At 62.0% G+C, this 44,155-nt stretch carries 39 protein-coding genes; 25 read left to right on the top strand and 14 right to left on the bottom strand.

Features of this window, described 5'->3' with window-relative positions; genetic code table 11:
- From BT179_RS25770 to BT179_RS25740, 7 genes are all read left to right on the top strand, one after another.
- The coding region (locus tag BT179_RS25770; RefSeq protein ID WP_143147083.1) for an OprD family outer membrane porin at positions 1–654 on the top strand (654 nt) is incomplete at its 5' end.
- 190 nt (positions 655–844) lie between these two features.
- Positions 845–1,666: an NAD-dependent epimerase/dehydratase family protein gene (locus BT179_RS25765; protein ID WP_072398995.1), complete on the top strand. Its 822-nt coding sequence runs from the start codon at positions 845–847 to the stop codon at positions 1,664–1,666.
- A gap of 45 nt (positions 1,667–1,711) precedes the next feature.
- Positions 1,712–2,617 carry an SMP-30/gluconolactonase/LRE family protein gene (locus tag BT179_RS25760; protein WP_072398996.1) on the top strand — a complete coding sequence of 302 codons (906 nt, stop codon included), beginning with the start codon at positions 1,712–1,714 and terminating at the stop codon, positions 2,615–2,617.
- 56 nt (positions 2,618–2,673) lie between these two features.
- The gene (locus BT179_RS25755; protein WP_072398997.1) at positions 2,674–3,642 is read left to right on the top strand and encodes a TRAP transporter substrate-binding protein; all 969 of its coding nucleotides are present in this window, start codon (positions 2,674–2,676) and stop codon (positions 3,640–3,642) included.
- 75 nt (positions 3,643–3,717) lie between these two features.
- Positions 3,718–4,245 (top strand): TRAP transporter small permease, encoded by a 528-nt coding sequence (locus BT179_RS25750; RefSeq protein WP_072398998.1) that lies wholly within the window; start codon positions 3,718–3,720, stop codon positions 4,243–4,245.
- Complete coding sequence (locus BT179_RS25745) at positions 4,245–5,525, top strand: TRAP transporter large permease (protein WP_072398999.1); 1,281 nt, start codon at positions 4,245–4,247, stop codon at positions 5,523–5,525. The genes BT179_RS25750 and BT179_RS25745 overlap by 1 nt, the downstream gene beginning before the upstream one ends.
- A 212-nt stretch (positions 5,526–5,737) precedes the next feature.
- On the top strand, positions 5,738–6,607 hold the full coding sequence (locus BT179_RS25740; protein WP_072432307.1) for an aldose 1-epimerase: 870 nt from the start codon (positions 5,738–5,740) through the stop codon (positions 6,605–6,607).
- 42 nt (positions 6,608–6,649) lie between these two features.
- On the opposite strand, the gene BT179_RS25735 is transcribed toward BT179_RS25740, so the two are convergent.
- A complete protein-coding gene (locus BT179_RS25735; protein ID WP_072399001.1) occupies positions 6,650–7,450 on the bottom strand; it encodes a sulfite exporter TauE/SafE family protein in 801 nt (266 codons plus the stop codon).
- A 137-nt stretch (positions 7,451–7,587) separates the two neighbouring features.
- On the opposite strand from BT179_RS25735, the gene BT179_RS25730 reads away from it, so the two are divergent.
- A complete protein-coding gene (locus BT179_RS25730) occupies positions 7,588–8,451 on the top strand; it encodes an MBL fold metallo-hydrolase (protein WP_072399002.1) in 864 nt (287 codons plus the stop codon).
- 102 nt (positions 8,452–8,553) lie between these two features.
- Here the strand turns inward: BT179_RS25730 and bkdR are convergent, their stop codons facing one another.
- Entirely contained in the window at positions 8,554–9,042 is a 489-nt protein-coding gene (gene bkdR / locus BT179_RS25725; protein ID WP_053157366.1) for a Bkd operon transcriptional regulator BkdR, read from the bottom strand.
- Between the two features lie 191 nt (positions 9,043–9,233).
- Here bkdR and BT179_RS25720 point away from each other — a divergent pair, with 191 nt between their 5' ends.
- The 5 genes from BT179_RS25720 (at position 9,234) to BT179_RS25700 (ending at position 15,527) form a co-directional block, all read left to right on the top strand.
- Complete coding sequence (locus BT179_RS25720; protein WP_072399003.1) at positions 9,234–10,469, top strand: 3-methyl-2-oxobutanoate dehydrogenase (2-methylpropanoyl-transferring) subunit alpha; 1,236 nt, start codon at positions 9,234–9,236, stop codon at positions 10,467–10,469.
- Between the two features lies 1 nt (position 10,470).
- Positions 10,471–11,529: an alpha-ketoacid dehydrogenase subunit beta gene (locus BT179_RS25715; protein WP_072399004.1), complete on the top strand. Its 1,059-nt coding sequence runs from the start codon at positions 10,471–10,473 to the stop codon at positions 11,527–11,529.
- Complete coding sequence (locus BT179_RS25710; RefSeq protein ID WP_072399005.1) at positions 11,530–12,804, top strand: dihydrolipoamide acetyltransferase family protein; 1,275 nt, start codon at positions 11,530–11,532, stop codon at positions 12,802–12,804.
- 11 nt (positions 12,805–12,815) lie between these two features.
- Entirely contained in the window at positions 12,816–14,201 is a 1,386-nt protein-coding gene (gene lpdA, locus BT179_RS25705) for a dihydrolipoyl dehydrogenase (RefSeq protein ID WP_072432309.1), read from the top strand.
- Between the two features lie 306 nt (positions 14,202–14,507).
- Entirely contained in the window at positions 14,508–15,527 is a 1,020-nt protein-coding gene (locus tag BT179_RS25700; RefSeq protein ID WP_072432306.1) for a branched-chain amino acid aminotransferase, read from the top strand.
- Positions 15,528–15,619: 92 nt separating this feature from the next.
- Here BT179_RS25700 and BT179_RS25695 read toward each other — a convergent pair whose 3' ends face one another.
- Positions 15,620–16,369, bottom strand: a complete 750-nt coding sequence (locus BT179_RS25695; protein ID WP_072432305.1) for an ArsR/SmtB family transcription factor — start codon at positions 16,367–16,369, stop codon at positions 15,620–15,622.
- 82 nt (positions 16,370–16,451) lie between these two features.
- Between BT179_RS25695 and BT179_RS25690 the strand changes: the two genes are divergently transcribed.
- Complete coding sequence (locus tag BT179_RS25690) at positions 16,452–17,579, top strand: cytochrome P450 (protein WP_072432304.1); 1,128 nt, start codon at positions 16,452–16,454, stop codon at positions 17,577–17,579.
- Between the two features lie 20 nt (positions 17,580–17,599).
- Here BT179_RS25690 and BT179_RS25685 read toward each other — a convergent pair whose 3' ends face one another.
- On the bottom strand, positions 17,600–17,941 hold the full coding sequence (locus BT179_RS25685; protein ID WP_072399009.1) for an FKBP-type peptidyl-prolyl cis-trans isomerase: 342 nt from the start codon (positions 17,939–17,941) through the stop codon (positions 17,600–17,602).
- Between the two features lie 154 nt (positions 17,942–18,095).
- Between BT179_RS25685 and BT179_RS25680 the strand changes: the two genes are divergently transcribed.
- Positions 18,096–19,157: a M4 family metallopeptidase gene (locus tag BT179_RS25680; RefSeq protein WP_072432303.1), complete on the top strand. Its 1,062-nt coding sequence runs from the start codon at positions 18,096–18,098 to the stop codon at positions 19,155–19,157.
- On the top strand, positions 19,157–19,480 hold the full coding sequence (locus BT179_RS25675) for a protealysin inhibitor emfourin (protein ID WP_072432302.1): 324 nt from the start codon (positions 19,157–19,159) through the stop codon (positions 19,478–19,480). The genes BT179_RS25680 and BT179_RS25675 overlap by 1 nt, the downstream gene beginning before the upstream one ends.
- Before the next feature lie 49 nt (positions 19,481–19,529).
- Here the strand turns inward: BT179_RS25675 and BT179_RS25670 are convergent, their stop codons facing one another.
- On the bottom strand, positions 19,530–19,838 hold the full coding sequence (locus BT179_RS25670; RefSeq protein ID WP_072432301.1) for an RcnB family protein: 309 nt from the start codon (positions 19,836–19,838) through the stop codon (positions 19,530–19,532).
- Positions 19,839–19,979: 141 nt separating this feature from the next.
- Between BT179_RS25670 and BT179_RS25665 the strand changes: the two genes are divergently transcribed.
- A complete protein-coding gene (locus BT179_RS25665; RefSeq protein WP_072432308.1) occupies positions 19,980–21,083 on the top strand; it encodes a DNA alkylation repair protein in 1,104 nt (367 codons plus the stop codon).
- A 7-nt stretch (positions 21,084–21,090) separates the two neighbouring features.
- Here the strand turns inward: BT179_RS25665 and BT179_RS25660 are convergent, their stop codons facing one another.
- Entirely contained in the window at positions 21,091–23,205 is a 2,115-nt protein-coding gene (locus BT179_RS25660) for a putative bifunctional diguanylate cyclase/phosphodiesterase (protein ID WP_072399013.1), read from the bottom strand.
- A gap of 259 nt (positions 23,206–23,464) precedes the next feature.
- Here BT179_RS25660 and pncA point away from each other — a divergent pair, with 259 nt between their 5' ends.
- Together pncA and BT179_RS25650 are read left to right on the top strand one after the other, a co-directional pair.
- Positions 23,465–24,106 carry a bifunctional nicotinamidase/pyrazinamidase gene (gene pncA, locus BT179_RS25655; RefSeq protein ID WP_072399014.1) on the top strand — a complete coding sequence of 214 codons (642 nt, stop codon included), beginning with the start codon at positions 23,465–23,467 and terminating at the stop codon, positions 24,104–24,106.
- A 12-nt stretch (positions 24,107–24,118) separates the two neighbouring features.
- Positions 24,119–24,760 carry a DUF1345 domain-containing protein gene (locus BT179_RS25650; protein ID WP_072399015.1) on the top strand — a complete coding sequence of 214 codons (642 nt, stop codon included), beginning with the start codon at positions 24,119–24,121 and terminating at the stop codon, positions 24,758–24,760.
- 57 nt (positions 24,761–24,817) lie between these two features.
- On the opposite strand, the gene BT179_RS25645 is transcribed toward BT179_RS25650, so the two are convergent.
- Both BT179_RS25645 and BT179_RS25640 read right to left on the bottom strand, forming a co-directional pair.
- Complete coding sequence (locus BT179_RS25645; RefSeq protein ID WP_072399016.1) at positions 24,818–26,122, bottom strand: ATP-binding protein; 1,305 nt, start codon at positions 26,120–26,122, stop codon at positions 24,818–24,820.
- Between the two features lie 4 nt (positions 26,123–26,126).
- Positions 26,127–26,828, bottom strand: coding sequence for a response regulator transcription factor (locus BT179_RS25640; RefSeq protein WP_072399017.1), 702 nt, complete (start codon positions 26,826–26,828; stop codon positions 26,127–26,129).
- Between the two features lie 265 nt (positions 26,829–27,093).
- On the opposite strand from BT179_RS25640, the gene BT179_RS25635 reads away from it, so the two are divergent.
- The 3 genes from BT179_RS25635 to BT179_RS25625 all read left to right on the top strand — a co-directional run bounded on the left by BT179_RS25635 (position 27,094) and on the right by BT179_RS25625 (position 31,978).
- Entirely contained in the window at positions 27,094–28,251 is a 1,158-nt protein-coding gene (locus BT179_RS25635) for an efflux RND transporter periplasmic adaptor subunit (RefSeq protein WP_072399018.1), read from the top strand.
- Between the two features lie 14 nt (positions 28,252–28,265).
- Positions 28,266–31,397 carry an efflux RND transporter permease subunit gene (locus BT179_RS25630; protein ID WP_072432300.1) on the top strand — a complete coding sequence of 1,044 codons (3,132 nt, stop codon included), beginning with the start codon at positions 28,266–28,268 and terminating at the stop codon, positions 31,395–31,397.
- Between the two features lie 134 nt (positions 31,398–31,531).
- Positions 31,532–31,978 carry a hypothetical protein gene (locus BT179_RS25625; RefSeq protein WP_072399020.1) on the top strand — a complete coding sequence of 149 codons (447 nt, stop codon included), beginning with the start codon at positions 31,532–31,534 and terminating at the stop codon, positions 31,976–31,978.
- A 101-nt stretch (positions 31,979–32,079) separates the two neighbouring features.
- On the opposite strand, the gene BT179_RS25620 is transcribed toward BT179_RS25625, so the two are convergent.
- The 6 genes from BT179_RS25620 to BT179_RS25595 form a co-directional block, all read right to left on the bottom strand.
- A complete protein-coding gene (locus BT179_RS25620) occupies positions 32,080–34,338 on the bottom strand; it encodes an autotransporter outer membrane beta-barrel domain-containing protein (protein ID WP_256343866.1) in 2,259 nt (752 codons plus the stop codon).
- 277 nt (positions 34,339–34,615) lie between these two features.
- A complete protein-coding gene (locus tag BT179_RS25615; RefSeq protein WP_072432298.1) occupies positions 34,616–36,622 on the bottom strand; it encodes a hypothetical protein in 2,007 nt (668 codons plus the stop codon).
- A 117-nt stretch (positions 36,623–36,739) separates the two neighbouring features.
- A complete protein-coding gene (locus tag BT179_RS25610) occupies positions 36,740–37,534 on the bottom strand; it encodes a hypothetical protein (RefSeq protein WP_143148730.1) in 795 nt (264 codons plus the stop codon).
- Positions 37,535–37,752: 218 nt separating this feature from the next.
- A complete protein-coding gene (locus tag BT179_RS25605; protein ID WP_072432296.1) occupies positions 37,753–38,922 on the bottom strand; it encodes a pyridoxal phosphate-dependent aminotransferase in 1,170 nt (389 codons plus the stop codon).
- A gap of 62 nt (positions 38,923–38,984) precedes the next feature.
- A complete protein-coding gene (locus BT179_RS25600) occupies positions 38,985–40,121 on the bottom strand; it encodes a glycerate kinase (protein WP_072432295.1) in 1,137 nt (378 codons plus the stop codon).
- A 170-nt stretch (positions 40,122–40,291) separates the two neighbouring features.
- Positions 40,292–41,416: a sugar diacid recognition domain-containing protein gene (locus BT179_RS25595; protein WP_072432294.1), complete on the bottom strand. Its 1,125-nt coding sequence runs from the start codon at positions 41,414–41,416 to the stop codon at positions 40,292–40,294.
- Between the two features lie 160 nt (positions 41,417–41,576).
- Between BT179_RS25595 and BT179_RS25590 the strand changes: the two genes are divergently transcribed.
- The 3 genes from BT179_RS25590 to BT179_RS25580 all read left to right on the top strand — a co-directional run bounded on the left by BT179_RS25590 (position 41,577) and on the right by BT179_RS25580 (position 44,119).
- Positions 41,577–42,887: an MFS transporter gene (locus BT179_RS25590; protein WP_072432293.1), complete on the top strand. Its 1,311-nt coding sequence runs from the start codon at positions 41,577–41,579 to the stop codon at positions 42,885–42,887.
- A gap of 96 nt (positions 42,888–42,983) precedes the next feature.
- Positions 42,984–43,286 carry an IS3 family transposase gene (locus tag BT179_RS27070; RefSeq protein ID WP_072430580.1) on the top strand — a complete coding sequence of 101 codons (303 nt, stop codon included), beginning with the start codon at positions 42,984–42,986 and terminating at the stop codon, positions 43,284–43,286.
- A complete protein-coding gene (locus BT179_RS25580) occupies positions 43,283–44,119 on the top strand; it encodes an IS3 family transposase (protein ID WP_072430581.1) in 837 nt (278 codons plus the stop codon). Before BT179_RS27070 ends, BT179_RS25580 begins: the two co-directional genes overlap by 4 nt.
- Positions 44,120–44,155: the final 36 nt, after the last annotated feature.

The raw sequence follows: 44,155 nt of genomic DNA, 5'->3' as shown, positions 1-44,155 counted from the left end.
TCCGACCGCTTCAACTTCGGCGGCGGCGAATACGCCTTCAACGAAAAACGCACCCAGGTGGGCGTGTGGTACGCGGAACTGTCCGACATCTACCAGCAGCAATATTTCAACCTGACCCACAGCCAGCCCATGGGCGACTGGACCCTGGGCGCCAATCTCGGCTATTTCATCGGCAAGGAAAACGGCAGCGCCCTGGCCGGTGACCTGGACAACAAGACCGCCTTCGCCATGCTCTCGGCCAAATATGGCGGCAACACCTTCTATGTCGGCCTGCAGAAAGTCGGCGGCGACGATGCCTGGATGCGGGTCAACGGCACCAGCGGCGGTACCCTGGCCAACGACAGCTACAACTCCAGCTACGACAACGCCAAGGAAAAGTCCTGGCAAGTGCGCCACGACTTCAACTTCGCCGCCGTCGGCGTGCCGGGCCTGACCCTGATGAACCGCTACATCAGCGGCGACAACGTGCACACCGCCACGGTGGACGATGGCAAGGAATGGGGTCGCGAAAGCGAGCTGGCCTATACCGTACAGAGCGGCGCGCTGAAGAACCTCAACGTGAAATGGCGCAACTCGTCGCTGCGTCGGGACTTCAGCACCAACGAGTTCGATGAGAACCGCATTTTCATCAGCTACCCGATTTCGCTTCTCTGAGCAAAGGAGCTGGCGTCATGACCTGTCACATAGCGGTCATGACGCTGGCGTAACGCGTGGCAAGGAGGCCGGTTTAGAGCGATTCGTCGATCAGACGTTGACAAGGTAGCGCAAGGATAAGGATATTCGCCCTCGGTCGTACGACAACTTATAACAACTGATACCTCTCACTGTTTGCTCAGGTAACTTCATGACTACGACAACCATTCGCCATCCCTTCAATCGCCTGTTGCTCACCGGTGCCGCCGGCGGCCTGGGCAAAGTGCTGCGCGAGCGCCTCAAGCCTTTCGCGCGGCATATTCGCCTGTCGGATATCGCCAACATGGCGCCGGCCATCGACGAAAGCGAAGAAGTGGTGCTCTGCGACCTGTCCGATAAGCAGGCAGTGCACCGACTGGTGGAAGGCGTCGACGCCATCCTGCATTTCGGCGGCGTATCGGTCGAGCGCCCCTTTGAAGAAATCCTCGGCGCCAACATCAGCGGCGTGTTCCATATCTACGAAGCGGCCCGCAAGCACGGCGTCAAGCGAGTCATCTTCGCCAGCTCCAACCATGTCATCGGTTTCTACAAGCAGGACGAGCCCCTCGACGCCCTCTCCCCTCGCCGCCCGGATGGCTACTACGGCCTGTCCAAGTCCTACGGCGAAGACATGGCCAGTTTCTACTTCGATCGCTACGGCATCGAGACCGTGAGCATCCGCATCGGCTCGTCGTTCCCGGAGCCGCAGAATCGCCGGATGCTGAGCACCTGGCTGAGCTACGACGACCTGACCCAACTGATCGAATGCTCGCTCTACACCCCGAGCGTACGCCATACCGTGGTGTATGGCATGTCCGCCAACCGTGATGTCTGGTGGGACAACAGCCACGCCGCACACCTGGGTTATCAACCCAAGGACAGCTCTGAAATCTTCCGGGCCAAGGTCGAGGCGCAACCCATGCCGGCCGCCGACGATCCGGCCAGGATCTATCAGGGCGGCGCCTTCGTGGCGGCCGGCCCGTTCGATGACTGATTCGTCTGTTTTTCCATGGGATACGAACGCCACAAGGGAATCACCATGCAAGCCGAATTGATTGTCGATGCACGCAACGCCGTCGGGGAAAGCCCGGTCTGGGTCCCCGAGGAAAACGCCCTGTACTGGGTGGACATCCCCAGCGGCGGCCTGCAGTGCTGGAACGCCGGGACTGGCCAGCTCAAGGGCTGGAACACTCCGGAAATGCTTGCCTGTATCGCCCGCCACCAGGACGGCGGCTGGGTGGCCGGCATGGAAAGCGGCTTCTTTCGCCTGCACCCCAATGACGACGACACGCTGGACAGCGAGTTGTGCGCCAACGTCGAACACAGCCGCCCCGACATGCGCCTCAACGATGGCCGCTGCGACCGCCAGGGTCGCTTCTGGGCCGGCAGCATGGTGCTGAACATGGGCGCCAACGTCGCCGAAGGCAGGATGTACCGCTTTGAAGCCGGGCAACGCAGCCCGGTCGAGGCGCAACTGAGCGGTTTCATCGTACCCAACGGCCTGGGCTTCAGCCCGGACGGGCGCACGATGTATCTCTCAGACTCGCATCCGCTGATCCAGCAGATCTGGGCCTTCGACTACGACATCGACAGCGGCACGCCTACCAACCGGCGCCTGTTCGTCGACATGATGCCCTTGGCCGGTCGCCCGGACGGCGCGGCAGTGGACGCCGAGGGTTGCTATTGGATCTGCGCCAACGATGCCGGCCTGATCCATCGTTTCACCCCGGATGGGCGCCTCGACCGCTCGCTGGAAGTGCCGGTCAAGAAACCGACCATGTGCGCCTTCGGCGGCAGCCGCCTCGACACCCTCTTCGTCACCTCGATCCGCCCTGGCGACGACAGCGATCCCCAATCCCTCGCCGGGGGTGTGTTCGCGTTGAACCCTGGCGTCAAGGGCCTGGCCGAACCCGCATTCGGAGGGTTGAAACACGCCGCGAACTGACTTGCTGCACCGCTTTACTGGATGAGCCATAAAAACAACAACACTGGAGACTGACCATGAATTTCAAACGCACGCTTCTGATCGCGGCCCTGCCCCTGGCCTTCCTGGCCCAGGCGGCGCATGCCCTTGAACTCAAGATCGCCGACATCCATCCCAAGGGTTACCCGACCGTGGTGGCCGAGGAATCCATGGGTAAAACCCTGGAAAAGGAAAGTAATGGCGAACTGAAGTTCAAGTACTTCCCGGGCGGCGTGCTGGGTTCGGAGAAAGAAGTCATCGAACAGATGCAGGCCGGCGCGATCCAGATGTCCCGAGTCAGCCTCGGCATCGTCGGTCCCGTGGTGCCGGATGTGAACGTCTTCAACATGCCGTTCATTTTCCGCGACCAGGCCCACATGCGCGCCGTCATCGACGGCGATGTCGGCGATGCGATCCTCGACCGGATCACCAACTCCGAGTTCGGTCTGGTGGCCCTGGCCTGGATGGACGGCGGCACGCGCAACCTCTACACCAAGAAGCCGGTGCGCAAGCTCGAAGACCTCAAGGGCATGAAGATCCGCGTCCAGGGCAATCCGATGTTCATCGAGACGTTCAATGCCATGGGCGCCAACGGCATCGCCATGGACACCGGTGAGATCTTCAGCGCCTTGCAGACCGGCGTGATCGACGGGGCGGAAAACAACCCGCCGACCATGCTCGAGCACAACCACTACCAGAACGCCAAGTACTACAGCCTGACCGGCCACCTGATCCTGCCCGAGCCTATCGTGATGTCGAAGATCACTTGGAACAAGCTCACGCCGGAACAGCAAGACATGGTGAAAAAAGCCGCCAAGGCTGCTCAGGCCGAGGAGCGCAAGCTGTGGGACCAGAAGTCCGCCGCCAGTGAAGAAAAACTCAAGGCCGCCGGCGTCGAATTCATCACCGTGGACAAAAAGCCCTTCTATGACGCCACCGCGCCGATCCGCGCCAAATACGGCGCGCCGTATGCCGACCTGATCAAGCGTATCGAAGCTGTCCAGTAAGACCTTTCGATCTGTACTCCTGAAAAGGCCGCGCGCGCCTGCGGTTGACGGCGCGCCCGGTTACGGTGGAACCCGATGAAGAATTTGCTGCTGCGTATCAACGACACGATTTACATGACTTGCATCTGGGTGGCCGGCCTGTCTGTGCTGGCCGTTGCACTGATGATTCCCTGGGGTGTGTTTGCCCGTTATGTGTTGGGCTCAGGTTCCAGCTGGCCGGAGCCCACCGCGATCTTGCTGATGATCGTGTTCACCTTCATCGGTGCGGCCGCCAGCTACCGCTCTGGCTCGCACATGGCCGTGGACATGGTCACCAGCCGCTTGCCATCGCACTGGCGCACGGTGGCGTCGGTCTTCACCCAATTATTGATGGCCGCAGTCTGCATTTTCATGACCATCTGGGGCACCAAGCTGTGCATGACCACCTGGAATCAGTTCATGAGTGCCATACCCACCCTGCGCGTCGGCATTACCTACATGCCGATTCCGATTGGAGGTTTCCTGACCCTGATTTTTGTCCTGGAAAAACTCTTGCTGGGTGATCAAAGCCAGCGTCGGGTCGTGCAGTTCGACCTGGTTGAAGAAAGCGAAGGTGCCGTTTAATGGACGCTCTGATCCTGCTGGGCAGTTTTTTGTTGTTGATCCTGATCGGCATGCCGGTCGCCTACGCATTGGGCGCTGCCGCTCTGATCGGGGCGTGGTGGATCGATATTCCGTTCCAGGCCATGATGATCCAGGTCGCGGGCGGGGTGAACAAGTTCTCGTTGCTGGCCATTCCGTTTTTCGTGCTGGCCGGCGCCATCATGGCCGAGGGCGGCATGTCCCGCCGGTTGGTGGCGTTCGCCAGTGTGCTGGTGGGGTTCGTACGCGGAGGCCTGTCCCTGGTCAACCTCGTCGCTTCGAGCTTCTTCGGTGCAATCTCCGGATCCTCGGTGGCCGACACCGCCTCCGTCGGCTCCGTGCTGATACCGGAAATGACACGCCGGGGCTATCCGCGTGATTACGCCACCGCCGTCACCGTCAGTGGTTCGGTACAAGCGCTGCTGACACCGCCCAGCCACAACGCGGTGCTGTATTCCCTCGCCGCTGGCGGCACCGTCTCCATCGGTTCGCTGTTCATGGCCGGCATCGTCCCCGGCATCCTGATGAACCTTTGCCTGATGGCTCTGTGCCTGGTTTTTGCGAAAAAGCGCAATTACCCCAAGGGCGAAGTGATTCCGCTCAAGCAAGCACTGAAGATCTGCAAGGAAGCCATGTGGGGCATGATGACCCTGTTCATCATCCTTGGCGGCATCCTCTCGGGCGTCTTCACCGCCACAGAATCGGCCGCCATTGCCGTGGTGTGGGCGTTCTTCGTGACCATGTGCATCTATCGCGACTACAAATGGAGCGAGCTGCCGAAACTGATGCACCGCACGGTACGCACCATCTCCATCGTGATGATCCTGATCGGCTTCGCCGCCAGCTTCGGCTACATCATGACCCTGATGGAAATCCCGGCGAAGATCACCACCGCGTTCCTGACCCTGTCGGACAACCGCTACGTGATCCTGATGTGCATCAACGTGATGTTGCTGCTGCTAGGCACCGTGATGGACATGGCGCCGCTGATCCTGATCCTGACACCCATCCTGATGCCGGTGATCGTGGGCATCGGCGTGGACCCTGTCCAGTTCGGTATGATCATGCTGGTGAACCTGGGGATCGGCCTGATCACGCCACCTGTGGGCGCGGTGCTGTTCGTCGGATCCGCCATCGGCAAGGTCAGCATCGAAAGCACCGTCAAGGCCCTGCTGCCGTTCTACGGCATGCTGTTCCTGGTCCTGCTGGCCGTGACCTACATCCCTGCCATTTCCCTGTGGCTGCCGAAACTGGTGTTGTAACAAACGACAAATCCCTCTCGTGGCAAGGAGGGTTCCCCGTTGGGCTGCAACGCAGCACTGAAGCTCAGATCCCGGTGCCAGACAGATCGGGGCTGCTGGTTCCGGGGCTGCTTTGCAGCCCAGCGGGGATAAATCCTTCGCCAAAATCGGGGTTCACATACAGACATCCAATTCTCTGCATAACAGCCTTTCCTCTTTGGCAGACAACCACCATGACGTCCCCCCTTCTCCATCTCGAAGACGAACTGACCCGCCTCATCCTGGCCCCACATCTGGGTGCCAGTCTCGTTGAGTGGACCGTGCGTGGCACCGGTGCGCCCCTGCTGCGCCCTCCCGCGCCCCAGGCGCTGGAAAATGGCCTGCCAGGCAAACTGGGGGGCTTCCCACTGATCCCCTGGTCGAACCGGATCGCCAAGGGCGGCTTCGATTGCCCCGGCGGCTGGCTCGCCCTGGATGCCAACAGCCCCAACGACCCGTTTCCGATCCATGGCAGTGCTTGGCAGCAACCGTGGCAGGTGATCGAACACAGCGCCCACGAAGCCCTGCTGCAACTCGACTCCCGACATCCGTTCGGTTACCGGGCCAGTCTGCGCATCGGCCTGAACGGCGGCCAGTTGCAGATCGCGATGCTGGTCACCCACACAGCGAAACAGCCGGCGTGGCATGGACTGGGCCTGCACCCGTACTTCCCGCGCACCGCCGCCACCCGCCTGAAAACCCGCGCAACCCAAGCCTGGCTGTGCGACGCCACGAAACTGCCGACGGAACTGATCGACCTCCCCGCACACTGGGATTTTGGCGAGGCCCGCTTGCTGCCGGACACCCTGGTGGACAATGGCTTCGGTGGCTGGGACGGGCATTGCCTGATCCAGCAGCCAGACCTGGGCTACACGCTGGAGTGCCGGGCCAGCGGCAGCGATTACTTCCTGCTCTACTGCCCGGTGGGCCTGGACTTCTTTTGCTTCGAACCGGTCAGCCATCCGGTCAACGCCCATCACCTGCCCGGACGTCCCGGGTTGCGCCTGCTGGAGCAGGGGCAATCGATGGCGATGCAGTTCTCGATGCAGTGCAGGTTGCTATGAACCCCATTCCCCGATTGGGGCCGAGGATCTGGTGCGTGACCGCTACGCCCGTACCCACATGAACACCGCCACCCCCAGGCAAACCCCGGCGAACCCCACCTGCAGCACCCGGGCCGGGACCCTCGCCGCCAGGCGCCGCCCCAGCATCATCCCGACGATGCTTGCCGCGATGAACACCGCGCCGACCCGGTCGATGCTCACCCCGGCATGAAACGCCCCCACCACGCCAATCAGTGAAATCAGGCTGATGACCATCAAGGACGTCGCGACGATGCCGCGCATCTGCACGTCGGTCAGTTGCTTGAACGCCGGTACGATCAGGAAACCACCGCCCACGCCCAGCAACCCCGATACCAGGCCCGTCACCGCCCCCAAAGCCGACAGCGTAACGGTGCAGCGAGGCGTCCAGGCCAGGCGCCCGGTCTGGCGATCGAGCATGCAGTTCTTCTGGCCCCAACTGGCCGCGCCGTGATCGCTGGGCCCCGGTTGCGCGGTTTCTCCACGCAACATGCGCGCAGCCACCAGCACCATCAGCAGGCCGAACAGGATCATCAGGACTTTTTCCGGCAGCCGGTGGGCCATATGGATCCCTAGCGGCGAAAACACCGCGCCGAGCAAGGCGATCAGCATCGCCGCCCGGTAACGCACCAGGCCATGGCGCAGCCCGTCGATGGCCCCCACCGCCGCCGCGCTGCCCACCGCCAGCAACGCCACCGGCGCGGCCTGGGTCATGCTCCAGCCCAACCCGAGCACCAGTGCCGGCACCGCCAGGATGCCACCACCGGCCCCCGTCAGTCCGAGGATCACCCCCATGATCACGCCAGAAAAACCTGCCAGAACCATAAAACTCTCTCAAGCCACGCACACCTGTTGTCAGGTGCGATCGCATTTGCAGGACGCCTCGGCCCTCACTAAGCTGCGGACCATATGTTGTAAACCTCAAGCGTTGCAACCGCTTCTTCCCGTACAGGTTCGCTGTCATGCCCGCGCAGATCCAGAGCTTTCTCGACCCCGCCTCGAAGACCTATACCTACGTCGTCTATGAACACGAGGGAGGGCAATGCGCGGTGGTGGACCCGGTGCTGGACTATGACCCGGCCTCGGGCCGCAGCGGCACCGTTCAGGCCGAGCGGGTGATCGCTTTCGTGCGCGAACACCGGTTGACGGTGCAATGGCTGCTGGAGACCCACGCCCACGCCGATCACTTGTCCGCCGCGCCTTACCTGCGCAAGGTGCTGGGAGGGAAGATCGCCATCGGCCAGGCCATCGGCGAGGTCCAGCAGGTCTTCAAGAAGCTGTTCAACCTTGAACCGCAGTTTGCCGTCGACGGCTCCCAGTTCGATCACCTGTTCGCCGCCGACGAAGGGTTTTTCATTGGCAATCTCAAGGCCACGGCCCTGCACGTGCCCGGCCATACGCCGGCGGACATGGCCTACCTGATCGACGGCGATGCGATCCTGGTGGGCGACACGCTGTTCATGCCGGACGTGGGCACCGCCCGTTGCGACTTTCCCGGAGGCAACGCCCACCACCTCTATGCCTCGATTCGCAAACTGCTGGCCTTCCCCGCCAGCGTGCGGCTGTACGTATGCCACGACTACCCTCCGGACACCCGCGAACCGCACTGCATGAGCACCGTGGGTGAGCAGCGCCAGCACAATATTCACGTCCACGACGGCATCGACGAGGCCACGTTCGTCGCCATGCGTACCCAGCGGGATGCAACGCTGGGCATGCCGACGCTGCTATTGCCGGCGATCCAGGTGAACGTGCGGGCCGGCAACCTGCCGCCGGCCGAGGACAATGGCGTGACGTACCTGAAGATTCCGCTCAATCAGCTTTAGAAGCTTGTACTGAACGCGATGGCAGTGGGTCAGCAACAATGATCCATCAGACAAGCAAAACCTCCCCAGCAGGAACTGCCGAAGGCAGCGATCCTTCGACTTTCAGGTTCCCAAGGTCAAGCCATTGGCCGGCAACGGCAGCGCCGTCTTGTAGCGCACCTGCTTGAGGGCAAAACTGGAGCGGATATTCGCCACCCCCGGGACCTTCGTCAGGAAGTCCATCATGAACCGCTCCAGGGCCTGGATCGTCGGCACCAGTACGCGGATGAGGTAATCCGGGTCGCCCGCCATCAGGTAGCATTCCATCACCTCGGGCCGGTCGGAAATGGCCTCCTCGAAATGCTGCAACGCCTCCTCCACCTGCTTCTCCAGACTGACATGGATGAACACGTTGACATGCAGGCCCAGCAGGTCGGCATCCAGCAGCGTGACCTGCTCGCGGATGACCCCCAGCTCCTCCATGGCCCGGACCCGATTGAAGCACGGCGTCGGTGAAAGGTTGACCGAACGGGCCAGGTCGGCGTTGGTGATACGGGCGTTTTCCTGAAGGCTGTTCAGGATGCCGATGTCGGTGCGATCCAGTTTACGCATGAGACAGATATTCCTGATTTTTATCGTTGTGCAGATTTTTTATCTGCAAATAACCTGAACAGCAAGCCAACAGAGAAAAATATTCTTCTGCGTCGAGCCTATGATTGTTGTAGGACAATTTTCCTTATCCAGGAGAGCTGTCAGCTAGCGCGCCCACTACAAGAAATTCACAAGATCGAGCGTAGAAAGCCATGAACCCAGCGTATGAACCGCTACGCCTGCACGTCCCCGAACCCACGGGCCGTCCCGGCTGCAAGACCGACTTCTCCTACCTGCACCTGAGCGATGCCGGCACGGTGCGCAAACCGTCCATCGACGTTGAGCCCTCCGATACCGCCGACCTGGCCCGCAGCCTGATCCGCGTACTCGACGACCAGGGCAATGCCCACGGTCCATGGGCCGAAGACATCCCCCTCGAGATCCTGCGCAAGGGCATGCGTGCCATGCTCAAGACGCGGATCTACGACAACCGCATGGTGGTCGCCCAGCGCCAGAAAAAAATGTCGTTCTACATGCAGAGCCTCGGCGAGGAAGCCATCGGCAGTGCCCAGGCCCTGGCGCTGAACATCGACGACATGTGCTTCCCCACCTACCGCCAGCAAAGCATCCTGATGGCCCGGGAGGTCCCTCTGGTGGACCTGATCTGCCAGTTGCTGTCCAACGAGCGCGATCCGCTCAAGGGCCGGCAGCTGCCGATCATGTACTCGGTCAAGGACGCCGGTTTCTTCACCATTTCCGGTAACCTCGCCACCCAGTTCATCCAGGGCGTGGGCTGGGGCATGGCCTCGGCGATCAAGGGCGATACCAAGATCGCATCGGCCTGGATCGGCGACGGCGCCACCGCCGAGTCGGACTTTCATACCGCCCTCACCTTCGCCCATGTCTATCGGGCCCCGGTGATCCTCAACGTGGTGAACAACCAGTGGGCGATTTCCACTTTCCAGGCCATCGCCGGGGGTGAAGCCACCACATTCGCCGGACGCGGCGTCGGTTGCGGCATCGCCTCGCTGCGGGTCGATGGCAACGATTTCATGGCTGTCTATGCCGCCTCCCGCTGGGCCGCCGAACGCGCCCGGCGCAACCTCGGCCCGGCGCTGATCGAATGGGTCACCTACCGCGCCGGCCCGCACTCCACTTCCGACGATCCCTCCAAGTACCGCCCCGCCGACGACTGGAGCCACTTCCCGCTGGGCGATCCGATTGCCCGCCTCAAGCAGCACATGGTGAAGATCGGCCAGTGGTCCGAAGAGGAACATGCGGCGGTTACCGCCGAACTGGAAGCCGAAGTGATCGCCGCGCAGAAGGAAGCCGAGCAGTACGGCACCCTTGCCGGCGGGCAGATTCCAAGCGCTGCCACCATGTTCGAGGACGTCTACAAAGAGATGCCGGAGCACTTGAAGCGCCAGCGTCAGCAGTTGGGGATCTGACATGAACGATCACAACAACAATATTGCGTTGGACACCGCCATGACCACTACCACCATGACCATGATCCAGGCCCTGCGCTCGGCCATGGACGTGATGCTCGAACGCGACGACAACGTCGTGGTGTTCGGCCAGGACGTGGGTTACTTCGGCGGCGTGTTCCGCTGCACCGAAGGCCTGCAGAGCAAGTACGGCACCTCCCGGGTGTTCGATGCGCCGATTTCCGAAAGCGGTATCGTCGGCGTGGCGGTGGGCATGGGCGCCTACGGGCTGCGGCCGGTGGCCGAGATCCAGTTCGCCGACTACGTCTACCCGGCCTCGGACCAGATCATTTCCGAGGCGGCGCGCCTGCGCTATCGCTCGGCGGGTGAGTTCACTGCGCCCATGACCCTGCGCATGCCCTGCGGCGGCGGCATCTACGGCGGCCAGACCCACAGCCAGAGCATCGAGGCGATGTTCACCCAGGTCTGCGGCCTGCGCACCGTGATGCCGTCCAACCCCTACGACGCCAAGGGCCTGCTGATCGCCTCCATCGAAAACGATGACCCGGTGATCTTCCTCGAACCCAAGCGCCTGTATAACGGTCCGTTCGACGGCCACCACGACCGCCCGGTAACCCCGTGGTCGAAACACCCCTCGGCCCAGGTTCCGGACGGTTACTACACCGTGCCGCTGGACGTGGCCGCCATCACCCGTCCGGGCAAGGACGTGACTGTGCTCACCTACGGCACCACGGTCTACGTTTCCCAAGTGGCGGCCGAAGAGACCGGCATCGATGCCGAAGTCATCGACCTGCGCAGCCTCTGGCCGCTGGATCTGGAGACCATCGTCAAGTCCGTAAAAAAGACCGGACGCTGCGTAATCGTCCATGAAGCCACCCGCACCTGCGGCTTCGGCGCCGAGTTGGTGTCGTTGGTCCAGGAACACTGCTTCCACTCCCTGGAAGCGCCCATCGAGCGCGTCACCGGCTGGGACACCCCCTATCCCCATGCGCAGGAGTGGGCGTATTTCCCAGGGCCGTCCCGAGTGGGCGCGGCATTGAAACGGGTCATGGAGGTCTGAATGGGCACGCACGTTATCAAGATGCCGGACATCGGCGAAGGCATCGCGGAAGTGGAATTGTCGGTGTGGCACGTCAAGGTCGGCGACATGGTGGTCGAAGACCAGGTGCTGGCCGATGTCATGACGGACAAGGCCATGGTGGACATCCCCTCGCCCGTCCATGGCCGGGTCATCGCCCTGGGCGGTGAACCGGGTGAAGTGATGGCGGTGGGCAGCGAGCTGATCCGCATCGAAGTGGAAGGCGCTGGCAACCTCAAGGAGTCGGCAGCGCCATTCGCTGCGCCGGCACAGCCCCAGGCGGCGAAACCTGCCCCGGTGGCGGCACCTGAACCGTCGCTGGAAAAACTTGCCGCAGCACCGCGCCCGGCGCCCCAGGCCCCTGTGGCCCGTGAGCCCGCCGAACGGCCGCTGGCGTCTCCGGCCGTGCGCAAACATGCCCTGGACCTGGGTATCCAGTTGCGCCTGGTGCAGGGCAGCGGCCCCGCCGGGCGTATCCTGCACGAAGACCTGGAAGCCTACCTGGCCCAGGGCTCGACACCCCCGGCCAAGGGCGGTTCGAGCTACGCCGAACGCCACGACGAACAGCAGATCCCGGTGATCGGCATGCGCCGCAAGATCGCCCAGCGCATGCAGGAAGCAACCCAGCGCGCCGCGCATTTCAGCTATGTCGAGGAAATCGACGTCACCGCCCTGGAAGAGTTGCGCATCCACCTGAACGAAAAACACGGCGCCAGCCGCGGCAAGCTGACCCTGCTGCCGTTCCTGGTGCGGGCCCTGGTGGTGGCCCTGCGGGATTTCCCGCAGATGAACGCCCGCTACGATGACGAAGCCCAGGTCATCCAGCGCTTCGGTGCGGTGCATGTAGGGGTCGCCACCCAGAGCGACGTGGGCCTGATGGTACCGGTGATGCGCCATGCCGAATCCCGCAGCCTGTGGGACAGCGCGACGGAAATCGCGCGCCTGGCCACGGCCGCCCGCAACGGCAAGGCCAGCCGCGATGAGTTGTCCGGTTCCACCATCACCCTGACCAGCCTCGGAGCCCTCGGCGGGATCGTCAGCACCCCGGTGCTGAACCTGCCGGAAGTGGCAATCGTCGGCGTCAACAAAATCGTCGAGCGGCCCGTAGTGATCAAGGGCCAGATCGTGATCCGCAAGATGATGAACCTCTCCAGCTCCTTCGACCACCGGGTGGTCGATGGCATGGACGCGGCGCAATTCATCCAGGCCTTGCGTGGCCTGCTCGAACAACCGGCAACGCTGTTCGTGGATCAATAATGGGAGCAGGCATGCAACAGACTCTGAACACCACGCTGCTGATCATCGGCGGCGGTCCCGGCGGCTACGTGACGGCCATCCGCGCCGGCCAGTTGGGCATCCCGACCATCCTGGTGGAAGGCCAGGCGTTGGGCGGAACCTGCCTGAACATCGGCTGCATTCCGTCCAAGGCGTTGATCCATGTCGCCGAGCAGTTCCACCAGACATGTCACCACAGCCAGGGATCGGCCCTGGGCATCAGCGTATCGCCGCCCTCCCTGGACATCGGCAAGAGCGTGGAATGGAAGGACGGCATCGTCGACCGCCTGACCACCGGCGTCGCGGCATTGCTGAAGAAACACAAGGTCCAGGTCATCCATGGCTGGGCGAAAGTGGTCGATGGCAAGACCGTCGAAGTCGGCGACACCCGTATCCAGTGCGAACACCTGGTGCTGGCCACCGGCTCGAAAAGCGTCGACCTGCCGATGCTGCCCATTGGCGGGCCGATCGTCTCCTCCACCGAAGCCCTTGCACCGACCTCGATACCCCGGCACCTGGTCGTGGTCGGAGGCGGTTACATCGGCCTGGAACTGGGCATCGCCTACCGCAAGCTGGGCGCCGAGGTCAGCGTCGTTGAAGCCCGGGAGCGGATCCTGCCCGCCTATGACGGGGAACTGACCCAACCGGTGCACGAAGCGCTCAAGCAGCTGGGCGTGAAGCTGTACCTCAAGCACAGCGTCGAAGGTTTCGATGCCCAGGCCAGCGCCCTGCAAGTGCGCGACCCCGAAGGCGGCACGCTGGACCTGCAGACGGACCGGGTGCTGGTGGCGGTCGGACGCAAACCCAACACCCAAGGCTGGAACCTCGAAGCGTTGAACCTGACGATGAACGGCGCCGCCGTGAAAGTCGACCACCGCTGCCAGACCAGCATGCGCAACGTCTGGGCCATCGGCGACCTGAGCGGCGAACCGATGCTTGCCCACCGGGCCATGGCCCAGGGCGAAATGGTTGCCGAACTCATCGCCGGCAAGGCTCGGGAGTTCAATCCGGCAGCCATTCCCGCGGTGTGCTTCACCGATCCGGAAGTGGTGGTCGTGGGCAAGACCCCGGACGAAGCCAAGGCCGACGGCCTGGACTGCCTGGTGTCGAGCTTCCCGTTCGCCGCCAACGGCCGGGCCATGACCCTGGAATCGAAAAGCGGCTTTGTCCGGGTCGTGGCTCGGCGGGACAACCACCTGGTCGTCGGCTGGCAGGCGGTGGGCGTCGGCGTCTCGGAGCTGTCCACCGCATTCGGCCAGTCCCTTGAAATGGGCGCACGACTGGAAGATATCGCCGGCACCATCCACGCCCATCCGACCCTGGGCGAAGCGGTGCAGGAAGCCGCGCTGCGGGCGTTGGGGCATGCGTTGCATCTGTAGCCGATCAGTTGCAGGTCAATGAGCTTGTGGCGAGGGGATTTACCCTCGCTGGACTGCTAAGCAGTCCCAAGACAGCGATATCGGTGTGCCCGACACACCGGCTTGTTGGATTTAGGGCTGCTTCGCACCTGAGCGGAGATTAATCCCTTCGCCACAGGGTTTTGTTTAATCCGGGGACAGGTTTTCACCCCGGGGATTGGTGTTACGGGCTGCGAAACAGCCCCGGAATGAAGTATTGTTGTGCCCATCCAAAAAACGTCAGAAGCCTTTAACCGTTTCGACGGTCGTCAAGATATAGAGGGTGTCATGGGTAACGAGAGCATCAATTGGGACAAACTGGGCTTTGACTACATCAAGACCGACAAACGCTACCTGTCGCACTGGCGCAATGGCGCCTGGGACGCCGGCACCCTGACCGACGACAATGTGCTGCACATCAGCGAGGGCTCCACCGCCCTGCACTACGGTCAGCAATGCTTCGAGGGCCTGAAGGCCTACCGCTGCAAGGACGGCTCGATCAACCTGTTCCGTCCTGACCAGAACGCCGCCCGCATGCAGCGCAGTTGCGCCCGCCTGCTGATGCCCCACGTGGACACCGAGCAGTTCATCGAAGCCTGCAAGCAGGTGGTCCGCGCCAACGAGCGCTTCATCCCGCCCTACGGCACCGGTGGCGCGCTGTACCTGCGTCCCTTCGTGATCGGCGTGGGTGACAATATCGGCGTGCGTACCGCGCCCGAGTTCATCTTCTCGGTCTTCTGCATTCCGGTGGGCGCCTATTTCAAGGGCGGCCTGACGCCACACAACTTCCTCATCTCCAGCTTCGACCGTGCCGCGCCACAAGGCACCGGCGCGGCCAAGGTCGGTGGCAACTACGCGGCCAGCCTGATGCCCGGCTCGCAGGCCAAGAAGGCGTGCTTCGCCGACTGTATCTACCTGGACCCGCTGACCCACTCCAAAATCGAAGAAGTCGGCTCGGCCAACTTCTTCGGTATCACCCACGACAACAAGTTTGTCACCCCCAACTCGCCGTCCGTGCTGCCGGGAATCACCCGTCTGTCGCTGATCGAGCTGGCCAAATCGCGCCTGGGCCTGGAAGTGGTCGAAGGCGACGTGTTCATCGACAAGCTCTCGGACTTCAAGGAGGCCGGTGCCTGCGGTACCGCAGCGGTGATCACCCCGATCGGCGGCATCAGCTACAAGGACAAGCTGCACGTCTTCCACAGCGAAACCGAGGTCGGTCCGATCACTCAGAAGCTCTACAAAGAGCTGACCGGCGTGCAGACCGGCGACATCGAAGCGCCGGCAGGCTGGATCGTCAAGGTCTGATCCCAGGCCATCGGTAACGCACCAGGCTGTGTAAGCGACTCCTCAAAGCCCACTCCTGCATCAGCACGAGTGGGCTTTTCATTGCCTGTCGATCAGCGCAGACCCAGCGTAGGGGCGAGCCTGTTCTCGCTGCTCTCACCCACCTCCAGGTGCGCATTGATACCGAACCGCCTCGCCATCTCCTTGCGCCCAATGGCGGTCAACCCCAACGCCCGGCTGTCCAGATCCTGGCTCAGCCACTGGCGCTTGAGCGCCATTTGCAACAACGCCGCCCCCAAGGCACCTCCCAGGTGAGGCCGACGCATGCTCCAGTCCAGGCAAGGGCAGGCGAATCGCCGTCGCTGGGTGGCAAGGGCCTGAGCATCGACGCCCAGCGCCTGGAACAACGCTTCACCCGACTCGCTCAGCCGATAAGCCTGCCCTTCCACGTCCACCAGCCATCCGGCTTCGAGCATGCGGTCATGCAGCCGCACCGCCAACGTGCCAGCCATGTGGTCGTAGCAGGTACGGGCGAATTGCAGGCGGTCCGGGGTTCGTGGGACGAAGGCCGGCGCGGCGTTCTGACCGATCACCATCAGCGCTTCAAGGGCCTGGGCCACGCGTTTGTCCGCAAGGCTGTAGTAGCGATGACGCCCCTGAACATGCAAGCGCACCAGGGCCAGCTCCTTGAGTTTCGCCAGATGGGCGCTGGCGGTGGAAGCACTGACCTCGGCAATGCTCGCCAGCTCTGTGCTGGTCCGGGCGTGACCGTCCATCAACGAACAGAGCATGCGGGTGCGTGCCGGTTCGGCAATCGCCGCCGCCACCTGGGAAACACCGAGATCGTGGTGCTGCGCATTCATATTTCGCTCCTGGACGAATCAAGCCATGCATCGACTGGAGATAGTAGCAACTCTTTCTTCATCCTCAACGAGGCAGCGCTTCATGGACCCCATCACCGCCGCGACTCATCCCGACCCCTATCCTTATTACGCAAGCCTGCGCGCCAAAGGCGGGCTGACCTTCGATCAGCAGGTGCAGTCGTGGATCGCCAGCAGCGCCGAAGCCTTATGCGCCGTGCTGCGTCACGCCGATTGCCATGTTCGCCCGCTCCAGGAACCTGTGCCGAAGGCCATCGCCGGCAGGCCCGCCGGCCAGGTATTCGGGCACCTGATGCGCATGAACGAAGGCGAACGCCAGCGCTGCCCCAGGTCGGCGATCGCCCCGGGTTTGCAGGACATCGATCGACAGCAGGTCAAGGCATGGGTCAGGGCCGGTTTTTTCGAGGATGGGGCCGCGGGCCTGCATCACGCACAGTTCATCGGGCCGGTCGCCGTAGTGGCGGCGCTGTTGGGCTTCAGCCCGGCGGACAGCCGACTGCTCAGTGCACTGACGAGGGATTTCGTCGCGTGCTTGTCGCCCCTGAGCGACGCTGCGCAACTGCACGCCGCGCACCGCGCCACCGGTCAATTGCAGGTTCTGTTTCGCAAGCGAATCGAGGCCAACGATTCGGCCAGCGCCTGGCTCACAGGCATCTGCCAAGGCTTCGCAGGCGTCGCGCCGAACGACCTGGTCGCCAACCTGATCGGGCTGCTCGCACAAACCCACGAAGCCACCGCCGGCCTGATCGGCAATGCCCTGCTGGCGCTGATACGCGATCCGGCGTTGCTGCACAGGATCAGGGAGGAGCCGACGCTAATCGGCCCGTTACTGGCCGAAGTCCAGCGCTTCGACCCTCCCGTACAGAACACCCGTCGCTTCGTTGTCGCCCGCTGCGACATCCTCGGCGTGTCCCTGGAACCGGGGGAGGCGATCGTGGTGTTGCTCGCCTCGGCCAATCGCGATCCGGCCCTCAACCCACAGCCGGACCTCTTGCTGACGGACCGCCTCAATCGCCGCAGCTTCAGCTTCGGTGCCGGGCGCCATGAATGCCCGGGGCAAACCCTGGCGATGGATATCGCCGCGGCCTCCCTGGCGACGATCCTCGAGCGAGCCCCCCAGCCGGACCGGCTGGACTGGCGCTACCGCCCTTCGGTCAACGGTCGCATCCCAGTGTTCAGCGACCGCCCGTGAAAGGCGCCCCCAAAAGGCGTTCAATCGTCGCGGGTCAGTACTTCCAGCAGTTCGATTTCAAAGATGAGGTTGCTGTTGGGCTTGATGTGGGCACCCATGGACCGCTCGCCATAGGCCAGGTGGGCCGGCACCAGCAGCTTGCGCTTGCCACCGACCTTCATGCCCATCAAGCCCTGGTCCCAGCCCTTGATGACACGACCGGTGCCAATGACGCACTGGAAGGGTTTGCCACGGCTGTAGGACGAATCGAATTCGGTGCCGTCTTCCAGCGTGCCGCGGTATTGAGTGGTGATCAGCGCCCCTTTGACTACGCTTTTACCGTCGCCCTGCTCCAGGTCGATGATTTGCAATTCTTCGCTCATGGCCATTTTCCGTTGGGTTCGAGGCGCGGTTTTTCGCAGAAATCCACGTGCCTGGCAAACTTTTATGGCCAGCGGCTTCGCTGCGGGAGGGAACCGCAGCGGCCGCCCTGGTTCACATGGGTATCGACCCTGCATTTCAGATAAGGATGTTCTGATGATCGACTCTCGCCCTCTTCATGGCTTCATTCCGCCCTATATCCTCAACCGCATCATCGCCCACGGCTCCGAACAGCAGCGCTCCAGCGCCCTGGGCACCCTGACCCATGTGCGCAGCCTGCGGCACAATCCCGGCCCGCCCCACACCCCACCCGTCGCTGCCGCACTGGCAAGGCCGGGCAAGCCCGGCCATCCTCAGCGCAGCGTGCACGACGCACAGAACAGCATGGAACTGCCCGGACAGCCCGTGCGCCTCGAAGGCCAACCGGCCAGCGGCGACCCGGCCGTGGACGAAGCCTACGATGCCCTGGGCGCCACCTACGATTTCTTCTGGAAAGTCCTGGGCCGTGACTCCATCGACAACAAGGGCTTCGCCCTGGTGGGCACCGTGCATTACGGCCAGGGCTACGAAAACGCCTTCTGGAACGGCGCGCAGATGGTGTTCGGCGACGGCGACGGGGAAATCTTCCAACGCTTCACCCGCTCCCTCGATGTGGTGGCCCACGAGCTGGCCCACGGCGTCACCGAAAGCGAAGCGGGCCTGATCTATGCCAACCAGTCCGGCGCCCTGAACGAATCCGTCTCCGACGTGTTCGGCGTGCTGGTCAAGCAGTTCGTGCTCGAACAGACCGCCGACCAGGCAGACTGGCTCATCGGCGCCGACCTGCTCACCGACAGGATCAACGGCGACGGCCTGCGCAGCATGTCCAACCCCGGCACGGCCTACGACGATCCGTTGCTGGGCAAGGACCCGCAGCCGGCGCATATGCGTCAGTTCGTCATCACCCGCGAGGACAATGGCGGCGTGCACATCAATTCCGGCATTCCCAACCGCGCCTTTTATCTGGTGGCCACCGCGCTGGGCGGATTTGCCTGGGAAAAGGCCGGCCGAATCTGGTATGACACCTTGTGCGACCGAAAACTGGCCAACGACGCGTCCTTCAGTGCTTTCGCCCGCCTGACCGTCGAGCACGCCCGCCAGCGGTTTGGCGAGCGGGAAGTGCAAGCGGTGCAGGATGGCTGGGACCAGGTGGGCGTCGACCTGACTGAGGAGAGCTGATGAAGAACCTTCCAGACCTCGACGACAAGGCCGTGGTGCGGCTGTCACGCCAGGGCGGCGTGGCGGCCATCCATGCCCTGACCCGGCCCCGGGAGATCGAGTTCGCCCAATGCGACCTCGACCAGCGAACGCGCATCTGCTCGGTCCTGGAGGGCTGCCTGCCGCTGACCTCTTCCACGCCCGGGCGCGGCGACCAGCGTTTCTTCCAGATCGAGGTGCGCTACCGCACCAACGACCAGGACGACGAAATGGTGCTGCAGGTGCCCGAGGACCGGGCACCCGGCGAATTGATCCAGTTGTGGGACAAGGGCGAAGTCATCTGAGGACCCGGGGTTGTACGAAGAGTTGCCCAGGGCACTTTTCGTACAAAGCCTAACGCGTGGCCGGAACGATCTTGACGATGGCGCCCGAGACGGTTTCGATCAGCAGGTATTTGTCGTCGATATGCACCCATTGCTGCTCGCTTGTCGGCTGCTCGAGCTGCTTCTGTTTCCAATCCTTCACGGCCCTGTCGGCGCGCTGGTAGTCCGCCGGCACGCGGTCGTTCTCCACCAGCCTGCGACCATTGCTTGGCGAATGCTCCAGGGCATCGCCGGTCTTCTCGACTGCCTGGGCGGCAGGCCCGAGGGCGGCGAGGCCGGCGATCAGGAGCAGGCTGGCGGTCAGGGTTGGTTTACGCATAGAAAAAACTCCAGTTTTGCGAGGGACTGAAGCTGGGACTTCGCCAGCGACGAATCATTCCATTGGCTGTAGCCGTGGCGAAGGAAGCTTGCGCCCTCGCCACGGGATATAGTGACCACCCCTTGGACATCGGCCCTCACCATGACGACCCCGACCACTGCCTCCCCTGCCCTCAAGGAAATCTTCAACGCCGCGCGCCTGGAACACATCGCCAGCCAAATGAGCGCGGTGTACCCGGCATTCGATGCCAAGGCCTTCCTGCGCATGGCCAACGACGGGCTGGCCGAGTTGTCGGTGATGCAACGCATGGCCCGGGTCAGCGAATGCCTGCATGCGGTGCTGCCCCTGAGCTATGAAGCCTCGCTGGACGTGCTGCGGGACCTGGCCCCGCGCCTGAACAGCATGTTCGTCAGCATGTTCCTGCCGCACTATGTCGCCTGCCATGGCCGGCACGCCTTCGACCTGTCCCTGGACGCGCTCAAGTATTTCACCCGGTTCGGCTCTTCGGAATTCGCGGTGCGGCACTTCCTGCGCGATGATCTGGAACGCTGCCTCAAGGTCATGCACACCTGGGCGCTGGATCCCAACGAGCACGTACGACGCCTGGCCAGCGAAGGCAGCCGTCCGCGGCTGCCGTGGTCGTTTCACCTGGAGCCGATCCAGGCCAACCCCGAGCTCACCGCCGCTATCCTGGAGACCCTCAAGGCCGATAGCAGCCTCTATGTGCGCAAGTCCGTGGCCAATCATCTCAACGATGTGACCAAGCAGCATCCCGACTGGGTGCTCGACCGGATCGAAGGCTGGCCGCTGCAAGACCGCCATACCGCCTGGATCGCCCGACATGCGCTGCGCAGCCTGATCAAGCAGGGCGATCCCAGGGCGCTGGCCGTCATCGGGGTCGGCGGCAAGGCCCAGGTCCAGGTTTCGGAATTGAAGGTGACGCCTGGGGTGATTCGCCTCGGAGACCAGATCACGCTGTCCTTCAAGGTGCAATCCACCCTGGAAAAGCCCCAGCGCCTGGTGATCGACTATGCCATCGATTATGTGAAAGCCTCGGGCGGCACCTCGGCCAAGGTCTTCAAGCTAAAGACCTTCGATCTGCCGGCCCACGGCTGCGTCGCCCTGAGTCGCTCCCAATTCATCCGCGAGCTGACCACTCGCCGGCACTACGCGGGCCGGCATGCGGTGCACCTGCTGGTCAATGGCGAGCGATTGGGCAGCACGGCGTTCGATATCCTTGGGTGACGCCCAGTCAGACCGCCACCATCCGTGGCGCCTGGCGGATATTCTGCAGGAAACGCTCCGCCGGCAACGGATGGCCCAGCAGGTAGCCTTGCAACGAATCGCAGCCCAACCGGGTCAGGAAGCTCTGCTGCACATCGGTCTCCACACCTTCGGCGACAATGCGCAGGCCCAGGGCCTGGCCGAGGGCGACAATGGCCGAGACGATGGCCGCATCGTCGCTGTCATGCTCCAGGTCACGCACGAAACCGCGATCGATCTTCAATTCATTGGCCGGAAGGCGCTTGAGGTACATCAGGCTCGAATAGCCGGTACCGAAGTCGTCGATGGACAAGTCCACGCCCATGTCCGATAGCTGTTGCAACACCGTCATGCTCGCATCCGCGTCGCTCATGGCCGTGGTTTCAGTGATTTCCAGGGTCAGGCTGTTGGCCGGCAGGCAGTGCGTCGCCAGCGCCGTGGCCACGCTTTGCACCAGGCCCGCGTGGCAGAACTGCAACGCCGACAGGTTCACCGCGATGCGCCAGTCGGTATAGCCGAGCACGTACCATTCGCGCATCTGGCGACAGGCCTCGTTGAGCACCCATTCGCCGATGGCGATGATCAGGCCGGTCTTTTCCGCCAGGTCGATGAAGGTATCGGGCATCAACAGGCCCTGGGTCGGATGAACCCAGCGCAACAAGGCCTCGGCACCGACCGGACGACCGTTGGCGGCGTCGAACTTGGGCTGGTAATGCAGGCTGAACTGCCGCTGTTCGACGGCGATACGCAGATCCTGAAGCAGTTGCAGCTGGCGGCGGGCATTGCTGTTCATCGACGCGTCGAAAAAACTGTAGCCGTTCTTGCCAGTGCCTTTGGCGTGATACATCGCCGCATCGGCATTCATCAGCAACTCTTCGGCGCTATGGCCGTTGCCCGGATACAGCGCAATGCCGACGCTGGCGGAAATCTGCAGCTCATGCTCGGCGACCCGGAACGTACGACCGATCAACCCCACCTGGCGCGCCGCCAGCCGCAAGGCGTCATCCGCTTCGGCCAATTGCACCAGCAACACGAATTCGTCACCGCCAATTCGCGCCAGGGTGTCCTGGCTGCGCAGGTCTTCGCGCAGGCGCAGGGCCACCTCGCGCAACAACAGGTCACCCATGTGATGACCGAAAGCGTCGTTGACCGGCTTGAAGCCGTCCAGGTCGATGAACATCAAGGCAAAGCAACCGCCCTGCTCCCGCACCCGGTACATCGCCTGGCCGATGCGGTCGGCCAGCAACACGCGGTTGGGCAACCCGGTCAGGGGGTCGTGCAAGGCCAGCTGGGTCAATTCCCGGTTGGCCAGGGTCAAGGATTGCGCCAGCTCCGCGGTGCGGGCTTCCAGGCGAGCGTCGAGTATCGATGTCAGCAAGGCAATAGACAGCACCGCCAGGGTCGTGATCAGCACCAGGTTGTCCAGGCCCTTGCCGCTCAATCCGCCAAGGGCGCCGCAGAAACTGCCCTCGCTGAACCGTGCCCCGGCCATGCCGGTGTAGTGCATGCCGACAATGGCAATACCCATGATCACCGCCGCGCCGGCACGTGCCAGTCGTACGTGCGGCGTGTTCTGGCGCAGGCGAAAGGCGATCCACAAGGCAGCCGCCGAAGCCCCCACCGCGATCACCAGCGAGGCGCCGAACAGCGTCGGGTCGTAGTCGATCCCCGGCTGCATCTGCAGCGCTGCCATGCCGGTGTAGTGCATGGCACTGATGCCGGCCCCCATGAACAGCGCGCCGAAAGCCAACTGCCAGGCAGGCAGCCGGGGCTGGCTGACCAGCCACAGGGCGAAACCGCAGGAAAGGATGGCGATCAGCAACGACAGCGCGGTGATCGAGACGTCGTAGCCAAGCTCTATGGGCAGGGTGAACGCCAGCATGCCGATGAAATGCATGGACCAGACACCCACCCCCATCGCCAGCGCGCCACCGGTCATCCACAACCGGGCGGCGCGCCCCTGGGTGGTGGCGATACGGCCGGCCAGGTCCAGCGCGGTATAAGACGCCAGGACAGCGACCAGGAGGGAAATCAAAACAAGGGCGGGGGAATAACTGCCGATAAGCATGGATGTTTTCTCGTACTGAAGCCGAACTGCCTCCATGCCCGGTTTAGGTTGCGATTGTACACAAGCGCGCCGCAGACGCATCGCCACAAATATCAAAAAGCCATTATTTGCGACGAAAGACACTTCGCGCCCCAGCCCCTGATGGCGAGCGCTGGCTGACTCGCATACAAGAAGTGCCTGCCGATATGCACGTTGCCGATCGGGTCAGGTGCCGACTCATTGGTCTTGCAAAAAAACACCCTGATCCAAAGCCTGTTTGGCTAAGCTGGGGAGGCCTTATAAGGAGATTGCAGCCATGCCAGTGCACGACACCCGAACCACGAACACCGCGCTGCTGGTGATCGACGTACAGAACGATTTCATCCCAGGTGGCCAACTGGCCGTTCCAGGGGGCGATGAAATCGTGCCGTTGATCAACCGGCTGGGCCGCTCATTCAGGCAGGTCATTCTCGCGCAGGACTGGCACCCTGCCGGGCATGCCTCGTTTGCCTCCAGTCATCCGGGCAGACAACCTTTCGACCTGATCGAACTGCCCTACGGCGAGCAGAAGCTCTGGCCCGACCACTGCATCCAGGGTACCCAGGGCGCCGAGCTGCACCCGGCACTGGACCTGCCCCACGCACAGCTGATCATTCGCAAGGGGTGCAACCCGGGCATCGACAGTTATTCGGCCTTCATGGAAGCTGACCGCCAGACTCCCACCGGCCTGACCGGCTACCTCAAGGAACGCGGCATCGACACCGTATACCTGGTGGGCCTGGCCCTGGATTTCTGCGTGATGTTCTCGGCCCTTGATGCCCGGGCGGCGGGGTTCAATGCCTTCGTGCTGCTCGACGCCTGCCGGGGTATCGACACCGAGGGCTCGATGGAATCGGCAATCCGGCGGATGCAGGAAGCGAACGTAGAGCTGATCCAGTCCAGCGTCCTGACAGGCTAGGCTCTGGTGTCCATGTCCTTCCTGCCCCGTACCCACCCACGCCTCTGCGCCGCCGCACTGTTGGGGCTGACGGCGGGTGTGCTGGCGCCCGCCGACTCGGTCATCGGCAGGATCCTGATCGGCTGGAATGTCGGGGTCTGGACGTACCTGGCATTGATGTTCTGGCTGACCGTGAAGGCCAAGGCACCCGATGTCCGGCGCATCGCCGAAATCGAAGACGAGAACGCCGGGCTGGTCCTGCTGATGGTCTGCATCGCGGCACTGGCCAGCCTGGCGACCATCACCCTGGAACTGGCCGGCAGCCGTGACCTGCAGGCATCCGGCAAGCTGCTGCACTATGGCTTCACCGCACTCACGGTGCTGGGTTCATGGTTGCTGATCGGCGTGATCTTCAGTGTCCACTATGCACGACTGTATTACACCTGGGACGGCAAGGAGCCGGCCTTGCGCTTCGCCGAAGGCCTGACCACGCCCAACTATTGGGACTTCCTTTATTTCTCGTTCACCATCGGCGTGGCGGTGCAGACCTCGGACGTGGGCGTCGCCACCCGGCAGTTGCGCAAGATCGTGCTGGCACAATCGTTGATCGGCTTCGTGTTCAACACCGCGATCCTGGGGTTCTCGATCAATATCGCGGCGGGGTTGTTCGGGTGAAAGGGACCGCTTCGCGCTCCTGCGGGGATAAATCCCCTCGCCACGGGAAACCGTAGCCTATGACTGGGGCGTCGCCAGCCACAGCCTGAACCGCGCGCCGCCCAGGGGCGAGGGCTCGACCGTCAACGTGCCGCCCTGGGCCTCCAGGGCGCGGCGACTGATGGCCAGGCCGAGGCCGAAGCCGCCGGTGGCACGGTCACGGCTGCGATCCAGGCGGTAGAACGGCTCGAACACCCGCTCGCGCTCGTCGTCGGGAATGCCGATGCCATCGTCGTCCACCCAGATCTCGCAGCCCTGGTCGCTGACCAGCACCCCGACCTGGATGCGCTTTTCGCAATAGCGCATGGCGTTGCGCAACAGATTCTGCAGCGCCCGGGCGGTCAGGCGCGGATCCAGCACGAAACGCTCCAGGGTGCCGTGCAACAGCACGTCGATCACCACGTCCGGCGCTGCCAGGTCTTCGTCGACACTGCCCAGGATGCTGTCGATGAACTCATCCAGCGGCACTTCGACCCGCTCGGGCAAACGCTCGGGGTTCTGCAGGCGACTGTAGGACAGCAACTCCAGCACCAGTTCGTCCAGCTCGCGAATGTGCGCCACCAACCCTTGCAGGCGTTCGCGGCTGGCCGGTGGCAGGTCATCGGACAATGCCAGGGCCAGGCCGAAGTCGAGCCGGGTCAAGGGTGTGCGCAGTTCGTGGGAGACGGCGTTGAGCAAGTCGCGCTGCTGGTTGAGCAGGTTCTCGATGTCGCCGGCCATGGTATCGAACACATGGGCCAGGCTGCCGATGTTGGAGCTGGAGGCGATGAGGGTTCGTTCGCTCAAATGCCCCTTGCCGAAACGTTCGGCGGTGCGCTTGAGGCGCTCCAGATCGCGCCAGTGGGGGCGCAGCCAGAGCAACAGGCAGGCGAGCAGCGTCGCGCCGATCAACACGTTGATGCTCCAGTACAACCAGCTGACATCGGCCGGATCCGGCGGCACGACCATCTTGACCGCCACCTGCCCGTCCAGGGGCGACACCGCCAGGGTCCGCCAGCCCCATTCGCCGAGGCGCACCACGTTCTCACCGCGCTTGAGGCGCGCCTGCTCGTCGGGGCTGAAACCGCTGTCGTCGATGGACGCCAGCTCGATGCGCAGCGGGTCGAATTCCTTGTCCATCTGCGCCGCCAGCGCCGGCCACTGCGCCACGGGCGCTGCATGGAACTGCTTGACCATCAGGGTTTGCAGGCCACGTGAATAGTCGAGGTTATAGGTCAGGAAGCGCTCGTGGAACAGGCGGATCACCAGTTCGGGCATCAGGTAGATCGCCGCGCTGTAGGAGACGATGGTCACCAGGTAAAGACGGATCAGCAGTTTCCACATGGGCTCAGCATTCCCACTCGGAACGGCTGAACAGGTAACCCTTGCCCCACACGGTCTTGATCTTGCGCGCCTCGCCGGCGTTGTCGTCGAACTTGCGGCGCAGCTTGGATATCGCCACGTCCACCGAACGGTCGGTGCCGTTGAACTCGATGCCCCGCAGGCGTTGCAGGATCTGGTCGCGGCTCAGCACTTCCCCCGAATGCCGTGCCAGCACCACCAGCAGGTTGTATTCGCCACTGGACAGTTCCACCGGCTGGCCGCGCCAGATCACGGTGCGCTCGGACAAGTCGATGCACAGGTTGCCCATCAGGATGCGGTCGTTGGCCGTCTGGGGTTCGGTGAGGCTGCTGCGCCGCAGCAAGGTGCGGACCCGCGCCAGCAATACCCGTGGCTCGCAGGGCTTGGTGACGTAGTCGTCGGCGCCCATCTCCAGGCCGAGCACCTGGTCGTGACTGTCGTCCCGGGCGGTGAGCATCAGGATCGGCAACGTCGCCGAGTCGGCCCGCAGCAGACGGCAGACCTGCAAGCCGTCCAGCCCTGGCAGCATGAGGTCGAGGATCACCAGGTCCGGCGGGTCGACCCGCGCCCGCTCACGCACATGATCGCCACGGCTGAGCACGCTGACCTGATAGCCGTTGCGCTCCAGGTAACTGGCGATCAGTTCGCAGAGGGCGGTGTCGTCTTCGACCAGGAGGATGTTGGGCATCGTGTTTCCAGAAAGTGCTGGGGCGCCTGGAAAGGCCTCATCGCGGGCAAGCTCGCCCCCACAGGGTTCGCGTGATCATTGTGGGGGCGAGCTTGCTCGCGATGGCGATAGGACAAGCGCGGAAAATCTCAAGCAGCCAAGGATATACGCCCTCACCCACCCGCGAACAAAACCCTTACACAATTTCACACACCCCCTACAAAGCTTTACCGTTGCCTGCGGCCGCCCCCCGTAGCATGGCAGCGTTCATTATTGGGGAAGCACCATGTCAACGAACACCTTCGCCACCCTGGGCCTGTTGCTCGGGGCGCTGCTGTTGAGCGCCTGCGACAGCGCCTTGCCCCCGGCCGACGAAGCGCCGCTGGCCACCGTAACCATCGAAACGATCCAGGCCCGGCCGCTGTCCATCAGCAGTGAACTGAGCGGGCGCATCGCCGCGCCGCGAACCGCCGAAGTCCGTGCACGCGTTCCCGGCGTGGTGTTGCAACGGGTGTATCGCGAAGGCAGCGACGTGAAGAAAGGCGATGTGCTGTTCCGCATCGACCCGGCCCCGTTCAAGGCCGACCTGGACAGCGCCGAAGCCGCGTTGCGCAAGGCAGAGGCCAACGCGTTCCAGGCCCGCCTGCAAGAGCAACGTTATTCGCAGTTGATCGCCGACAATGCCATCAGCGGCCAGGACTATGACAATGCCCGCTCGGCCGTCCGCCAGACTGCCGCCGATGTCGCCGCCAACAAGGCCGCCGTGGAGCGGGCCAGGCTGAACCTGGACTATGCCACGGTCACCGCGCCGATTGCCGGGCGCATCGGCCGGGCACTGGTGACCGAGGGCGCGCTGGTGGGCCAGAACGAAACCACGCCGCTGGCCCTGATCCAGCAGTTGAATCCGATCCATGCCGACCTTACGCAATCGACCCGCGAACTCAACGAGCTGCGCCGGGCCTTGCGCTCCGGACAGTTGCAGCAGGTCGGCCAGGACCAGGCCAAGGCCACGTTGATCCAGGACGACGGCAGCCTCTACCCGTTGCCGGGCAAGCTGCTGTTCACCGACATCGCCGTCGACCCGGGCACCGGCCAGATCACCCTGCGCAGCGAATTTCCCAACCCTGACCTCGACCTGTTGCCGGGCAGCTTCGTGCGCGTACGCCTGGAGCAAGCCTTCGATCGGCAAGGCATCAGCGTGCCACAACAGGCCATCCAGCGAGACAGCGCCGGCGTGGCCCAGGTATTGCTGCTCGACGCGCAACAACAGGTCAGCCTGCAACCGGTGGAACTGGGCGCCGTACAAAACGACCGCTGGATCGTCACCCACGGCCTGAAGCCCGGCGACCGCATCGTGGTGCAAGGCCTGCAACACGCCCGCCCCGGTGAAAAAGTCCGGATCGACGACTCCCCTCTTCCCCTTGCCCAGGTCCCTGGGCAGTAAGCAGGACGTTTCCTATGCCGCAGTTCTTTATCGACCGCCCGGTGTTCGCCTGGGTGGTCGCGTTGTTCATCCTGCTGGCCGGTGCGCTGGCCATCCCGAAGCTGCCGGTGGCGCAGTACCCGGACGTCGCGCCACCGCAGATCGAGATCTATGCGGTATACCCGGGCGCCTCGGCGCAGACCGTGGACGAAAGCGTGGTCAGCCTGATCGAAGAAGAGCTCAACGGCGCCGACAACCTGTTGTACTTCGGTTCCCAGAGCAGCCTGGGCAGCGCCACCATCACCGCGACGTTCCAGCCCGGGACCAACCCCGAACTGGCCCAGGTCGACGTACAGAATCGCCTCAAGGCCGTGGAGTCGCGCCTGCCTCAGGCGGTCACTCAGCAAGGCCTGCAGGTGGACAAGGTCTCGGCCGGGTTCCTGTTGCTGATCACCCTGACCTCCAGTGACGGCAAGCTCGACGATGTGGCCCTCAGCGATTACCTGGCGCGCAACGTGATGAACGAGATCAAGCGCCTGGACGGTGTCGGCAAGGCGCAGTTGTACGGCGCCGAACGGGCGATGCGGATCTGGATCGACCCACAGAAGCTGCTGAGCTTCAACCTGACGCCGGCCGACGTCAACGCCGCCATCGTGGCGCAGAATGCCCAGGTGTCGGCGGGCAGCATCGGTGATCTGCCGACCCGTACCACCCAGGAAATCACCGCGACCGTCCTGGTCAAGGGCCAACTGTCGACGCCTGAAGAATTCGCCGACATCGTGCTCAAGGCCAATCCCGACGGCTCCACCGTGCGCATCGCCGATGTGGCCCGGGTCGAGGTCGGCAGCCAGGAATATCAATTTTCCACGCGCTTGAACGGCAAGCCGTCCACCGCCGTCAGCGTGCAGTTGTCACCCGGGGCCAACGCCCTGAGCACGGCGACCCTGGTACGGGAAAAAATGGACGAACTGGCGCGCTATTTTCCGGCCGGCGTGGAATACAAGATCCCCTACGACACCTCGCCTTTCGTCAAAGTCTCTATCACCAAAGTGGTCTATACCCTCGGCGAGGCCATGCTGCTGGTGTTCGCCGTGATGTTCCTGTTCCTGCAGAACATCCGCTACACCTTGATCCCGACCCTGGTGGTGCCAGTGGCCCTGATGGGGACGTTCGCCACCATGCTTGCCCTGGGTTTTTCCATCAACGTGCTGACCATGTTCGGCATGGTGCTGGCCATCGGCATCCTGGTGGACGACGCCATCGTGGTGGTGGAGAACGTCGAGCGGATCATGGTCAGCGAGGGCTTGTCCCCCAGGGAGGCGACGCGCAAGGCGATGCGGCAGATCACCGGCGCGATCGTCGGCATCACCCTGGTGCTGGTGGCGGTGTTCATTCCGATGGCGTTCATGCAAGGCTCGGTGGGGGTCATCTATCGGCAGTTCTCGCTGTCCATGGCCACGTCGATTCTGTTTTCAGCCTTCCTCGCCTTGACGTTGACCCCGGCGCTTTGCGCGACCTTGTTAAAACCCATCGCCCAGGGCGAACACCACGCCAAAGGCGGATTCTTCGGCTGGTTCAATCGGCGTTTCGATCAATTGAGTGATCGTTATCAAGGTTGGGTGGCCTATGCATTGAAACGCACCGGGCGCTATCTGCTGATCTACGGCGTATTGCTGGTGAGCCTGGGCCTGCTGTTCAGTCGCTTGCCCTCCTCCTTCCTGCCGGTGGAAGACCAGGGCTATACCATCACCGATATCCAGCTGCCGCCCGGCGCGAGCAAGAACCGCACGGTGCAGGTGGTCGAGCAGATCGAGTCGCACAACGCCGGCGAGCCGGGGGTGGGCGACAGCACGGTGATCCTCGGCTTCAGCTTTTCCGGCAGCGGGCAGAATGCCGCGCTGGCGTTCACCACCCTCAAGGACTGGTCGGACCGTGGCAGCGACGACTCGGCAAGCTCCATTGCCGAGCGCGCCAACCAGGCCTTCGGCCGGATCAAGGATGCCGTGGCCTTCGCTGTTCTCCCGCCGCCAGTGGATGGCCTGGGGACTTCCAGCGGTTTCGAGTTCCGCTTGCAGGATCGCGGTGGGCTCGGCCACGCCACCCTCATGCAGGCTCGCAGCGAATTGCTCGCCGCCGCTGAAAAAAGCCCGGTGCTGATGAACGTGCGCGAGAGTGCCCTGGCCGAAGCGCCGCAAGTGCAATTGGAAGTGGACCGTAAGCAAGCCAATGCCTTGGGGGTGTCTTTCGCCGACGTCGGCAACGTGCTGGCGACTGCCGTGGGCTCAAGCTACATCAACGACTTCCCCAACCAGGGGCGGATGCAGCGGGTGGTGGTCCAGGCCGAAGGCGATCAACGCAGCCAGGTCGCCGATCTGTTGAAGATCCATGTGCGCAACGACAGCGGGAAAATGGTGCCGCTGTCGGCCTTTGTCCAGGCCCGATGGACCCAGGGCCCGACACAACTGACCCGCTACAACGGCTACCCGGCCATCAGCATTTCCGGCGAACCGGCGCCTGGCCACAGCACCGGCGAAGCCATGGCGGAAATCGAACGCCTGGTGGCCCGAGGTCCGGCGGGACTGGGCCAGGAATGGACCGGGCTGTCGTTGCAGGAGCGCCTGTCCGGCAGCCAGGCGCCGATCCTGCTGGGCCTGTCGCTGCTGGTGGTGTTCCTGTGCCTGGCGGCGCTCTATGAGAGCTGGTCGATCCCCACCTCGGTCCTGCTGGTGGTACCACTGGGCGTGCTCGGCGCGGTGCTGGCGGTGTCGTTGCGCGGCATGCCCAACGATGTGTTCTTCAAGGTGGGGCTGGTCACCATCATCGGCCTGTCGGCCAAGAACGCCATCCTGATCATCGAGTTCGCCAAGAGCCTCTACGACGAAGGCCATGACCTGGTCGATGCCACGCTCCAGGCCGCGCGCTTGCGCCTGCGTCCGATCATCATGACCTCCCTGGCCTTCATCCTCGGCGTGGTACCCCTGGCCATCGCTACCGGCGCCAGTTCGGCGAGCCAGCAGGCCATCGGCACCGGGGTGATTGGCGGGATGATCACCGCGACATTGGCGGTGGTGTTCGTGCCGGTGTTTTTCGTGGGGGTGATGAAGCTGGCGAGACAGCGCAGCAAGGGGATTCTGGAAGACTTTGAAAATCTGAAAGATCAACCATAAAAATACGGCTTTGTACAGTTGTCATGTCTGACAGTATACAGGCGGGAAAGATGGGTCTTAGATGAACATTCCATGCCAATGACATCGCAGGATGCCCGCTGGATCTCCCGCCGAACATTACGGAGCTTATATCCATGAGCAACGCAAGTACGAAACCAGCCCTGGACCCTCTCGGGTCGGAAGTCAACTTCACGGCCAACCTGGAGGACAATTCAAACTTCAGCGCAGTCATGACCACATTGAAAGGTTCTACCACCCCTAAACGGGGTGAAGTGTGGATCGTGGTGGCAACCGAATGGAAAAACAACCGGCCAAGAACCTTCACGATCATCTTTTCCAAAGACATCAAGGAAGAAACGGACGCTGTCATCACGGTCGATGATGCGCACGTCAACCTGCTCTACAACAACTATGACGATCCGGATGCGCCGACATTGCAACGGGCACGCTCAGGCAAGATCACCTACCAGGTTGGGCCGGGCATGTGTTTCAGCGGATCGTTCGAAGCGCAAATCGATAAAGCTCAAGGAGGTGGCACTTACCTGTGCACCGGCAACTTCGATACGGCACTCAGTTGGTAGTCATGGTCTGGAAAGAGTCAAAAAAAGAGCCCTGGCTGTTTTAACCAGGGCTCTTTTTGCACGCATTACCTTTTATGGGCAGGACAGGTGCCGGCTGCGTATCACCACTTGAATTGCACGCCGACGGTTCCACCTATCGGCATTTCAATGCCCTTGCCATTCATGTATTCGACTTCCGCATGGGCCTGCCAGCGCTCCGACAGGTTCACGGCAATGCCCGCGCCCAACTCGACCCGCGACCCCGAAAGATCATTATTGAATACGTTGTTATTGACTTTCACTTCATTGTTCTTGGAAAACTCGTGGGCGAATGCCGCGCGTACATAAGGTTGTACCGTCGCGCCATTGTCCAGTTGCATGTCCCGACCCGCCGTGACACCGGCCTTGCCAAGGAACGAATAGGTACGATCACCTTCGGCCTGAAGGCCATTGTCCAGATGGTAATCCTTGCCCTGGATAGCCACGGCAGACCATTGGGTGAATGGCTCGATGAAGTAACCGTCGTCCAGTTTGATGTTACGACCGACCTCCACCGAACCACCGAGACCATTGTTGTCGTAATCACCCTTGGAACGCTTGCCATCGCTCATGCCGACCTTGGCATCGTTCTGGAAACGGTTGAGTTTCAGTACGCTGTCGACGTAGTAGCCACTGACATCATCCATCCAGGTCAGGTAGGTACCGACGTAGTAACTTTTGATCGTACCGGAAGTACCACGATGCAGGTCCAGGTCAGAAGTGCTGTGACCGGCCATGACCCCCAGCAGCCATTGTCCATCGCCCATCGGCAACGGTGCGTCGGCACCCAGGGTGAAGCCGTGCTGGGCCTGGCGATAGCCCGCGCCATAACTGTCGGAAACGTTGTATTTGTTGCCATAGGCCCTGATCCAGGCACCGGATTTCTGCGAGTTGAAGCGCAACTCCCCCATCCGGCTGCGCAACGACATCATTTCACCGTACCAGACGGTCGGCGCAGTGTTGAACAGTGCCATGACCGCCCGGGTGGAAGGGCTGACGGTGCGGGCGGTAGGATCCAGGAACCAATCGTTGCCCGTATCGCTCTGCTTCAAGCCGTAGGAGTAGGCGCCCAGGTCAACCTCACCACCGGCATTGGCCAGGGAGAACGAGGCGTCCCCGCCGCCGGTATGGACCACCTGGATGGGTTGGCCGCTGGCCGGATCGACGCCGCTGCTGGCGATCATGAGTTGATGATTACCCGTGGCCGTGCCCGTGACATTGAGGAAATCGGTCTGGTTGGTCGAGAAGTCAGTGCCGATTGCAAACAGGCCACTGCCGGACAAGGTGTCTACGTTCAATCGATAGAACGCATTATCGGCGCCGAACCGCACGGTGCCGCCATTGAGCACCAGGTCGCCGACCTGGCTGTCGCCCGTCATGGTCCAACCCGATTGCTCATCGATACTGGCCGTGGCCACGTTATCCATGATGCCGGTCATCTGCGAACCCTGCTGCAGGGCCACCGTTGCAGTGCCACCCGCCTCGGCCCGTACATCCCCGGTCAAGGTAGCCTGGGTGAGGTTCAACGCGGCCCTGCTGTCGCCAGCGACCTGGACATTACCCGTCAGGTTGCTGAGCCCGACGTTCATTAGCGCATCGCCTGCCTCCTTCACTTCGAGAATGGTGCCGTTGCTGCCGGTCAACGTCGAGCCGTTGAGCACATCGATCCGGGAAGCCGGTGCGGTGGCGCCCGCGTAATCCACGACAATGGCCGAACCGTTCCTGCCCTCGACGCTCGATCCATCGAGGGTCAATTGATTGCCTGCTGCCACCCCCCCTTCAAGGCGCAGTACCGCGCCGTTCTGACCACCGATGATGCGGGTTCCATCGCTTGCGGAAGCCGACCCGCCCAGCAGCGCCAGGCCAAAACTGTCGGCGTTCGTCCCTTCGACCACTGAGTTTGAAAACGTCAGGGCACTGAAGGCCGTCGCACGAGCCCCACCGGTCGCGCCGGTGAAACGACTATTGACCGCAGTGACCGTCGAACCGGTGGGAGTACCGACCACGTGAGCTGCCTGTAGGCCTATATTGTTGCTGGTGACGGTGCTGCCAGTGATGGTAGCGGTGCTATTGAACAGTTCGACTCCCGCACGTGCATTGCCGCCTGTGACCGTCGTGTCGGTCAGGTTTACTGTTGAGCCGTTGGAAGCTGAAATGCCCAGCGTGGCGCCACCGTTGGCATTCAACGTGGATTGGGAGGCATTGATACCAAGCGTCTGTGCTCCGTCTATATTCAACGTGGCGTTCTGTGTCAGCCCCCAAGTTTCCACGGCATAACCGTCGGTGATGGTCTGGCTTCCACCCACCAGCGTCCCGCCAAGTGCGGACACTGGAAGCAACAAAGAAAAACACAGCGATGAACTGCCAAGCCAGATTGCCGTCCTTGGTCGTGCGCCATTGTATTTTATTGACCACATATAGAATTACCCTCACATGTCCTTCCGAAGGAATGACGTAGCTAGTAGGCGGGCGAAAGCCCTCCACCCGAGACGGCCGGTAAACTACAGATCTATACAAAGGCGGTATGTAGGAATTATCCGATGACGGACTAGGATTCATCTTCATTAGATTCGAATATCGGGAGAGAAAACCCTCTCCCGATATCGACATACTCCCCAGTTATGGCCCAGGCACGGCTTCCTCACAATATTGGAAACTGGGGTTAAGAAACCTGACCTCGTGAAACAACTCGACCGAAGGGTCCGGAACGCCTGGAACCTCATACCATATCTTTATCCAGCCATTAGGCGCCCCGCTGCCGTTCGGAGGCTGGATCGGCTTCAGTTTTTCCAAGTAAGGTTTGACATCAATAGTGAATACCCCATTTGTCTCCAAACCCGTCACCCGATAGGTATCGCTGAACTGAGTGCCCGGAACTTCAGTGGTATCCGCTGAATCGGTCCCGACGGATTTTACTGTAACCACCGTACCGACGGGCATGTAAGCAGGATCAACCGGAACAGTTACCGTCAGTTCCCAGGTATATCTTTTCAAGGAAACACAAGTTACAAATGCGCCAAACAACCGCACGGTAGGGGGGGGCATCGTGACAAGGACCGGATCTACGGTGACGGTCGTAGGGGGGGATTTGATTATGTTACGACCGCCATCCTCTTCAATGGTCCAGAAGGCAGTTTGATTGCCGACCCCGAAGTCAAAGCCGCTATTGGGATCCATATCATAAGTCAATACGCCTGTCACAGGTCCGGCAGGTATGTCTTGGCTGTAAATTTCATTACCGCGGTACCAGAGCTTGGCTTTCTCATCACCCAGTGCCGTCCAAGTAGTGGTGGTGGAGTCATACATGGGAGTGCTAATGGTCGCGACTTTATCGCGATTCTTTGACGTAATATGGTTTACATTGCCATCATCATCCACGACCGTAACTACTGTCATATGAGGATTTACCCGATCAGGAAAATCCGGGTTCTCAGGACCACGGTAGGTAAAATCAAGCAGGGAGGGGGTCGGAGTAGGAGAACGCGGTGAATCCGTCCCTCTTATAAACTGGTATGTGGCAGAGATGTTCACGGGCACGGAAGATTGATTCCACAATGCCAGCAACCTGCTTTTGGTTGCGACAAACTGGAGCATCGGCGCCGAACCTAATGATTGCGTACCCAGGTCGAAGCCCGCCCCGGAGTGTCCAATATTCATGACAACCCGGTCATCGTCCTGACCATTGGTTGCACGATCGACCGTTATATATACAGGAGTCTCTATATCTTCAAGGTCGATAGCGTCCGGCAGTATTCCTTTTGGAATGACACATTCGAAAAGCCCTGGTGGGGGAAGGCGGACAACGGATATACGAGTAGGATTCGAATCGTCACTTATATTCCCCACCACATCGGTCAGCACGTACCAGATGTAATAACTACCGTCAAGCTCTGGCAGTTTGTCCTTCGGAATGGAGATTGTGCCTACGGTTAAATCCTGTGAATGTATCGGGGTACCGGTGCCGTAGGCCGTTTCCATGTAGATCTCAATCTTGTCATCTGGGCGCCAGAACGGATAACCGGTAAAAACCTCCAACTCAAGGGCGGTATTATTGTCGAGCCAGTCATCGTCTATGGTACCGGTTGGCAAATTCAGAAGGACGGCCGACTCCGGATTAAGTCTGATCCCTGTTGCCTTGTCGTGTTCTGGCGCAAACCGGTCGATTTCTGCCTTGAACCATGGCGATGGATCTTCATTGCCAGTTGCTCCTGGGATGAGGACAAACTGGTACTCGTACGCAGTAGAACCTCTAGTCAAATCGTCATCGACAAGAGAAGTCGTATCCACCTCGATTTCAAGTTCCGGTGGACGCGGGTTCGCCGGCCCGAACTTATCACTCTTGATGGGAGTCTCTGCCCCAGTACTATCTCTGTAGTACAAAATATATTCATCATCATCGTGTGGCACAGGAATTTTACTGGTCTGAAATCGTATGATCAGAGGCCCCGGATCCAGCACCGATAGAGGTATCAGATCATCGACAATCTGGCCATCGATACTGGGCGGATCGATCAAGACACCCGAAGCAGTCCTGGTTGTGCGCAGTGCCGATCGCGAGCGTTGAGCGACTTCGTACAACGTCAGTTGCTTACCATCCAAGTTCACGACATTACTCTTGACAGTCATGTTTCTTTCTCCTTGAGAAATAAATGAGGTCAGCCCATCGAGCAAAAATCGATACAACCCTTACTGTCTTCGAAAAGCCTGTCAAAGACTGACGGCGACACCCGACACTCATGTTGGTCAGGCAAATCCCCCGCATGGCTCGTCCTGTCCGGGAATCATACGGTCCAACCTCACCACTCCCCGTTCGGATTTGGCAATGGCTATGGTGTTTCTAAAAATCGTATATTGGGCGGCACCCGAATCGTAATCCTTCATGGGCCTTATATAGGGATCGAAGGGAATCTCGATGATGAATCCATTCAACGCCTCATCCCTGCTCAACGTCTTGCGAAACTCATGGACCGGTGTGAGCGCCGGAGGCTGACCATTCAAGGTTTCGAAACCCTGCCATTCAAGCACGCATACATCGAATTCCTCGAAGATGGATTCGGGCTTGATCTGGATCCTGATCTTTTCCCAGATGGGCGGCACCGTGTCACAGTTGATAAACCCATTCAGCGCATTCTTATCGGGGTAGTGCGGTTCCTGAAGCGTTGGCGCCAATGTGTGATCGATGATCAGGGTACGTCTCGGTGAAGGATCAGGATTATCCGCCATCCAGACATATTGGATGACCGCTGTACCATCAACACTCATGTGTTGAGGCGTGATAGGAAAGGTGAATTCCGGTTGATCCTCACTCGACGTGTAAGTTCTCTGAAAAATTACCGTTTGGGAGGGGTGATTAGCTTGCTCCCAATAAACAGTCAACGTTATTTGTTCATTAGGAATTTGAGGAAAACCCGGCGGCCTCGTGGCTCTCCCCATCGTTCCATTTACCAACACATCTCTGGGTATCCTGGCCGGATCCAAGTCGCTTACGCCATCTATCCGCAACGGGGCCGCAGTAATGTGTTCATTGGACTGTGACATTGAATTTCGCTCTCCGAAAAAGGTGCGTCCGAAACACCTTTCGTTTTAGCCCGGCTGTTGAATTCATTAGGCGCCGGGCCTGCGGAGCTGCCAACTGTCATATCTGACAGTGTGAAATACCGCTGGTCGGAAGATTATCCAGGTTTAATTCCTCACGCAGACGCCCGGGCGGCGATGAGTCCTCGACTTGAAGGCAAACGTTCGGCCTCGCGCACCTGCTACAACCGCGCCGCGCACAAGGCAATACGCCGACAGGCATCGGCCAGCCTCGATTGATCCACCACCAGGCCAACGCGAATATGCCCCGTCGCACTTCGCCCGAATGCCTCGCCGGGTAGCACCGACACGCCATATCCATCCAGCAGATGCTCGGCGAATGCCTGGGCAGCGAGCCCGGTGCCGCGTACATCGACCATTACGAACATGCCACCGTCGGGCCGCACCGGCCTGAGGCCCGGACAGTCATCGAGCATGGCGCACACCAGGTCCCGGCGCCGCCGATACTCTTCACGCATCTGCATCACTTGCGGCAGATCCGCCTCCAGCGCGACCTGGGCGGCTCGCTGGACGAAGTCAGGCAGGCCGAACAGCATGCACAGGGACAGGTTCGCCAGATGCTCGGCCAAGGGCTCAGGCCCGATGACCCAACCGATGCGCCAACCGGTCATGGCGTGGGATTTGGACAGGCTGTTGATGGTCGCGGTGCGCTCGGCCATGCCCGGCAGGCTGGCCGGACTGATGTGCTCGCCCTCGTACAGCAGGTCGCTGTAGACCTCGTCGCTGATCAGCCACAGGTCGTGTTCAATGCACACCTGAGCCAGCGCCTGCCAGGTCGCCAACGGCAGGCTGGCGCCGGATGGATTGTTCGGGCTGTTGAGCAGCAACGCGCGGGTTCGCGGCGTGATCAGCCGGGCCACCTCGGCCGGCTCGACCCGGAAACCGTTTTCCGGACGCACCGGCGCGGGCACTACCTTCGCCCCGCAGGCGCCAAAGACGGCTTCGTAGGTGACATACATCGGTTCGGCGACGATCACCTCGTCACCAGGGTCGAGCAGGCACTGCGCGACCGCGTAGACCCCGCATTGCGCTCCCGGCAGCACCGTGACGTGCTGCGCGTCCACGGGCTGGCCGCAGCGTTGGCGGTGGCGCCGGGCAATGCTCTGGCGCAGCCCGTGCAGCCCGCGCACATCCGAATAGTGCGTCTCCCCGGCCCGCAGGCTGTCAATGGCGGCGGTGACGATGGCTTGCGGTGTATCGAAGTCCGGATCGCCCACCGATAGCAACAACACTTCCATGCCCTGCCCTTGCATGGCCAGCGCCCGATCATGGATTTCCCAGGCAGCGGCGCCGTCGCCGGCGATCCGTTGGGTCAAGGCTGAATAACGCATGCACTTCTCCTGAATTTGCGCGGTCCGGTTCAACCCTATCGCAAATCAGGAACCGCGCCACCCTATCGACCCGCCACTCGCCAGAGGCGCGCGATATCCCGGGCTCGCTCAGTCAACAGCCGCGGGGCATCAGCGCAGGCGTCCTGCAAGGTCGTAGGGCCTGCGACCAGGGCAAAGGCGGCATCGACGCCGTGTTCATACAGCGCCTCGTACCCCTGCCCCAACGTGCCGGCGATGACCAGCACCGGCACGCCATGCTGGCGGGCCATGCGGGCCACGCCAAACGGGGTCTTGCCGCGCAGGGTCTGGGCGTCGAAACGGCCTTCGCCGGTGATGACCAGGTCGGCGCCTTCGAGCGCTGCGGCCAGCCCGGTCAACTGGGCCACGACGTCCACACCGGTCCGGAACTGCGCCTGCAGGAATGCCTTGGCCGCGAATCCCAGGCCGCCAGCGGCGCCACTGCCCGGTTCGTCGCGAACATCGCGGCCCAATGCCTCGGCGCAATGGTCAGCGTAATGACCCAGTGCGCGGTCCAGGCTCTGCACCTGCGAGGCCGAGGCGCCCTTCTGCGGACCGAAAATGGCGGAAGCCCCCTGGGGACCGCATAACGGGTTATCGACATCGGCGGCGATTTCGAAACTGACCCGGGCCAGGCGCGGGTCCAGGCCGGCGAGGTCGATGCGCGAGAGGTTCGCCAAGGCCAGGCCTCCGGGGCCCAGAGGTTGGCTTCGCCGGTCCAGCAATGCCACCCCCAGCGCCTGCATCGCACCGGCACCGCCATCGTTGGTGGCGCTGCCGCCGATGGCCAGGATGACCCGTTCGGCCCCCTCATCCAGCGCCGCGCGGATCAATTGGCCGGTGCCGTAGGTGCTGCTGGAGCAGGCATCGCGCTGCCCCGGCGGCACGAGTTGCAAGCCGCTGGCTTCGGCCATCTCGATGATCGCGGTGCGGCTGTCGGCCAACCACCCCCAACGCGCCTCGACGGCAGCGCCCAAGGGGCCACGGACCGGGCTACGACGCCACTCGCCGTTGCAGGCGGCCAGTACCGACTCCACCGTCCCCTCGCCGCCATCGGCCATAGGGCACTTGACCAATTGGGCATCCGGCCAGACCTGGGCCAGCCCGAGCGCAATGGCATCGGCGACGCCCTGGGCGCTGAGGCTGTCCTTGAACGAGTCGGGGGCGATGATTATTTTCATAGTGTTCTCCGGTTCCGATGCCCAGCATGCTGCCAGCTGACCGCAGCCGTGACGCCGGTCCGCTGCACAAAAGACACCCGGCATTATTGTTCAATTCCACAATATCGACCTGGCGAGGAGTGGGGTCGAGGCTGATGGCCTTATCGCGAGCAGGCCTGCCACCACGGGGCCTATGCCGGTGGAAGGTCGCTCTGCGGCAGCAGTTGCACGCCCAGGTACAACGCCAGCATCCCGTCCAGCCGCAACGGGTCCACGCCGCTGAGTTCGGCGATGCGCTCCATGCGGTAGCGCAGGCTGTTGCGATGAATGCCCAGGGCGTCGGCGCAGGCCTGGCTCTGGCCGTCGTGCTCGCACCAGCTGCGCAAGGTGGCGAGCAGTTGGCCGTTGCTGTCCCTGGCCATCACCTTGCGCAGCGGGGTGAGCAGTTCGTCCAGGGCATCGTCGCTGCGATGGCGCCAGAGCATGACGGGCAGGCGATGGCGGTTGAGAACCAGCAAGCGATGCTGCGGCAACACATCCCGTCCATAGGCCAGCAGGTCCCCGACCCGTCGGTAGCAGCGGCGCAGGCCCGCCAGCCCTTCGGCCTGGCCACCCACCGCCACCCGCAGGATGTTCCAGCCCAACCCGTCCAGCTTGGCCAACAGCCGCTCGTTCTCCACCGACGCGCTGACCGGCCGGCACCAGAGCAACGACGATTTGGACGAGGTCAGGCACCAACTGTCGGGATAGCGGGACATCAGCCAGGCACTCAGGGCTTCGACGGTCTGCCCGGGCCCTTGCTCAAGACCCAGCTCGAACAGATAAGGCACCCGCGACAATTGCGGCTTGAGGCCCATCTGCTGCGCCTCGTCCAGCAAGCGTGGCGAATCCCCGCTATCGCCCAGCAGCAACGCCAACAGGTCATCGCAACGCTGACGACGCCACTGCTGTTCGGCCTGCTGGTTGCGCTGGCCCAGGAGCATCTCGGCGGTCATGCGCACCAGTTCGGCGTAGGTGCGCAACTGCTCCGGCTCGCCTGTGATGCCCAACACACCGATCAGCCGCTGGTCGAGCATTAGCGGCAGGTTGATCCCCGGCTGTACGCCCTTGAGATGCACCGCCGTGTGGGCATCGATTTCCACCACCCGGCCATTGGCCAATACCAGCTGCGCGCCCTCGTGACGGGTGTTGATGCGCTCGCGCTCGCCACTGCCCAGTATCAGGCCCTGGTTGTCCATGACATTGACGTTGTACGGCAGGATCGCCATCGCCCGGTCGACGATATCCTGCGCCAGGTCGTGATCGAGTTCGAACATGCACGGTGTTCCTTGCAAGGGTGATTGGTCAGGCGCACAGGGTCGGCACTCAAACCCTGTGCTCAGGCACAAAGACACGGGGTCTTGGGCTGGCCGAGACTCAAGGGGCGGTCAACGTTACCCCTTGGCTCGCAAAAATCATAATAAAGAGAGACTCGCCATGTCCCAAAGCGCAGCAGCCGTCCTGGCTACTCCAGACGAAAAGAACACCGTCTACAAACGCATTACCCTGCGTTTGATTCCCTTCATCTTCATCTGCTACCTGTTCAATTACCTTGACCGGGTCAACGTCGGCTTCGCCAAGCTGCAGATGCTCGACGCACTGAAATTCAGCGAAACCGTGTACGGCCTCGGTGCCGGGATCTTCTTTATCGGCTACGTGCTGTGCGGCGTGCCGAGCAACCTGGCCCTGACCCGGTTCGGCCCGCGGCGCTGGATCGCCCTGATGATGATTACCTGGGGCACACTGTCGACCTGCTTGCTCTTCGTCACCACCCCAACCCAGTTCTATACCCTGCGACTGTTCACCGGCGCGGCTGAAGCCGGTTTCTTCCCGGGCGTGGTGCTGTACCTCTCGCAATGGTTCCCGACGTTCCGTCGAGGCCGCATCATGGCGCTGTTCATGTCGGCCATCCCGGTGTCCGGCCTGCTGGGCAGCCCGTTTTCCGGTTGGATCCTCAATCACTTCGCCGCCGGCCAGGGTGGCCTGGCAGGCTGGCAGTGGATGTTCCTGCTGCAAGGGGTACCGACGGTCATCCTGGGAGCGCTGGCATTTTTCCTGCTCAGCGACACCTTCGCCAACGCACGCTGGCTGACCGCCGAGGAGCGCGCCGTACTCACTGCCGACCATGCGCAAGACCTGGCGAGCCAGCCGAAGACCGCCAGCGACTCCTTGCTCGCCGTGTTCAAGAACCCGGCGATCTGGGCGTTCGGCCTGGTCTATTTCTGTATCCAGAGCGGGGTGTACGCGATCAACTTCTGGCTGCCGTCGATCATCAAGAACCTGGGCTTCAGCGATAACCTGGTGATCGGCTGGCTGAGCGCGATCCCTTATCTGCTGGCAGCCGTGTTCATGTTGCTGGTCGGTCGCTCGGCGGACCTGCGCAAGGAACGTCGCTGGCACCTGGTAGTGCCGATGCTCATGGGCGCGGTCGGGCTGCTGATCGCGGTCAATTTCGCCGGCACACCGGCCATCGCCATTGTCGGCCTGTCCATCGCCACCATGGGAGCCCTCACCGGCCTGCCGATGTTCTGGCCGGTGCCCACCGCCCTGCTCAGCGCCGGCGCGGCCGCCGGTGGGCTGGCATTGATCAACTCCATGGGACAGATGGCGGGCTTCCTCAGCCCGTACCTGGTGGGTTGGGTCAAGGACGTCACCGGATCGACCGATGCGGCGTTGTACCTGCTGGCTGGCGTGATCGTCTGCGGCAGCCTGTTGGCGTTGCGCATGACCCGCACCCTGCGCGCCTGACGCCAATCCTCTGTGGGAGCGAGCTTGAACTGGCCTAATGATTTTGGACACCTCAATCGGGCGCTATGATAGCGCCCAAATCTGAGGTGTTTGGCTATGCGTAAATCCTATTCGAGAGAGTTCAAACTCAAGGCCGCCAGCATGGTGCTGGACGAGGGGCAATCGGTACCTGAGGTCTGTGTCGGTTTGGATATTGGCCCTACAGCCTTGCGCCGTTGGGTCGATCAGGTTCGTCAGGAACGCCAAGGTTCAACGCCGGCAGGGGCCAAAGCGATTACCGCCGATCAACGTGAGATCCAGGAGCTCAAAGCGTTGCTGCGGCAAAAGGATCGGGATATCGAAATCCTAAAAAAGGCCAGTGCTCTCCTGCTTTTGGACGCCAAAGATCACTCTCGTTGATCTGTGAGCTGGGCGAGCAATACGGCGTCAATGAGTGCTGTCGGGTGCTTGGCATCAACCGCAGCAGCTTTTACGCCTGGCGTCAGCGCCAAGACAAAGTGAATCCTCGGCGAGAAAAGCTCAAGGCCGTGCTGGTCAAGCATCACAAGGCGTCGAGAGAGTCGGCGGGGGCCCGCACCTTGGCCAAGCAGTTGCAAGCCAGCGGACACAGTGTCGGGCGGTTTATGGCTCGCAGTTTGATGCGAGAGGCAGGCATTGTCAGTCGTCAGCGCAGGCGTCATAAGTACAAGTCACCAGGGGTGGAAGCGCTGGTGGCGCCACACATACTCAAGCGCAAGTTTGATGTGACGGCGGTTAATCAGGTGTGGTGTGGAGACGTGACGTACATCAAGGTGGGCAAGCGATGGCTGTACTTCGCGGCGGTTCTGGATTTGTATGCTCGCCGGGTGGTGGGTTGGGCGTTTTCGATGATCTCCGATGCCACGTTGACCTGCGAAGCTCTACGAATGGCGGTTGAAGTGCGCCGTCGCCCTGCAAACGTGCTGTTTCACTCCGACCAGGGTTGCCAGTACACCAGCCATAAATTCAGGAATGTACTGATGGAACACGGGCTACAGCAGAGCATGAGTCGTAAAGGCGAATGCTGGGACAACGCCCCAATGGAGCGTTTCTTTGGAAGTCTGAAATCAGAGTGGGTACCCGAAACAGGCTACGAATCCGAGCATGAAGCCCGAGCGGATGTGCAGCGCTATGTATCGCGCTACAACACCGTCAGGCCTCATAGCTACAACGACTATCGGTCACCAGTCGCCAAAGAACGGCTGGCGGCGTAAGCCTTAACTGGTGTCCAAGATTACTTGACCAGTTCA

It is taken from the genome of Pseudomonas sp. NFACC43 (assembly GCF_900119645.1).
Taxonomy (GTDB): Bacteria; Pseudomonadota; Gammaproteobacteria; order Pseudomonadales; family Pseudomonadaceae; genus Aquipseudomonas.
Note: the sequence above shows the minus strand (reverse complement) of the source record. Positions and strands in the feature narration are given on the sequence as shown.

Excerpts from the sequence above, each read along its gene's own strand:
- BT179_RS25630 (WP_072432300.1), top strand. The coding sequence starts at position 28,266 with ATGCCGCAGTTCTTTATCGACCGCCCGGTGTTCGCCTGGGTGGTCGCG.
- BT179_RS25600 (WP_072432295.1), bottom strand. The coding sequence starts at position 40,121 with ATGAAAATAATCATCGCCCCCGACTCGTTCAAGGACAGCCTCAGCGCC.
- BT179_RS25715 (WP_072399004.1), top strand. The coding sequence starts at position 10,471 with ATGAACGATCACAACAACAATATTGCGTTGGACACCGCCATGACCACT.
- BT179_RS25640 (WP_072399017.1), bottom strand. The coding sequence starts at position 26,828 with ATGCCCAACATCCTCCTGGTCGAAGACGACACCGCCCTCTGCGAACTG.
- BT179_RS25610 (WP_143148730.1), bottom strand. The coding sequence starts at position 37,534 with ATGTCACAGTCCAATGAACACATTACTGCGGCCCCGTTGCGGATAGAT.
- BT179_RS25665 (WP_072432308.1), top strand. The coding sequence starts at position 19,980 with ATGACGACCCCGACCACTGCCTCCCCTGCCCTCAAGGAAATCTTCAAC.
- pncA (WP_072399014.1), top strand. The coding sequence starts at position 23,465 with ATGCCAGTGCACGACACCCGAACCACGAACACCGCGCTGCTGGTGATC.
- BT179_RS25760 (WP_072398996.1), top strand. The coding sequence starts at position 1,712 with ATGCAAGCCGAATTGATTGTCGATGCACGCAACGCCGTCGGGGAAAGC.
- BT179_RS25615 (WP_072432298.1), bottom strand. The coding sequence starts at position 36,622 with ATGACTGTCAAGAGTAATGTCGTGAACTTGGATGGTAAGCAACTGACG.
- BT179_RS27070 (WP_072430580.1), top strand. The coding sequence starts at position 42,984 with ATGCGTAAATCCTATTCGAGAGAGTTCAAACTCAAGGCCGCCAGCATG.
- BT179_RS25710 (WP_072399005.1), top strand. The coding sequence starts at position 11,530 with ATGGGCACGCACGTTATCAAGATGCCGGACATCGGCGAAGGCATCGCG.
- BT179_RS25750 (WP_072398998.1), top strand. The coding sequence starts at position 3,718 with ATGAAGAATTTGCTGCTGCGTATCAACGACACGATTTACATGACTTGC.
- BT179_RS25590 (WP_072432293.1), top strand. The coding sequence starts at position 41,577 with ATGTCCCAAAGCGCAGCAGCCGTCCTGGCTACTCCAGACGAAAAGAAC.
- BT179_RS25765 (WP_072398995.1), top strand. The coding sequence starts at position 845 with ATGACTACGACAACCATTCGCCATCCCTTCAATCGCCTGTTGCTCACC.
- bkdR (WP_053157366.1), bottom strand. The coding sequence starts at position 9,042 with ATGCGTAAACTGGATCGCACCGACATCGGCATCCTGAACAGCCTTCAG.
- BT179_RS25660 (WP_072399013.1), bottom strand. The coding sequence starts at position 23,205 with ATGGAGGCAGTTCGGCTTCAGTACGAGAAAACATCCATGCTTATCGGC.
- lpdA (WP_072432309.1), top strand. The coding sequence starts at position 12,816 with ATGCAACAGACTCTGAACACCACGCTGCTGATCATCGGCGGCGGTCCC.
- BT179_RS25740 (WP_072432307.1), top strand. The coding sequence starts at position 5,738 with ATGACGTCCCCCCTTCTCCATCTCGAAGACGAACTGACCCGCCTCATC.
- BT179_RS25675 (WP_072432302.1), top strand. The coding sequence starts at position 19,157 with ATGAAGAACCTTCCAGACCTCGACGACAAGGCCGTGGTGCGGCTGTCA.
- BT179_RS25595 (WP_072432294.1), bottom strand. The coding sequence starts at position 41,416 with ATGTTCGAACTCGATCACGACCTGGCGCAGGATATCGTCGACCGGGCG.
- BT179_RS25680 (WP_072432303.1), top strand. The coding sequence starts at position 18,096 with ATGATCGACTCTCGCCCTCTTCATGGCTTCATTCCGCCCTATATCCTC.
- BT179_RS25690 (WP_072432304.1), top strand. The coding sequence starts at position 16,452 with ATGGACCCCATCACCGCCGCGACTCATCCCGACCCCTATCCTTATTAC.
- BT179_RS25625 (WP_072399020.1), top strand. The coding sequence starts at position 31,532 with ATGAGCAACGCAAGTACGAAACCAGCCCTGGACCCTCTCGGGTCGGAA.
- BT179_RS25735 (WP_072399001.1), bottom strand. The coding sequence starts at position 7,450 with ATGGTTCTGGCAGGTTTTTCTGGCGTGATCATGGGGGTGATCCTCGGA.
- BT179_RS25720 (WP_072399003.1), top strand. The coding sequence starts at position 9,234 with ATGAACCCAGCGTATGAACCGCTACGCCTGCACGTCCCCGAACCCACG.
- BT179_RS25755 (WP_072398997.1), top strand. The coding sequence starts at position 2,674 with ATGAATTTCAAACGCACGCTTCTGATCGCGGCCCTGCCCCTGGCCTTC.
- BT179_RS25605 (WP_072432296.1), bottom strand. The coding sequence starts at position 38,922 with ATGCGTTATTCAGCCTTGACCCAACGGATCGCCGGCGACGGCGCCGCT.
- BT179_RS25645 (WP_072399016.1), bottom strand. The coding sequence starts at position 26,122 with ATGTGGAAACTGCTGATCCGTCTTTACCTGGTGACCATCGTCTCCTAC.
- BT179_RS25700 (WP_072432306.1), top strand. The coding sequence starts at position 14,508 with ATGGGTAACGAGAGCATCAATTGGGACAAACTGGGCTTTGACTACATC.
- BT179_RS25730 (WP_072399002.1), top strand. The coding sequence starts at position 7,588 with ATGCCCGCGCAGATCCAGAGCTTTCTCGACCCCGCCTCGAAGACCTAT.
- BT179_RS25670 (WP_072432301.1), bottom strand. The coding sequence starts at position 19,838 with ATGCGTAAACCAACCCTGACCGCCAGCCTGCTCCTGATCGCCGGCCTC.
- BT179_RS25745 (WP_072398999.1), top strand. The coding sequence starts at position 4,245 with ATGGACGCTCTGATCCTGCTGGGCAGTTTTTTGTTGTTGATCCTGATC.
- BT179_RS25635 (WP_072399018.1), top strand. The coding sequence starts at position 27,094 with ATGTCAACGAACACCTTCGCCACCCTGGGCCTGTTGCTCGGGGCGCTG.
- BT179_RS25695 (WP_072432305.1), bottom strand. The coding sequence starts at position 16,369 with ATGAATGCGCAGCACCACGATCTCGGTGTTTCCCAGGTGGCGGCGGCG.
- BT179_RS25685 (WP_072399009.1), bottom strand. The coding sequence starts at position 17,941 with ATGAGCGAAGAATTGCAAATCATCGACCTGGAGCAGGGCGACGGTAAA.
- BT179_RS25650 (WP_072399015.1), top strand. The coding sequence starts at position 24,119 with ATGTCCTTCCTGCCCCGTACCCACCCACGCCTCTGCGCCGCCGCACTG.